Origin of the sequence: [Clostridium] ultunense DSM 10521 (assembly GCF_000511955.1) — a bacterium.
GTDB classification, from domain to species: Bacteria; Bacillota; Clostridia; order Tissierellales; family Tepidimicrobiaceae; genus Schnuerera; species Schnuerera ultunensis.
The window spans coordinates 290,349-348,019 of the sequence record NZ_AZSU01000002.1 but is presented as its reverse complement, the minus strand read 5'-3'; the positions used below and the strand labels follow the sequence as shown (position 1 = coordinate 348,019).

The 57,671-nt window shown below is 33.9% G+C and carries 61 protein-coding genes and 1 pseudogene (1 of these 62 only partly in view); 8 read left to right on the top strand and 54 right to left on the bottom strand.

The genetic code is table 11. The annotated features are described in order from the left end of the window. The 9 genes in view from CUL_RS0104520 to allB are tightly spaced (at most 27 nt apart) and all read right to left on the bottom strand, a layout consistent with a single transcriptional unit that may run on beyond the window. Nucleotides 1-604: the 5' portion of a flavoprotein gene (locus CUL_RS0104520; protein ID WP_025640634.1), read on the bottom strand. The gene continues 140 nt to the left of window position 1, outside the view; 604 of the gene's 744 nt are visible here — the first part of the coding sequence; its start codon is at nt 602-604; its stop codon lies beyond the left edge, outside the window. 19 nt (nt 605-623) lie between these two features. Next, nucleotides 624-902, bottom strand: a complete 279-nt coding sequence (locus tag CUL_RS0104515) for a BMC domain-containing protein (protein ID WP_005588371.1) — start codon at nt 900-902, stop codon at nt 624-626. A 2-nt stretch (nt 903-904) separates the two neighbouring features. Continuing rightward, nucleotides 905-1,273, bottom strand: coding sequence for a BMC domain-containing protein (locus tag CUL_RS0104510; protein ID WP_005588372.1), 369 nt, complete (start codon nt 1,271-1,273; stop codon nt 905-907). Nucleotides 1,274-1,291: 18 nt separating this feature from the next. Beyond that, nucleotides 1,292-1,513, bottom strand: coding sequence for a hypothetical protein (locus tag CUL_RS0104505; protein ID WP_005588373.1), 222 nt, complete (start codon nt 1,511-1,513; stop codon nt 1,292-1,294). 17 nt (nt 1,514-1,530) lie between these two features. Next, complete coding sequence (locus tag CUL_RS0104500; protein ID WP_005588374.1) at nt 1,531-1,794, bottom strand: BMC domain-containing protein; 264 nt, start codon at nt 1,792-1,794, stop codon at nt 1,531-1,533. Nucleotides 1,795-1,809: 15 nt separating this feature from the next. After that, on the bottom strand, nt 1,810-3,162 hold the full coding sequence (locus tag CUL_RS0104495) for a UbiD family decarboxylase (RefSeq protein WP_025640633.1): 1,353 nt from the start codon (nt 3,160-3,162) through the stop codon (nt 1,810-1,812). Nucleotides 3,163-3,177: 15 nt separating this feature from the next. Then, nucleotides 3,178-3,735: a UbiX family flavin prenyltransferase gene (locus CUL_RS0104490; RefSeq protein WP_005588376.1), complete on the bottom strand. Its 558-nt coding sequence runs from the start codon at nt 3,733-3,735 to the stop codon at nt 3,178-3,180. 27 nt (nt 3,736-3,762) lie between these two features. After that, nucleotides 3,763-4,374, bottom strand: a complete 612-nt coding sequence (locus tag CUL_RS0104485; RefSeq protein WP_025640632.1) for a cysteine hydrolase family protein — start codon at nt 4,372-4,374, stop codon at nt 3,763-3,765. Nucleotides 4,375-4,385: 11 nt separating this feature from the next. Continuing rightward, nucleotides 4,386-5,798, bottom strand: coding sequence for an allantoinase AllB (gene allB, locus CUL_RS0104480; protein WP_025640631.1), 1,413 nt, complete (start codon nt 5,796-5,798; stop codon nt 4,386-4,388). 225 nt (nt 5,799-6,023) lie between these two features. On the opposite strand from allB, the gene CUL_RS0104475 reads away from it, so the two are divergent. After that, entirely contained in the window at nt 6,024-6,719 is a 696-nt protein-coding gene (locus tag CUL_RS0104475) for a cyclase family protein (protein WP_005588379.1), read from the top strand. A 42-nt stretch (nt 6,720-6,761) separates the two neighbouring features. Here the strand turns inward: CUL_RS0104475 and CUL_RS0104470 are convergent, their stop codons facing one another. From CUL_RS0104470 to CUL_RS0104460, 3 genes are all read right to left on the bottom strand, one after another. After that, on the bottom strand, nt 6,762-8,429 hold the full coding sequence (locus tag CUL_RS0104470) for a PucR family transcriptional regulator (RefSeq protein WP_005588381.1): 1,668 nt from the start codon (nt 8,427-8,429) through the stop codon (nt 6,762-6,764). A 59-nt stretch (nt 8,430-8,488) separates the two neighbouring features. Further along, complete coding sequence (gene guaD, locus CUL_RS0104465) at nt 8,489-9,763, bottom strand: guanine deaminase (RefSeq protein ID WP_025640630.1); 1,275 nt, start codon at nt 9,761-9,763, stop codon at nt 8,489-8,491. 162 nt (nt 9,764-9,925) lie between these two features. Continuing rightward, nucleotides 9,926-10,747: a histidine racemase CntK family protein gene (locus tag CUL_RS0104460; RefSeq protein ID WP_025640629.1), complete on the bottom strand. Its 822-nt coding sequence runs from the start codon at nt 10,745-10,747 to the stop codon at nt 9,926-9,928. A 189-nt stretch (nt 10,748-10,936) separates the two neighbouring features. On the opposite strand from CUL_RS0104460, the gene hutH reads away from it, so the two are divergent. Both hutH and CUL_RS0104450 read left to right on the top strand, forming a co-directional pair. After that, the gene (hutH, locus tag CUL_RS0104455; RefSeq protein WP_025640628.1) at nt 10,937-12,463 is read left to right on the top strand and encodes a histidine ammonia-lyase; all 1,527 of its coding nucleotides are present in this window, start codon (nt 10,937-10,939) and stop codon (nt 12,461-12,463) included. A gap of 22 nt (nt 12,464-12,485) precedes the next feature. Further along, nucleotides 12,486-13,787 carry a Na+/H+ antiporter family protein gene (locus tag CUL_RS0104450; protein ID WP_025640627.1) on the top strand — a complete coding sequence of 434 codons (1,302 nt, stop codon included), beginning with the start codon at nt 12,486-12,488 and terminating at the stop codon, nt 13,785-13,787. A 58-nt stretch (nt 13,788-13,845) separates the two neighbouring features. Here CUL_RS0104450 and CUL_RS0104445 read toward each other — a convergent pair whose 3' ends face one another. From CUL_RS0104445 to CUL_RS0104400, 12 genes are all read right to left on the bottom strand, one after another. Beyond that, the gene (locus CUL_RS0104445; protein ID WP_081722755.1) at nt 13,846-14,757 is read right to left on the bottom strand and encodes a methyl-accepting chemotaxis protein; all 912 of its coding nucleotides are present in this window, start codon (nt 14,755-14,757) and stop codon (nt 13,846-13,848) included. Further along, a complete protein-coding gene (locus tag CUL_RS0104440; protein WP_025640625.1) occupies nt 14,678-15,346 on the bottom strand; it encodes a PDC sensor domain-containing protein in 669 nt (222 codons plus the stop codon). The genes CUL_RS0104445 and CUL_RS0104440 overlap by 80 nt, the downstream gene beginning before the upstream one ends. Nucleotides 15,347-15,486: 140 nt before the next feature. Then, nucleotides 15,487-16,995 carry a ribulokinase gene (locus CUL_RS0104435; protein WP_025640624.1) on the bottom strand — a complete coding sequence of 503 codons (1,509 nt, stop codon included), beginning with the start codon at nt 16,993-16,995 and terminating at the stop codon, nt 15,487-15,489. Between the two features lie 75 nt (nt 16,996-17,070). Beyond that, nucleotides 17,071-17,598, bottom strand: coding sequence for a substrate-binding domain-containing protein (locus tag CUL_RS17900; protein ID WP_051403499.1), 528 nt, complete (start codon nt 17,596-17,598; stop codon nt 17,071-17,073). A 3-nt stretch (nt 17,599-17,601) separates the two neighbouring features. After that, on the bottom strand, nt 17,602-17,973 hold the full coding sequence (locus CUL_RS19420) for a type 1 periplasmic-binding domain-containing protein (RefSeq protein WP_051403498.1): 372 nt from the start codon (nt 17,971-17,973) through the stop codon (nt 17,602-17,604). A 63-nt stretch (nt 17,974-18,036) separates the two neighbouring features. After that, nucleotides 18,037-18,165 carry a hypothetical protein gene (locus CUL_RS19865; RefSeq protein ID WP_201767843.1) on the bottom strand — a complete coding sequence of 43 codons (129 nt, stop codon included), beginning with the start codon at nt 18,163-18,165 and terminating at the stop codon, nt 18,037-18,039. Further along, the gene (locus CUL_RS16655; protein ID WP_201767842.1) at nt 18,152-19,009 is read right to left on the bottom strand and encodes an ABC transporter permease; all 858 of its coding nucleotides are present in this window, start codon (nt 19,007-19,009) and stop codon (nt 18,152-18,154) included. The genes CUL_RS19865 and CUL_RS16655 overlap by 14 nt, the downstream gene beginning before the upstream one ends. A 36-nt stretch (nt 19,010-19,045) precedes the next feature. Beyond that, on the bottom strand, nt 19,046-20,539 hold the full coding sequence (locus CUL_RS0104420; RefSeq protein ID WP_025640623.1) for a sugar ABC transporter ATP-binding protein: 1,494 nt from the start codon (nt 20,537-20,539) through the stop codon (nt 19,046-19,048). A gap of 123 nt (nt 20,540-20,662) precedes the next feature. After that, nucleotides 20,663-21,085 carry a substrate-binding domain-containing protein gene (locus tag CUL_RS0104415; protein ID WP_025640622.1) on the bottom strand — a complete coding sequence of 141 codons (423 nt, stop codon included), beginning with the start codon at nt 21,083-21,085 and terminating at the stop codon, nt 20,663-20,665. Beyond that, nucleotides 21,060-21,758, bottom strand: a complete 699-nt coding sequence (locus tag CUL_RS0104410) for an ABC transporter permease (RefSeq protein ID WP_025640621.1) — start codon at nt 21,756-21,758, stop codon at nt 21,060-21,062. The genes CUL_RS0104415 and CUL_RS0104410 overlap by 26 nt, the downstream gene beginning before the upstream one ends. Nucleotides 21,759-21,776: 18 nt before the next feature. Next, entirely contained in the window at nt 21,777-23,150 is a 1,374-nt protein-coding gene (locus CUL_RS0104405) for a sugar ABC transporter ATP-binding protein (RefSeq protein WP_025640620.1), read from the bottom strand. A 234-nt stretch (nt 23,151-23,384) separates the two neighbouring features. Further along, nucleotides 23,385-24,401, bottom strand: a complete 1,017-nt coding sequence (locus CUL_RS0104400; RefSeq protein ID WP_005588388.1) for a LacI family DNA-binding transcriptional regulator — start codon at nt 24,399-24,401, stop codon at nt 23,385-23,387. A 187-nt stretch (nt 24,402-24,588) separates the two neighbouring features. Here CUL_RS0104400 and CUL_RS0104395 point away from each other — a divergent pair, with 187 nt between their 5' ends. After that, the gene (locus tag CUL_RS0104395; RefSeq protein WP_025640619.1) at nt 24,589-25,548 is read left to right on the top strand and encodes an AraC family transcriptional regulator; all 960 of its coding nucleotides are present in this window, start codon (nt 24,589-24,591) and stop codon (nt 25,546-25,548) included. Between the two features lie 194 nt (nt 25,549-25,742). After that, entirely contained in the window at nt 25,743-26,996 is a 1,254-nt protein-coding gene (rhaA, locus tag CUL_RS0104390; protein WP_005588389.1) for an L-rhamnose isomerase, read from the top strand. A gap of 53 nt (nt 26,997-27,049) precedes the next feature. On the opposite strand, the gene CUL_RS0104385 is transcribed toward rhaA, so the two are convergent. From CUL_RS0104385 to CUL_RS0104340, 10 genes are all read right to left on the bottom strand, one after another. Beyond that, on the bottom strand, nt 27,050-28,408 hold the full coding sequence (locus tag CUL_RS0104385; protein WP_025640618.1) for a GTP pyrophosphokinase: 1,359 nt from the start codon (nt 28,406-28,408) through the stop codon (nt 27,050-27,052). A 67-nt stretch (nt 28,409-28,475) separates the two neighbouring features. After that, nucleotides 28,476-29,075, bottom strand: a complete 600-nt coding sequence (locus tag CUL_RS16650; protein ID WP_025640617.1) for a glycoside hydrolase family 73 protein — start codon at nt 29,073-29,075, stop codon at nt 28,476-28,478. Between the two features lie 57 nt (nt 29,076-29,132). Continuing rightward, a complete protein-coding gene (locus tag CUL_RS0104375; protein WP_005588392.1) occupies nt 29,133-30,050 on the bottom strand; it encodes a cell division protein FtsX in 918 nt (305 codons plus the stop codon). Continuing rightward, nucleotides 30,020-30,700 (bottom strand): cell division ATP-binding protein FtsE, encoded by a 681-nt coding sequence (locus tag CUL_RS0104370; protein ID WP_025640615.1) that lies wholly within the window; start codon nt 30,698-30,700, stop codon nt 30,020-30,022. Before CUL_RS0104370 ends, CUL_RS0104375 begins: the two co-directional genes overlap by 31 nt. 23 nt (nt 30,701-30,723) lie before the next feature. Then, the gene (locus CUL_RS0104365; protein WP_005588395.1) at nt 30,724-31,845 is read right to left on the bottom strand and encodes a coiled-coil domain-containing protein; all 1,122 of its coding nucleotides are present in this window, start codon (nt 31,843-31,845) and stop codon (nt 30,724-30,726) included. 113 nt (nt 31,846-31,958) lie between these two features. Further along, nucleotides 31,959-33,320 (bottom strand): YjiH family protein, encoded by a 1,362-nt coding sequence (locus CUL_RS0104360; RefSeq protein WP_005588396.1) that lies wholly within the window; start codon nt 33,318-33,320, stop codon nt 31,959-31,961. Between the two features lie 213 nt (nt 33,321-33,533). Next, nucleotides 33,534-35,711 carry a methyl-accepting chemotaxis protein gene (locus tag CUL_RS0104355; RefSeq protein WP_025640613.1) on the bottom strand — a complete coding sequence of 726 codons (2,178 nt, stop codon included), beginning with the start codon at nt 35,709-35,711 and terminating at the stop codon, nt 33,534-33,536. Beyond that, nucleotides 35,698-37,806 (bottom strand): efflux RND transporter permease subunit, encoded by a 2,109-nt coding sequence (locus tag CUL_RS0104350; RefSeq protein WP_005583703.1) that lies wholly within the window; start codon nt 37,804-37,806, stop codon nt 35,698-35,700. Before CUL_RS0104350 ends, CUL_RS0104355 begins: the two co-directional genes overlap by 14 nt. 11 nt (nt 37,807-37,817) lie before the next feature. After that, nucleotides 37,818-38,399 (bottom strand): TetR/AcrR family transcriptional regulator, encoded by a 582-nt coding sequence (locus CUL_RS0104345; protein ID WP_005583702.1) that lies wholly within the window; start codon nt 38,397-38,399, stop codon nt 37,818-37,820. Nucleotides 38,400-38,563: 164 nt separating this feature from the next. Beyond that, nucleotides 38,564-39,496, bottom strand: a complete 933-nt coding sequence (locus CUL_RS0104340) for a S66 peptidase family protein (protein ID WP_025640612.1) — start codon at nt 39,494-39,496, stop codon at nt 38,564-38,566. Between the two features lie 433 nt (nt 39,497-39,929). Between CUL_RS0104340 and CUL_RS0104335 the strand changes: the two genes are divergently transcribed. Then, entirely contained in the window at nt 39,930-40,859 is a 930-nt protein-coding gene (locus CUL_RS0104335; RefSeq protein WP_025640611.1) for a TDT family transporter, read from the top strand. Nucleotides 40,860-40,899: 40 nt separating this feature from the next. On the opposite strand, the gene CUL_RS0104330 is transcribed toward CUL_RS0104335, so the two are convergent. Further along, on the bottom strand, nt 40,900-41,361 hold the full coding sequence (locus CUL_RS0104330; protein WP_035142804.1) for a C-GCAxxG-C-C family protein: 462 nt from the start codon (nt 41,359-41,361) through the stop codon (nt 40,900-40,902). Between the two features lie 218 nt (nt 41,362-41,579). Here CUL_RS0104330 and CUL_RS0104325 point away from each other — a divergent pair, with 218 nt between their 5' ends. Further along, nucleotides 41,580-42,476 (top strand): polysaccharide deacetylase family protein, encoded by an 897-nt coding sequence (locus CUL_RS0104325; protein ID WP_025640609.1) that lies wholly within the window; start codon nt 41,580-41,582, stop codon nt 42,474-42,476. A 73-nt stretch (nt 42,477-42,549) separates the two neighbouring features. Here CUL_RS0104325 and hepT read toward each other — a convergent pair whose 3' ends face one another. From hepT to CUL_RS0104280, 9 genes are all read right to left on the bottom strand, one after another. Next, nucleotides 42,550-42,966: a type VII toxin-antitoxin system HepT family RNase toxin gene (gene hepT, locus CUL_RS0104320; RefSeq protein WP_005583697.1), complete on the bottom strand. Its 417-nt coding sequence runs from the start codon at nt 42,964-42,966 to the stop codon at nt 42,550-42,552. Next, the gene (gene mntA / locus CUL_RS0104315) at nt 42,956-43,360 is read right to left on the bottom strand and encodes a type VII toxin-antitoxin system MntA family adenylyltransferase antitoxin (protein WP_025640608.1); all 405 of its coding nucleotides are present in this window, start codon (nt 43,358-43,360) and stop codon (nt 42,956-42,958) included. Before mntA ends, hepT begins: the two co-directional genes overlap by 11 nt. A gap of 170 nt (nt 43,361-43,530) precedes the next feature. Beyond that, complete coding sequence (locus CUL_RS0104310; protein ID WP_005582585.1) at nt 43,531-43,794, bottom strand: HPr family phosphocarrier protein; 264 nt, start codon at nt 43,792-43,794, stop codon at nt 43,531-43,533. A 116-nt stretch (nt 43,795-43,910) separates the two neighbouring features. Next, nucleotides 43,911-44,954 carry a zinc-dependent alcohol dehydrogenase gene (locus tag CUL_RS0104305; protein ID WP_005582586.1) on the bottom strand — a complete coding sequence of 348 codons (1,044 nt, stop codon included), beginning with the start codon at nt 44,952-44,954 and terminating at the stop codon, nt 43,911-43,913. Between the two features lie 37 nt (nt 44,955-44,991). Next, nucleotides 44,992-45,780, bottom strand: a complete 789-nt coding sequence (locus CUL_RS18310; protein WP_236616431.1) for a sodium:solute symporter family transporter — start codon at nt 45,778-45,780, stop codon at nt 44,992-44,994. A 156-nt stretch (nt 45,781-45,936) separates the two neighbouring features. Continuing rightward, nucleotides 45,937-46,203 carry a transposase gene (locus tag CUL_RS0104295; protein WP_025640467.1) on the bottom strand — a complete coding sequence of 89 codons (267 nt, stop codon included), beginning with the start codon at nt 46,201-46,203 and terminating at the stop codon, nt 45,937-45,939. 47 nt (nt 46,204-46,250) lie between these two features. Beyond that, nucleotides 46,251-47,438 carry a sodium:solute symporter family protein gene (locus CUL_RS0104290; protein WP_025640606.1) on the bottom strand — a complete coding sequence of 396 codons (1,188 nt, stop codon included), beginning with the start codon at nt 47,436-47,438 and terminating at the stop codon, nt 46,251-46,253. Between the two features lie 12 nt (nt 47,439-47,450). After that, entirely contained in the window at nt 47,451-47,675 is a 225-nt protein-coding gene (locus tag CUL_RS16640) for a hypothetical protein (protein WP_005585265.1), read from the bottom strand. A 29-nt stretch (nt 47,676-47,704) separates the two neighbouring features. Further along, nucleotides 47,705-48,478: a creatininase family protein gene (locus CUL_RS0104280; RefSeq protein ID WP_025640605.1), complete on the bottom strand. Its 774-nt coding sequence runs from the start codon at nt 48,476-48,478 to the stop codon at nt 47,705-47,707. A gap of 157 nt (nt 48,479-48,635) precedes the next feature. Between CUL_RS0104280 and CUL_RS0104275 the strand changes: the two genes are divergently transcribed. Beyond that, the gene (locus CUL_RS0104275) at nt 48,636-49,286 is read left to right on the top strand and encodes a Crp/Fnr family transcriptional regulator (protein ID WP_005585267.1); all 651 of its coding nucleotides are present in this window, start codon (nt 48,636-48,638) and stop codon (nt 49,284-49,286) included. Nucleotides 49,287-49,395: 109 nt separating this feature from the next. Here CUL_RS0104275 and CUL_RS16635 read toward each other — a convergent pair whose 3' ends face one another. The 10 genes and pseudogenes from CUL_RS16635 to CUL_RS19675 form a co-directional block, all read right to left on the bottom strand. Further along, nucleotides 49,396-49,701, bottom strand: a complete 306-nt coding sequence (locus CUL_RS16635) for a fumarate hydratase C-terminal domain-containing protein (protein WP_081722751.1) — start codon at nt 49,699-49,701, stop codon at nt 49,396-49,398. 446 nt (nt 49,702-50,147) lie between these two features. After that, on the bottom strand, nt 50,148-51,149 hold the full coding sequence (locus tag CUL_RS0104260) for a Gfo/Idh/MocA family protein (RefSeq protein ID WP_005585268.1): 1,002 nt from the start codon (nt 51,147-51,149) through the stop codon (nt 50,148-50,150). Nucleotides 51,150-51,195: 46 nt separating this feature from the next. After that, nucleotides 51,196-52,302, bottom strand: a complete 1,107-nt coding sequence (locus tag CUL_RS0104255; RefSeq protein ID WP_005585269.1) for an SIS domain-containing protein — start codon at nt 52,300-52,302, stop codon at nt 51,196-51,198. A 241-nt stretch (nt 52,303-52,543) separates the two neighbouring features. Next, the gene (locus tag CUL_RS0104250; RefSeq protein WP_025640604.1) at nt 52,544-53,254 is read right to left on the bottom strand and encodes an amidohydrolase family protein; all 711 of its coding nucleotides are present in this window, start codon (nt 53,252-53,254) and stop codon (nt 52,544-52,546) included. Further along, nucleotides 53,255-53,986, bottom strand: a complete 732-nt coding sequence (locus tag CUL_RS0104245) for an amidohydrolase family protein (RefSeq protein WP_005585272.1) — start codon at nt 53,984-53,986, stop codon at nt 53,255-53,257. It lies immediately after the preceding gene. 12 nt (nt 53,987-53,998) lie between these two features. Next, nucleotides 53,999-54,319 carry a PTS sugar transporter subunit IIB gene (locus CUL_RS0104240; protein ID WP_025640603.1) on the bottom strand — a complete coding sequence of 107 codons (321 nt, stop codon included), beginning with the start codon at nt 54,317-54,319 and terminating at the stop codon, nt 53,999-54,001. Between the two features lie 36 nt (nt 54,320-54,355). Then, nucleotides 54,356-54,673, bottom strand: coding sequence for a PTS sugar transporter subunit IIA (locus CUL_RS0104235; RefSeq protein WP_025640602.1), 318 nt, complete (start codon nt 54,671-54,673; stop codon nt 54,356-54,358). Nucleotides 54,674-54,684: 11 nt separating this feature from the next. Further along, the gene (locus CUL_RS0104230) at nt 54,685-55,689 is read right to left on the bottom strand and encodes an SIS domain-containing protein (protein ID WP_025640601.1); all 1,005 of its coding nucleotides are present in this window, start codon (nt 55,687-55,689) and stop codon (nt 54,685-54,687) included. A gap of 30 nt (nt 55,690-55,719) precedes the next feature. Continuing rightward, a complete protein-coding gene (locus CUL_RS0104225) occupies nt 55,720-57,009 on the bottom strand; it encodes a PTS sugar transporter subunit IIC (protein ID WP_025640600.1) in 1,290 nt (429 codons plus the stop codon). A gap of 462 nt (nt 57,010-57,471) precedes the next feature. Further along, nucleotides 57,472-57,671: pseudogene (locus tag CUL_RS19675) on the bottom strand (ISNCY family transposase); the annotation flags it as partial.

Below are 57,671 nucleotides of genomic sequence, written 5' to 3'. Positions count from 1 at the left end.
AACCATTTTCCCCCTTTTGAATAGTAAAGTCCTGGTCCTTCAGTATTTGCACCCCATAACTTCCTGTCTTTATTTCCATTGCTCCCATCCTTTTTAATTTATCAATATAATTTTCTATAATATCTTTTATTTCCTTATTCTTCGATGGAGCTCCTAAATAGTTTCTTGTAGAAGTAAAGTCTAAATATGCTGGCTTCCCCTTATATAGGAAAGTCCAAATAATATTAGGTGCGAAACTATCTATCATACCTAAAGACACCTTAGATAGAGTATTCATGGTAATATTTGGTCCAATAATAGAGGAATGTTTTTCTACTATTTTCTCTAATTGAAATATATCTTCTTCCCTATATATTTCTATAGGATTTAAAGAATTGATTATACTTTCTACATTTAAAATCCTTTCCCCCATAAAAGAGAAAGCCAGTGAAAAATCCATACCCTTTCCCTTTAATTGCTTTAATTCTTCTATTCTTTCATCTAATTCAATATTAGAACCGGTAAAAACTACTAAAATTCTATTATCTGATGGGGTAGAATCTACTTTTCCAATTTTTTTAGTTATATCTGCCAAAATATTTAAAGTTATTTTATTTTTAACCATTTAATACACCCCAATGGGATTATTCAAATTGTTTTAAAATAACTCTCTCGACTTCTGAGTGAGGTCTTGGTATTACGTGGACAGAATGGAGTTCTCCTACAGCCCTAGCTGCCTCTGCTCCTGCATCTACAGCTGCCTTAACTGCTCCTACATCTCCCCTTACCATTACGGTAACAAGACCAAAACCTATCTTTTCATAAGCAACTAAAGTTACATTAGCAGCCTTTACCATAGCATCTGCTGCCTCTATTGAACCTACCAATCCTTTTGTTTCAACTAAACCTAAAGCTTGACTCATGCTTATTCCTCCTTATTTGATTTTTCATTTTTAGTTTTCACTTCTTCCTTTCTTTCCCCTTTAGCTTTATTCTCTTTCAAATTTTCGGTAAATCTTTCAATTAATTTATCTACCTCATCATGAGGCCTTGGTATTACATGGCTGGCAATTATAGTCCCTACCCTATTACCTGCCTCCACCCCTGCCTCTACTGCCGCCTTTACCGCTGCTACTTCCCCTGCAATTTGAATATTTACACCAACTGCCTTGCCTACTCCGATTACCTTCTCTAACCCTATTAAGGTTATATCTGCTGCTTTACTAGCTGCGTCTAATGCAGAAACGGCAGTAGTAAGGCCTAATGCTTCAATAAGTCCTACAGCTTTTTCCATTCCTTAAAACCTCCTTTATTAACGGCTCTCTTTTATTCTTTTTACTGCTTCATCTAAGGTAATCATATTTGGTTTTCCGCCATAGTTTTTAACCTGTTTATCTCTATTTACAATATCCATTAATAGCTTTTCTTCTTTACTCGTTAGATTGGCCACCTTATTTTCATCAACATAAGGCCTAAAATCATCAGTCTTTTTTATCACATTATTCATAACCACTCTCGCCAATGGATTGACCATAATATTTCACCACCATGCTAAAATATTTTATCCACTTCATCATGAGGCCTTGGTATTACATTAGTGGAGATGACTTCTGCTACCTTAGCTGCTTCTTCTTCACCAGATTCAACAGCTGCCTTCACTGCAGCCACATCTCCTGTAACGGTAACTGCCACTAGTCCAGAACCTACAAACTGAAAATCCAAAACCTTAACATTGGCAGCTTTAACCATTGCATCTGCAGCCTGGATGGCTCCTACCAAAGATCTAGTTTCTACCATCCCTATAGCTTCCTTCATATTACCTCACCTTCTCTATACAATATTTGGGAAATACCTACTAATATCTATATTTTCATGCCCTGGGATTATAGCCCTTTCAAACTCAATGGCCTTCTCTCCTAAAGGTTTAGTAGCATCAATTCCTACCTTATCCGTTATTCCTCTCAAATGGTGGGAAGGTTCTAAGGATGAACCTAAGGCTCCTGGTATAACTACAAAATCCTGACTGCCTTGAGTCCTAGTAGTAATAGCCCATTCTATATCCTGAAGATCAAATATATCCACATCTCCATCTACGATTACCACCTGTTTTAAATCCTTATTAGAACCTAAAGCTGCTATAATAGCCGATTTCCCGTCGCCCTCCTTCTGTTTATCTATGGAAGCAAAAGCATTAAACCTATAGCCTCCTCCTTCTGTAACGTTTACATCTATTACATTAACCTGATTTTTTAATTGGTTATATAATTCCACTTCCCTTATAAGGCCGTTAGAAAGATGCTCCTCTCTACAAGGAAATGCAATTTGAAATATAGGGTCATCCCTATGCATAATAGCATCTACTTCAATAATTGGATGAGGTGCTACCCCGCCATAATAGCCCATTAATTCTCCAAAGGGACCTTCCATTTCCCTCTTTCCTGGAACTATCCTACCCTCTAGTACTATTTCACAATAGGCTGGCACCAGTAAATCTACAGTTTCACAAGGTACTAATTCTAATGGTTCTCCCCTTAAGGCACTATCTATCTGGTATTTATCTACTCCATAAGTAGCAGAACTTATTTGACTAGCCATTAAAAAGAGAGCATCATAACCAAGAACTATGGCTACTTCCAAAGGCTTATTTTCCTTTTCTAGTTTTAGAAAATCCCCAGTAAGTTTTGAGGAAGCTATAAGAGCTGAAAGCTGGTTCCTTCCGTTTACTTGGAATCTCCTAATAGAGGTAAAATATTTACCCGTCTCTGGATCCTTTACCACCAACACCCCTGCAGTAATAAAACTAGAAGAATCCTTTTGTTGAAATTTAGGAATAGGGAATATTTTAGGTAAATCAATGTTTCTTCGTATTATATTCTCCTTTACTGGGCCTCCATCTACTACTTTATAGGATTTAGGGTTAGCAATAGCATCCATAAATTTAAACAATCGGTTCTCATGATTTATATGTAGCAGCTTATATAGTATTTCTCTATTTCCATAAAGACCTCCTGCACCCTTAAGGGTGCTTCCTTTAACCTTATTGAATAGAATAGGCCTTTTATTCCTAAAATATTTTAAAACTGCCCCTAATTCATATTCTGAATTTACTTCCCTATCACATACTAAAAGCTCTCCCATACTTCTCAATTCTTCTAAGGTATATCTAAGCATTTGCCTCTCCAACAAATCCCCTCCCTTCTACTGACCCTTCCACCTATTTACCAAATTATTATCTATACCCAACATATCCAATATTCTTCCTGTCATATTTAAGACTATATCCTCAATGGATTCCGGATGATTATAAAAGCCAGGACTAGGGGGAAAAATGGTAACCCCTATTTTAGACAATTTCAGCATATTTTCTAAATGTATAGGGCTTAGGGGAGTCTCCCTTGGTACCAATACCATCTTCCTTTTCTCCTTAATAGTCACATCACATGCCCTAGTAAGTAGACTATCGGAAAACCCATTAGCAACGGAGGACAATGTTTTCATGGAGCAAGGAATTACCACCATTCCATCTACCTTAAAAGACCCACTGGCTATTGGAGCAGCAAAATTTTTATTATCATGAAAATAGGTAGCCATACCTTTTAATTCCTCTAAACCTATTCCACATTCATGTTCCGTCACATATCCTCCCATAGTAGTCACCACTAGATGGGTTTCTATATCCAATTGTTGAAGGGCCTTTAAAAGGGATACTGCATAAATAGAACCACTTCCCCCAGATATTCCAACCACTATTTTCATACTAACTCCACGCCTTTCTGAAATTGTTTATTCCACCTTATTCTCTGGATCTCCGCCGCCTTCCCATGGGTCTAGGCCTTTTTGCCAGGCGTCTATATATTCATCTATGGTCATCACCTTGCTAAAGATACTTAAATCCTTCAACCCGTATTCATGCATCTCTTCCGTCTTAGAATCGCATCCATCACTTAATGTAATAACCTTATAGGCCCTAGCTAGAGCATCGGTAGCTGTACTCCTTACACATACATTAGTCCATACCCCTGTTACCACTACTGTATCTATGCCCTCCTCCCTTAAATATAGGTCTAAATCCGTATAAGCAAAGCCGCTATGTCTTCTCTTAGGTACAATATATTCTCCTCTTTCTGGATATAATTCTTCTATAAAATCTGAACCCCAGGTTCCTCTAACTGCATGACGAGGTCTAACTCTAAAATCTGCATCATCTTCCCTATGGGCTTCTTGGATATGAACTATTTGAACATCATCTTTTCCTTCAGCTTTCCTATCTCTTGCCCATTTCAATAATTCTTGAAGGTTTTTAGTTATCCTAGCAGCTCCAGGACAATATAAAGCTCCCTTTTCATTGGCAAAATCATTTAACATATCTATAACTAAAATAGCATGCCTTGTCATTATAATCCCCCTCAAAATTTAATCTTTTTATCTAATTTTTGTATACTCTGTCTTTTTACAAATTGACCATAGCCTTCTTTTACTGTAATTCCTTCCTTCTCATCAAATACTACCTTACCTCTAACTACAGTCTTGGCTACTTTTCCTTTTAATTTCAATCCATGTAAAGGATTATATTTAGCCATACTGTAGGTTTTTTCCTGATCTATTGCCCATTCCTTATCTAAATCTATAATGGTTAAATCTGCATCAGCGCCAATATTCAAGCTACCTTTCTTTGGATATAATCCATAGTGGATAGCTGCATTGGTACTAAGTATTTCTACCATTTTTGATAGGGAAATCCTTCCCTTGTTATACCCTTCACTAACTATAATAGGTACCATAGTCTCAACTCCAGGTATTCCTGGGAATGCTGTCCATATATTCATACCTTTTTTAGCCTTTTCATCTTCTATATGATATGGAGCGTGGTCTGTGGCGATAAAATCTACACTACCATCCCTTAGCCCTTCCCATAATTCTTTATTATCCCTTTTAGTCCTTAAAGGTGGTGCAATCTTAGCAAAGGCACCATATTCACTCATAGCTTCTTCGTAGTTTAAAGTTAGATAATGAGGACAGGTTTCACTAGTCACATCTAACCCTCTTAATTTGGCCTCCTTAACCAACTTAGCCCCTATTCCTGTACTCATATGGACAATATGAAGTCTTGCCCCCGTATCTTCAGCAAAACTTATTCCCAATTGGATTGCAACTTTTTCTGCTAGTTCCATTCTAGCCTCAGCCCAAGCTGGTCCATCCATTCTTCCTTCTTTTTGAAACTTTTTCACAAAATAATCACATATGGCAAAATTCTCAGCATGGATACCAATAGGAAGTCCCGTCTCTGCCACTGCTTTAAAGGCTTCATACATTTCTGGATCTGTAACTCTTGGATAGGTAGGTACTGAAGGAGTCATATATACTTTAAAACCAATTACTCCATAATCTGCTTGTTCTTTAACATTATGAAGCCAGCCTTCCCTTACATCTTCCCCCGTAACCCCACCCCAAAAACCATAATCGATTATAGCCTTATCCTTAATTTTCTCCAATTTATTTTCTAGCTCAGGAATAGATCTTACTGAAGGAACGGAGCAACAAGGCATGTCAACAATAGTAGTTAAACCACCTGCTGCTGCTGAAGAAGTTCCCGTTAGGAAATTCTCTCTATGGGTAAACCCTGGATCCATGAAATGGGTATGGGAATCTATACATCCAGGTAAAGTTAAATGACCTTCAGCATCGATTATTTCTTCAGCCTCTATACCATCAATCCCATCTACAAATCCTGCAATCCTCTCATCTTTAATCAATATATTGGTTAGTACTGTTTCATCTCCTTGTGGGATTCTAGCGTTCTTTACTATAACTTGATACATTTTAAAACCCCCTTTTATATTATGGAAATCCATTTCAAACATAATAGCATAATATTTGGAAATAGACTTTGTTAATATCCTATAAAAAAATCCCCATATTAAATTAATCCATCAAAGGGTTTTGTGAAACTCATCTAATACTTTTGTGGGTTTTATATAAAGAACTTCCCTTTAGGATAGTTATAATTAAAGTATAAGAATAGAATTAATGAAAGGGGAATAATTATGGGATTAAAATTAATCGATCTATCCCAGGAGATCTTCCAAGGCATGTCCGTTTTCCCAATGCATCAGAAAACCTTTATTATGACCAATATGAGCCATGAAGAAAATATGGAAATGACTGGGAGCCCTACTGTTGGTTTCTCTGCTAGAAATCTCCTTATATCTGAACATTGTGGCACCCATAGCGATGGAGTTTCTGAATTCAAACCAGGAGGCCCTACCATTGATAAAATGCCTTTAGAATATTTTTGGGGTAGTGCCATCTGTATTGATTTAAGCCATATTAGATATCCAGACTACATAGAGCCAAAGGATTTAGAAGAAGCTGAAAAGAAATCTGGACAAGAGATCAAAAAAGGAGATATAGTCCTATTATATACAGGCCATCATAATAGAACCTATGGAACGGATAAATTTCAAACCGACTATACAGGATTAAGCTACGAAGGGGCTAAATGGTTAGCCGAAAAAGGAGTAGTAAATATAGGAGTAGATGCTCCAGCCATAGACCAAACCCCCGACGATATCAGATTCTCTGGCCATTTGGTATGTGGAGAATACAATATTACCAATACGGAAAACCTATGTAATTTAGACCAGGTGGTAAACAAAAGATTTCTATATATTGGCCTACCATTAAAAATAAGAGACGGCTCCGGCTCTCCCATAAGAGCAGTAGGTTTGGTAGAAGAGTAGTCCTAGGACAACAGGGACAGTTCTACCTGTCCCCCTGTCCCATCATAGTAGTTCTCTAATCTTTAATGCTATTTCCAAATTCAATCTATCATTAGGATTGTCTAGTTCCATTTTAGTTATCTCTTTTATTCTGTTGATTCTGTATAAAATGGTATTATAATGGGTGTAGAGATATTCTGACATTCTAGTTAGATTCCCATTAAATTTATAATAGGCTTCTAAAGTTTTTACCAATTCAGTAGATTTTTTTTCATCGTATTCTACTAAGGGTTTTAAGGTAGTATTGTAGAAATCCTCCAATTCGTCTGTTAAAAAATCTTGGCATAATATTTTAAATATTCCTAGCTCATTAAAGGTGACTACCTCTTTATCAGTAAGTACCTTCCCCGTCCTTATAGTCTTTAATGCATCGGAGAAACTTTTGTTTACTTTCTCCAAACCCTTATAAACTCTTCCTACTCCTATTCTTATTTCCATATTTTTAAACTTTTCCTCTAATACCCTATATAACCTTTGGTTAAAATCTTCCAACCTGCTGTTAATATTAAAAGGTTCCTCAAATCCCAATAGTATTTGAATTCCATTTAATTTAGTAGAAACTATTCCACTTAAACCTAAATAGCCCATTATATCCTCTGCCACCATTACCGTAGTATTAGCATAATCCTTTAAATATTCAAAGAAGTACTCGTCATCTTCTTCCTCCTCAAATTTCAATTTAAAACTCATTACCTCTATTACATAATAATCATTGGGTTTTAAGTTGAAAAAATGGGCCCTATCTAAAGCCTTTTTCTTTCTCTTAATATCTACGGATATTAAATCCTCAAAAAACTCCGATCTATATCTAATTTCCACTTCCTTAATAGATAATTCTTGCAATACTGCTAAAGCTATTGTAGTGGAAGCCGATTCAATAATGGATAGATCAAAGCCTCCCAAAGGCGTAGTAGTAGACCAAGTAAATATATGCCCATAGACATTATCCTTTAATACTATGGGCATAACCATCCTTTTGACAAATTTTCCTTTAACAAGAACCTTATCCTCATCTAACCTTTTTAACTTACTCCTACCATCATTAGATTCATAAAACCCTTTCATATCCTGCAAAAGTTCATCCTTTGTACTATCATCTAGACCCTTTAGCTGACTAAATCTTTGATTAGAGAATTTTAGATTCAATACTACTGGATTCTTTATATTTTCATGAATGACCTGGATAACCTCTCCTATACCCTTGCCTTCCAACATTACCTCCATGAACCGTTCATGGACCTTTTCTATTCTCTCCAATAGGGAAGCCTGTTTATTAAATATCTCTTTAAAAATAGACATCATAATATCCGACAGAGGAATAGAATAATGAATATCGATTAAGGGAAAATTCAACTCCTCTGCTAAACTAAGGACTTCCCCGGAAAGGGCATCCAAATAAGGGGAAACTTTAATGCCAATACCAGCCAACTTTTTATCAGAGGCATTCTTAATCAGTTTCTTTTGAGCCTCTACATTATCCTTTTCAAAAAAATAGGCTGTAGTCAATAAAAACTCCCCTTCCTGAACCCAATCAAATATATCTGGGTCTGCCATAATATTAACCCTGGCTATGGTATTCTTAACACCTTTAAACCCAGCAATCATATTGCAATCTCCCATCACCTCTAAATTCAACATATCTTCCACGCTAATACCATTTTGTCTAGACATAATTTATCTACCCCTCATCCACCCTTTTTTGAAATTATATCACAGTCAGAATATTCTGTCTACATGGGTTCATCGACCTTTTTACCTTCAACATATATTTCTACAATATTCCTATCATCACCAATATATATGAATCTTTGGACCCTTTCTTCTAAGGATAATCCTTCTGTATCCCCTAGGGTAGAATCGTCTATTATCAATGCATCCAAAGCGTATCCTTCTTCAAAACTGCCTACCTTTCCGAAGAAACTACCTCCTCCTTTAGTTCCTAAGAAGAAGGCTTCGGAACTGGTTAAAGGTTTTAATCCCTTATTAGTATGTAGCCATTTCATCTTAGAAGCCTGTATAGCCCCCACCATTATATTTGGGATACTTAGATTATGACCACCAGATATATCGGAACCTAAACCTACTGGAATTCCCCTATCTAAAAATTTCCTTACTGGCATTATTCCACTGGAAAGATTATAATTGGAATAAGGACAATGGGCGGCAAAGACTTGATTTTTTGCCATTAAATCCATTTCCTCCTGAGTATTATATATACAATGGGCCATTATGGTCTTAGTCTGACCAAATAGATTATATTCATTATAGACAGAAGCATAATCCTTTAAATCTGGATGAAGTCTATTGACCCACTCCACCTCCTGCCTATTCTCACTTAAATGGGATTGGACTGGAATACCATATTTCATGGCTAAATTCCCTAACCCTTCCATAAGATCGCTTGTACAAGTAGGTACAAACCTTGGAGTAATTATAGGTTTTACTAAAGTTGATCTGTCCTTATACTCTAATATAATCTCCTCTGTATCCAATAGGGATTTTTCCGTATCTTCTTTAAGCTTATCTGATGTATTTCTATCCATATTTACCTTTCCTATATAGGCTCTTAAATTTGCTTCGATAAACAGTTCCATTAAAAGTTTAGTACTCTCCTTATAAATACTACTATAGACTATGGCACTAGTAGTTCCATGTCTCCATAAGTCCTTAACTACTCTTTTATAAACTTTTTTAGCATAATCTAAATCATCATACTTAGCCTCTTCAGGAAAGGTATAGGTATCCAACCAAGGTATTAATTCCTCATCATATCCTAATCCTCGATTAGGATACTGAGGGGCATGGAGATGTATATCAACAAACCCTGGGATTATTAACTTTTCTGTAAAGTCCTTAATAGGATAAGACTTAAATTCCTCCTTCAACTTCCTATATATTCCTATTACCTTCCCTTCTTCTGCCACTAAATAGGAATTTTTATAGGTCTTAAAATTGTCCTTATCTGGAGTAAAAACTATATCCCCTTTTAGTACAATTTTATTCACATTTACCACCCCTTATATATTGAAAAGCAAAATTTTCCTATTATATTATAATATCATAGGAATTATAAACATATGTAAAATCTATACAAATAAAATAAGTTTCATTTTCGGTGCCAGGCACCAAAAATGAAACTTATTTGTAATAATTCTGTAATATAAACTTTAAATATATACTGTTCCCTCGGCTACTATATCTACCAACCCTTTTAATCCAATATTGGATAGGCTATCTTTTGTCCAATCTACTAAAACCTCTAAGTTTCTTCCTGGTTGGGAAACATTCTTACTTAGTGGAGTATTCTTTTCAAAGGCTAAGGCCGCGCCCAAGGCAGAAGTTCCAGAAGCACAACTCCTCTCCCAATAAAGGCTATCCGTTGCCTTTACATATACTAAAGGGGTTAAAAAGTTCTTCTCATAATCGTAATACATGATCCCAAAGGCTTCATATTCATCCTGGTCCATTTCCCATTTCAATTTATTATAAAATTTCTCTTTATCCTCTATACCCTTTCCATCAACAATAAAATGGGTTATGCCTGGAAAATCCACCCTAATAGTTTTAACCAAACTACCTCCGTATTCAATAGAATTTTCCTCAACAGCTAAAGGCAATGGCATATGAACCGTGGACCAAAAACTATTCCTTTTATCAGTGGGTAGAACTACACATTCTATAATTCCCTCCACTCCTGATACCTTTAATTTAACCTTATAGCCTTCATCCATTCTTTCTACAGTCGGATATTCATTATAGACCATCCAGGCAGCCAAAGACCTGCTAGCATTTCCACAAAATTCTCCCCCCATCATCTGGAGCCTTATATAAGAACCTTCTCTTTCAATAAAACCTACCTGTTCCCCATGGATATTACTATATTTCATTAATTTATTTGCTACATTCATCTGTTCTTCCCTAGGTACTGGATCCAACACAAATAGAGTCATATTTTCCACTGGGTTTACCTTGACAAAACGCAATTTCATGGTAACCATCCCCTTATATCTATTAGTTACCTAATTATATCATATTTTGACAATTGACGAAAACTTAATATTCTGATAACATTATATAAACGCAAATATTTACTGTAATATCACAGTAAAGTTCTAACTAATCACTGTGAGCAATAGATTATAGTGATTAGTACCAAAATTTAAGAAGGGAGGGGTTTTTTGCATACCATCTATATTGACGGAAATAGCTTAACCCTTAAGGATTTGGTAGATGTGGCAAGACATAATGCAAAGGTCCAATTATCTGAAGAAGCCATTTCTAAGATAAAAAAATCTAGAGCCCTAGTAGACGAATTTGTTGAAAATGAGGAAGTTGTCTATGGAATAACCACAGGTTTTGGAAAATTTAGCGATGTAACCATTTCCAAAGAAGACACTGAAACCCTACAGACTAATTTGATTAGGAGTCATGCCTGTGGCGTAGGTAAGCCTTTGGCAGAAGAAGATGTCCGAGGTACAATGCTTTTAAGGATCAACACTTTAGTCAAAGGATATTCGGGCATCCGATTAGAAACCATCAATGTTCTAATGGAGATGCTCAATAAAGGAGTCCATCCAGTAATACCGGAAAAAGGATCCTTAGGTGCCAGCGGCGATTTAGCCCCATTAGCCCATATGGTATTGGTAATGTTAGGAGAAGGGGAAGCCTATTACCAAGGGATAAGAATGTCAGGAAAAGAAGCTATGGAAAAAGCTGGTATCCCAACTATTCAACTAACCTCAAAGGAAGGATTAGCATTAATAAATGGAACTCCAGTCATGACAGCCATAGGTGGATTAGCAGCTTACGATGCTCTAAATCTAACGAAGATAGCCGATATATCCGCCGCTTTAACCATAGAAGCTCTAAATGGCATAATAGACGCCTATGATGAAAGAGTTCACACTATTAGACCTCACAAAGGCCAAATAGACTGTGCTAAAAACTTATTAAATCTTACCAAATCAAGTCAACTCACATCTAAACAAGGAGAAATCAGGGTACAAGATGCCTACACTCTAAGATGTATCCCACAAATCCACGGAGCTAGCAGAGATGCTATAAACTATGTAATAGAAAAAATAAATATTGAACTCAATTCGGTAACGGATAATCCATTAATTTTTGCCGACGACAAAAAGGTAATCTCTGGAGGTAATTTTCATGGACAACCAATGGCATTAGCCTTCGACTTTTTAGGAATAGCCTTATCCGAATTAGCCAACTCTTCAGAAAGACGGATAGAAAGATTAGTAAATCCTCAACTTAGCGGTCTACCTGGATTCTTGACTGAAAAAGGAGGATTAAACTCTGGTTTTATGATTCCCCAATATACTGCGGCAGCCTTAGTTTCTGAAAATAAGGTATTAGCCCATCCTGCCAGTGTAGATTCTATACCATCTTCAGCTAACCAAGAAGACCATGTAAGCATGGGAACTATAGCTGCTAGAAAAGCCAAAGAAATACTATATAATACTACCAGAGTATTAGCCATCGAATTATATGCAGCAGCCCAAGCCATCGACTTTGATGAACCTAAAAAATTGGGGGAAGGTACTAAAATAGCCTATGAAGCAATCCGTGAAAAGGTAGATAGGCTATACGATGATAGGATTATGAATGTAGATATTAATACTTGCGCAATATTGATAGAAGACAATACTATATTAAATGCAGTAGAAAAGGGATTAGGTAAATTATTGTAAAATTTAAAAGAGAGGTGATTTAATGTTTAACCCAGTTATTGTATCGGTTTTAATATTAATTGTTTTATGTCTATTTAAATTGAATGTGCTCCTTGCCTTACTTTTAGCAGCCCTTTCAGGTGGATTAATTGCTGGTATGGGATTTACAGATACTATGACTACTCTCATTGGAGGCATGGGAGGCAATGCCCAAACGGCTTTAAGCTATATTCTATTAGGTGCATTGGCTACCGCTATTAATAAAACTGGAGCTGCTGATAGATTAGCGCGAAGCTTATCTGAATCTATGAAAGACATGAAAACCATGTTTGTATTTCTAATTGCTATTATATCTTGTTTTTCACAAAATCTAGTACCAGTTCATATTGCCTTTATTCCAATATTAATTCCACCATTAATTGGTGTAATGAATGATTTAAAAATCGACAGACGTGCCGTTGCTTGTGCCTTAACTTTTGGTTTAAAAGCACCCTATGTTATGCTTCCAGTAGGTTTTGGATGGATATTTCACGATATTATAACTAGTGCAATTGTAGATAATGGTATGGATATAGAGCTCGGTATGGTATGGAAATCCATGCTTTTACCTGGAATTGGTATGATTGTAGGATTATTTATTGCTATATTAATTACCTATAGGAAACCAAGAGAATATGAATCCATCAGTATTGGAGAGGTTGCTGCCACCAGGGAAGAAAATACACCAATGACCAAGGGAGAAATAGGAGCTTTAGTAGGAGCAGTAATAGCCTTAGTCATACAGATACTGACTGACTCTTTACCATTGGGTATACTAGCAGCCATATTTATAATGTTAGCTTTCGGTTCCTTTAAATTCAATGAAATTGATAATTTGATAGATAGTGGTATAGGAATGATGGGATTCATTGCTTTCGTAATGTTAGTAGCCTCTGGTTATGGTGCCGTTATAAGGGCTACTGGTGGAGTTGAAACCTTAGTAGAAGGTGCTGCCGGATTAATGGCTGGAAGTAAGCTAGTGGCTGCCTTCCTAATGCTATTAATTGGCCTTATAATCACCATGGGTATTGGAACTTCCTTTGGTACAGTACCAATAATTGCAGCCATATATGTTCCTCTATGTATGACCTTAGGCTTTAGCCCTGCTGCCACCATTGCATTAGTTGGTACTGCAGGCGCCCTTGGAGATGCAGGTTCCCCTGCCTCCGATAGTACTTTAGGACCAACAGCAGGATTAAATGTAGACGGACAACATGACCATATTCGTGATACAGTTATACCTACATTTATCCATTATAATATACCATTACTAATATTTGGAACAATAGCAGCATTGGTGTTATAAAAACAATAAGTTCCTTTTTTGGTGCCTGGCACCGAAAAAGGAACTTATTAATTACTGCTTATAATTTTATATTCCCAATCATCAATTGTAACTCTTCTGCCAATGTTGCAAGGCTTTCTGTAGAAGAAGTAATCTCTTCCATAGATGCCATCTGTTCTTCTGAAGCGGCAGAGGAATTTTGGATTTGGGCGGCTATATTTTTACTCATATTTTCTATGGAATTTGATGAATTCATTAAGGAATCCATATAGTTTTCCACATTTTTTATAGCTGCAACAACTTCATTTATACCTACCGTTACTTGAAGGATAGAATTTGCAATTTCATCAAAAGTTTCCTTAGTTTCATTTACCCTGCTAACTCCAAGTTCTACTTCCTGATTATTCAAATCCATTTTATTATTGGCTTCTTCTATTAATAAATTGTTATTCTTAATGAGAGAGTTTATTTCTTCAGTGGATTTTTGAGTTTCCTCTGCAATATTTTCTATAATTTCTAACATTTGATTCATTTTATTAGAACTAGCATTAATATGGTTTAATGATGATTTCACACTAGAAGTACTATTTTCAATATTATCCATCTGGGTAATTACCTCTTCTATTTTTTCTTTACCTAGTTCAGTTTTCTCAAATACATTTCTGCTATAATTTTCTGCATTATCAGTTTGCGTAGATACATAGTCTATTTGTGTTGATATTTCTCTTATTGAAGAGGCTACCTTTAGTATTTCCTCTAGCTGTAAGTTTGAACTTTCCGCGATTTCATTTGAGTTTTCTGCAATATTTGTAGCTGCTGCAGTAGATTCTTCAGAAATAGCTGCCAATTCCTCTGAGGAAGCTGCTACTTGATGGGAAGAATCCCTCATTTCTTTGGCAAAGTTCCTCATATTATCTATAACCACTTGTAATGAATAGGCCATTTTCCCCAATAACGATATTTTCTGCAATGCTATAAAAGTCCTTAGCATCTTTAAATCCTATTATAACACCTACAATATCTTCATTATATTTTAAAGGTGCAGATATGACTATTTCATTATATCCCGTAATATCATTCCTCATTGGCTCGGAAAAATAAGTATGACCAGATTTAGCTTTTTCAAAGAACTCCTTCCCTTGAATATTCCTATTAGTACCATAATCTAGCACCATATCCCCTTCCATATCGGCCAATCCAATGCCATAGAGTTTCAACCTAGATTTTTCCGATTTTAATATATCAAATTTCTCTTTCTTAGAAATATCGGGATCTGCTATAACATTTAAATTTCCTAAAGTCTCAATGGACAAAGTATAGCTTTTTATTTGTTCATCTACAATTGTGGCTGAATCTATTGCTTTATGAAGCAATAATTCATTAGTAGATTCTATTAACTCTTCTTTAGCAATAAAGTATGAAATAAGACCCACTACAAGGGTTAAGGATATAAGGATAGCAGTAATAGATATACCCATCTTTTTGCTTATACTGTTGATTTTAGTTGAATCCTTAGTATTTTTTCCTTTGGGTTTCTTTTTAAATAATGGGAATTTTATTTTTTTGAATTTTGGTACCACTAATTACCAGCTCCTTTGCAATAATATTACTTAGAATAATAGTTTAACATTATCATATTCGACAAAATATAGTAAAATCCTCTATTTTTCGAAAAAGAATATTAAACTAAAGGAAAAATCATGGCGTTTAATGGTATTATTTATAGAGTATCTACATTCTTTTTAATATTTTTCAATCTTTTCATTATATTGTTTCCCCCTTGCCCAAAATAATCATAGAGTTTCCTATATTCTTCAAATAATATATTATAGATCTCTACATTCTCCTTAATGGGCCTATAGATAGTTTCGTCCACTTTTCCCATAATTTTAGACGCTTCGGTAACGCTATCATATCCACCTTTGTCCTTTCCTGCTGCCACTGCACCAAATATTGCAGAACCTAGGGCTCCACCTTGGTCAGTTCCCGCTATACGCACAGGAATATTTAGTACATCTGCATATATTTGCATCATAAGTGGATTCTTTTTAGGTATTCCACCTGAAGCATAAAATTCTTCCACAGGTATCCCATTTTCATTAAACGCTTCCACTATAACCCTTGTACCAAAGGCTGTAGATTCTATTAAAGCCCGATATATTTCCTCTGGTTTTGTTTGAAGGTCCATGCCTATTATTAATCCAGATAAATCTACATCTACTAATACAGACCTATTTCCATTCCACCAGTCTAGAGCCAATAATCCACTTTCGCCAGCCTTTAACCTTTCCGCCTTTTCCCCTAAATATTGATGTATATCTAATCCTTCTTCCTTGGCTCTTTCAATATATTCAGCTGACACGCAATTATCTACAAACCAGGCAAAACTATCTCCTACCCCAGGTTGTCCTGCTTCATATCCAAAATAGCCAGGTATAACTCCATCTTCTACTACTCCACATATTCCTGGAACCTTTTTCTCCTCTTTACTTAAGACTATATGACAAGATGAGGTTCCAATAATAGCAAGCATTTTTCCCGGTTCATATAGTTTAACAGCTGGAGCAAAGGCATGGGCATCTATAATAGGTACCGCTACTGCCGTCCCTATATTTAATCCTGTTAACTTAGCGCCATATTCTGTAATCTCCCCTGCTTTTTCTCCAATAGAAACTATGTCTTTAGACAATTTTTCTTCTATTACATTTTCCAATCCTTCATCTAAGGCCTTGAAGAACTCCTTATTTGGATAGCCCTTTTCCTTATGCCAAATGGCCTTATATCCTGCCATACAGGAACTTCTTATTTCTTTTCCTATACTATTCAATTGGTTTGCTAAATCTTGAGCTGCATGGTGTTTCCACAGCTTTACATAGGCATGGGGCCTATCTTTATACTTGTCTATAAAACACAAAGGGGTACCATCCTTTTTAATGGGTATTACTGTACAGGCTGTAAAATCTATCCCTAACCCAATCACCTTGTCTGGACTAATATTGGTTTTCTTTAAGAGGGATGGTATTGTATTGGATAATACATCTAGATAATCTTGGGGATGTTGCAATGCCCAATCATGAGGAAGCTTTTTACCTGAAGGCAGTTGATTATCCATAACTTGATGGGGATATTCGTATACGCTATATGCCACCTCTTCACCTGTATTAACATTTACCAATACAGCCCTACCTGATAATGTGCCAAAATCCACACCTATTGAATATCTATCCAAATTAATCACCTCACATAATATACTTAAAGTTCAATATTAAAATAAGGACAGATATGTCTGCCCTTATTATTTTTACTATTTTCCTAAAGGATACAATAATTTTTGAATATCTTCATCTTCTAAATTATTTAAATCTATATAAGTAGCTCCTGTATCAATTCTGGATTCAATACTTTTTCCTTTAATGGCATCATAAGTTGCTTTAACTCCAAGATATCCCATATTATATGGATTTTGTACAACAAATCCTGTTATAACTCCATCCTTTAAGAAGTTGATTTCTGCTTCAGAGCTATCTACACCGATTAGTACTAATTCTCCAGCTTTGTTGTTTTCCTGTACTGCAGTTGCTGTTCCAACTACAGCTCCTTCATTTGTAGCATAAATTCCAGCTAAGTCTGGAGTTCTTGTAAGCATATCTGTTGTTTCATTTAAAGCTTTTTGATGATCTCCATCGCTATATCTTACCCCTACTATTTCAATATCTGGATAATCTGCCTCCATTTTCTCAATAAATCCATCTCTTCTATCTATTGCAGTAGAAGTTCCTTCATTATGGGCAATTATGCCTACTTTACCTTTTCCTCCTATTAATTCTGCCATCCTTTAAGCGGCTATTGCTCCAACTTGCTTATTATCAGTTGCCACAAAACTTAGGGGTATATCACTTTTTAAACTTGAATCAAAGGTTAGTACTGGCATTCCTTTTTCCTTAGCTTCTGGCCCTTCAAAGGTTACACGAATCCCTAATTCTTCTCCTGCTTTATCGCAACCCATCTTTACTGTTTGCCAAAACTCATGTTGAAATCCTTTACTGATTACAGCTACATAAATATCTTCATCCTTTACTCCGTCGGTTTCTTCAGTACCTTCGCTACCTTCTGATGTTGCTGCTGGTTCCCCATTATCACCACTACAACCTACCAATAGCGAAAACATAAGTACAAGAACTAAAAATAAACTTAATCTTTTTTTCATACCTTTTCCCCCATTCTTTTATTTATTACTTTAATAATAATTGATGCTAGTATTTGTTAAACTTTATTTTTTAGACTTACGTTTTTTAGAACTATCTACATATACTGCACCAATTATTACTATTCCCATTAATACTTTTTGCCAAAACTGAGAGATACTCATTAAGTTTAGTCCATTTTTAAGGATACTCATTATAAATGCACCTATAATTGTACCTGCTATTGTTCCCCTCTCCACCTACAAGGCTTGTCCCACCAATAACAGCTGCCGCTACAGCATCTAATTCATATCCTTCACCAACAGTAGGTTGAGCTGAGTTTAATCTAGCAGCTAATATAATACCAGCTATGGCAGCAAACAACCCTGAATAAATATATACAAAAGTTTTTACCTTATCTACAGGTATTCCCGATAATCTTGCAGCTTCTTCATTACTTCCTGTTGCAAATATATACCTTCCAATTACCGTCTTTTTCAAAATAAAATGGCTTACTATTGCTAATAGGATGAAATAAATTACTGGATAAGGAACCAGACCTAATTTACCTTGAGATAAATATTTGAAATTTGGTGCATTTTGAAAATATAAAGGTGTCCCTTCAGTAATCAATAATGTTACCCCTCTAGCAAACATCATCATCCCTAAAGTAGCTATAAAAGGAGGTAATTTTCCTTTAGAAATTAGTAATCCAGAAATAATTCCTAGGATCACTCCTGATATTAAGCCAATTATAGATCCCATAACTGGTGACATACCATTTGTTATTGTAACTGCAGTTATTACACCAGAAAAAGCTATTAAAGACCCTATGGATAAGTCAATACCGCCTGTAATTAGGACAAAAGTCATTCCAAGAGCCAAAATTCCCGTTACAGTTGTTTGCATCATAATATTGATCAAGTTTTGTGGTGCCAAAAAATTTGGCGCAGCAGCAATAGAGAAAAATACGATTAAAACTACTAGACTTAATAATGCTGCTATTTTTTGTATTGAATCTCTGCTAATTTTTTTCACATTTTGCTTCCCTTTTCCCATTAAAACCACTTCCTTTTCTAATATATACTTTCTGCTTTATTTTCCACCTGTTGCATAAAACATAATCGTTTCTTGATCAGCTTCCTCTATATCTAACTCAGCAGCTATTCTGCCTTCACACATTACTAAAACCCTATCACTCATACCTAGAATTTCCGGTAGCTCCGAAGAAATCATTATAATTCCTGCCCCATCATCTGCCAATTGATTCATTAAATTATAAACCTCATACTTGGCACCAACATCTATTCCACGAGTTGGTTCATCAAAAATAAATACCTCCATATTCTTACACAACCATTTTCCAATAATAACTTTTTGTTGATTACCTCCACTAAGATTACCTACCTTCTGTGCTAAACTAGGAGTCTTTACTTTCAAGTCTTTAACCTGTTTTTCGCTTTCTTTAAGGGTTTTATCCCTTTGGACTATTCCAAATTTGTTTGCAAAATCTTTCAAACTAGCAAGCACTATATTATCTTCTACATCTAACCCTAAAGCTAGGCCATCTCTTTTCCTATCTTCTGACAAATAGCCGATTCCTTCAGATATTGCATCTCCTGGGTTAGATATATTTATTTTTTTCCCATGTAGATATATTTCTCCTTTATCTATAGGGTCAGCCCCAAATATTGCCCTAGCAAGTTCTGTTCTACCTGAACCCATCAATCCTGCTATGCCTAGTATTTCTCCTTTTCTAAGATTAAAGCTTATATTATCCAAAACATTTTCTCTTGAAATGTTTTTTACTTCTAAAAAATTCTCTCCTATTTTTGCATGTTTTTCTGGATATTTGTCTTTCAGATCCCTTCCAACCATCATTTGGATAAGATGGTCTAAAGTTGTTTCTTTAAAATTTACTGTTCCAATATACTGCCCATCCCTCATAACAGTTGCTCTATCTACTATATGTTGAAACTCTTCCATCTTGTGGGAAATATACACTATCCCAATTCCCTCATTCCTAAAAGTTTTAATTATTTCAAATAGTTTTTCAACTTCTCCCTCTGTAAGGGCGGCGGTTGGTTCGTCCATAATCAATACCCTACTATCAACAGAAATGGCCTTTGCAATCTCCACCATCTGTTGCTCAGCTACACTAAGGTCTTTAACTATATCTGTTGGTTCTAGATCTAAATCTAATCTTTTTAAAATCTTCTTTGCATCTTCATTTAACTTCTTTTCATCTAAAATTCCTTTTACTTTTCTAGGTTCTCTACCTATGAATATATTTTGAGCCACTGTCAAATGGGGAAGTAGATTAAACTCTTGATGTATAATACTTATCCCTAGTTCCTGTGCTGCTTTAGGATCTGCAATATCTACTTCCTTTCCATTTATTTTTATAACTCCATTATCTTTATGGTAAACACCTGTAAGCACTTTCATCAAAGTGGATTTGCCCGCTCCATTCTCTCCTAACAAAGCATGTACTTCTCCAGCTTTTAATTGGAAAGAAACTTGATCTAATGCTTTAACTCCTGGAAAAAATTTACTTATATTTTCCATAGAAACTAGATATGGCTCCATTATCATCCCACCTTTCAATTTGCCTTTTTAAACGTTTTCCTGTTGTAGATATATAATATACTAAAAAAAATTCCCTCGAAGGGAATTTCGTCCATAAAAAGTTTAAAAAACTCTTTTTTGTATCTATTGTTTAAAACCACTATTTATTAATGGAAATAATAGTTTGTTATTTTCTGGAGTAAATAGATTGTCCTTTGTTATTAGTTTACATCCTGTATCAATATACTGAGGTTTTTGTCCATTTCTTGCTTCTTCTACCACAGTTTTAATCCCTAAGTATCCCATATTAAATGGTCTTTGCACTACTAGCGCTGATAAAATATCCTTTTCCATATAATAAACCTCTTCGTAATTTCCATCAAAACCAAACAAACTTATCTGATCCTTTAACCCCCTTTCCTCAATAGCCCTTGCTATGCCCATAACGGTTTTTTCATTGGTTCCAAATATTCCACTAATATCCTTATGTTCATTTAAAATATCTAAAGCTTCTCTATAGGCTTTGCTTTCAATTCCATCACTATACCAAGTCTTCTCCTCCAGCAATATTTGTTCCCCCTACTACCGTTGCAGTAATAAATAACATTTCCATTCCATGAGTAGAGTTTGCTTGAACGATGGATTTAGGAGTATAGAATAATACAGAAGCTATTCCAATAAGTATTCCCTCTAATATATATGTTTGCATAATCACTTTCTCTGGCTGGATACCAGATAATATAGCCGCCTCCGCATTTCCACCAACAGCATATATTTTTTTAGAAAATCTACTATATTTCATAAACCAAAGTAAAATAGCTGTAAGTATTAACGAAAGCACGAATACTAAAGGTATAGCAGTAAAAAAGGAGGTTCTACCTATCTTAGTAAAATTAGATTGTAAATTTTCAACCCAACCTCCATGGGGAAGTAAAATAAATATACCTAAATGGACATTTACCATAGCTAAGGTAGCTACCATGGCAGGAACCTTAAACTTAGTAATTAAAATTCCATTTATAGATGCAAATAGAACTCCTACTATAATAGCTGCAGGTATAAAAACTAAAAAGTTAAAACCTTTCTGGGACAAATAGGCAGCAGTATACCCACAAAGTCCCATCATTGTACCTGCAGCCGTTTTAAAATTTGTAAATATGTATAAAACCATAAAAGCTGCAAAGGTAAACAATCCTAAAATAAGTTCTCGTTTATTCCTATCATTCTTAATCCTTTCCATATATATCACCCTCACCTTTTATAATGAAACAGCCAAAACTTTTTCCTGGGTGGCTTCTTCTCTAGAAAATGTTTTTACAATAGTTCCATTCTTCATTACACAAACCCTATCTGCCATCCCTAAAATCTCTGGCAAATCACTAGAAACCATAATTATAGATAATCCTTCTTTTGCAAGTTGGCTTATTAGTCTATGGATTTCAGATTTAGCACCTACATCTACCCCTCTAGTTGGTTCATCTAAAATTAAAATCTTTGGTTTACACGCTAGGGCTTTGGCAATAGCAACTTTCTGTTGGTTACCACCAGATAGATTCCCAACTATACTATCAATGCTAGGAGCCTTTATTGAAAGCTGTTCCATATAATGATTGGAAATAGTTCTTTCCTCTTGAAAATCTATAACCTTGCTATTAGATAGTTTTTGTAAGATAGGCATCGTGATATTCTCCTTAATATCCATGGGAATTACTAATCCCTTCTCCTTCCTATCTTCCGAAACATATACCATACCATATTCTAAAGCACTAGAATAATCTTTTATTTCCACTTTTTCACCATTTAAAATGATTTCACCTGATTCTATTTGGGTTAAACCAGATATGGCTTCAGCCAATTCAGTCCTACCAGAACCAGCCAAACCGGATATACCCAAAATTTCTCCCCTTTTCAGATTTAAATTAATATTTTTTAATACTCCTTCTTGATTTACATTCCTTAACTCCAATACATTTTCTCCTATATCCACATGGAACTTAGGATATAAATTATCTACATTTCTTCCAACCATCCAAGCTATAAGTTGTTCTTCTGTAACGGATTTAGTATCACTGGTCGCCACATATTCACCATCTCGAATAACCGTAACCCTATCTGCAATTTCAAATATCTCTTCCAGTCTATGGCTTATGTAAAGCATGGATACACCCTCCGATTTCAGCCTATCGATTATCCTAAATAAAGCTTCTGTCTCCCTATTAGTCAATGCTGCAGTAGGTTCATCTAATATTAATATATCAGCATCATAGGTCATAGCCTTATAATCAATAGCCTTTATTGGCCCTATGCTCTTTGTCGGTTCATGGCCAATAAACATGTTTTCCAATACCGTTAAATCTGGAAATAGACTATTCTCCTGATAGATTATGGAAATACCCTTATCATAAGCCTCATTTGGATTTTTAAAGGTAACCTTTTCTCCATTTAAAATAATATCTCCTTTATCTGGCTGATAGACTCCCGTTATGATCTTCATAAGGGTAGACTTCCCTGCTCCGTTTTCTCCACATATAGCATGAATTTCACCCTTCTCTAAAGAGAGCTGCATATTATCTAAAGCCTTTACCCCCGGAAAAGTCTTAGTGATATTTTTAAGTTCCAAAGCATTGCTCAAAACAATCCCTCCCTAAGGTAATTTACTCGCATAAATTTAGCGCAAAATTTGAAAGATAATCCTCTCATTATTTATGCATTAGCGTTTTCAATATCTGTATCCCTTTCACGAAATTATAAAATCCTCAATTATTTATTTTTATAGGTAATCTTTTGGTTAATATTTTCATTTTACTTACTCGTGTAAATTTTTATCAATATAATATTTCTTATTTACCCCACTTATCCTGTATTTTTAAGTGGCTGCTGGTCCTGTAGAATCTCTCACGATTAATTCCAAATCGTTTACATGGTATCCTGTATCCCCATTTTTAATATTGGAATACAAGAATTGAAATGCCTTCCTCCCAGTATCTATTTTAGGTACCTGTAATGTAGTTAAGGAAGGATTCCATATTTTAGCCATACTTATATCGTCTATTCCTACAACTGAAACATCCCTTGGAATCTTTAAATTATTTTGCTTCAATGCATGAATGGCTCCAAAGGCCATTAAATCATTGGTACATACTATTGCAGTAAATTCTTGTCCTGAATTTAACAATTTCCTAGTAAGTCTAATACCCGTATCTATAGTGGTATCATATGGTTCCTTGGTATTAGTAACGATTAAACCCATATCTTCACAAAGATTGTACTTTTTTATAGCTTTTAAGTAGCCTTCCAACCTTTTATCAAATCTATGTTCTAACCCAAAACCACTTACATAGGCTATCCGTTTATGGCCTAAATCTTTTAAATGTTTGATGGCTATATCCATCCCTTGAATGTGATCGTTTTCAATAGAAGATATCCTCTTAATATCAGCCTTTGAATCCCCAAACATTACAACTTTTATCCCTACATTGGTTAACTCATACATCTTGTTTACATCAAATTTATAGGGAATAGCAGCCATAAAGACTCCATCTATTCTTCTTTCAATAAAACTATCTAAATACTTAGTTAAATTTTTATAACCAGTGCACACATTGACAAAGTAACCTTTTTCCATAGCTATGTTTTCAAATCCTAATACCATCTCGCTATAGAATGGATTTGCAATATCATTGAGTATTATACTCAATTGTTTAGTTTCTTTGGTTACCATGCTACGTGCAATCATGTCCGGCTTATAATTTAATTCCCGGACTGCTTCTAATACTTTTTTCTTTGTTTTTTCTGAAATATTATCCTTGTTATTAATAACATAGGATACGGTGGCAGTAGAAACTCCTGCCCTTTTAGCTACATCATTCCTAGTCACTCTCATATGTAATCTCCATCCTTCTAGGTTGTCCAAAGGATTTACATATATATTACATAATTAAATCTTCATTGTCAAGAAAATTACTATTTGAATATATAGGCAAAAGTAAATTTTACCTCCCATTCTACCCTTGAACTATGTCCTCAATATCTAGTAAGATATATATAATCACAATGGAAAGGGTGATTCCTTGAAAAAGCAAATGTATTATAAATTACTGGCATTAACCAAAGAGGAAATTGATATTTTAGAGGGAGCTGATGTTAACCAAAGCTTATATACAGACGATGTTGATTTTATCGTTGATAGCAATAAACTATTGACTAAGAATAAATTAATAGATATTCGTAAACATCCTAGATTCGTACATTTTCCTGAACATAAGCATAATTTTATTGAACTTATATATGTGTATAAAGGTAGTTTTAGGCAGGTAGTTAATTCTCAAAAATTAACCCTAAAAGAGGGGGAGTTGATCTTTTTAAACCAGCAAATCTCCCATGAAGTCCTTCCGTCGGAATACAGGGATATTGCAATTAATTTTATAATAAAGCCTGAATTTTTCAATTATATTTTAACCTTCTTAGATAACGATAATATTATTTGTGACTTCCTATTGACCACATTGTATACAAACGACGCGAGAGCCGAGTATCTATATTTTAAGGTATCGCAAAACAAAGAAATTCATGAGACTATAGATAAAATCATGTGGGAATTGTACAAGCCTTCTACCATGAGTGAGGCTACAATAAAATTATTAGTAGGTCTATTATTAATTGAATTGGCCAAAAACTCCGATTCTATTGAAGGCTATTCTGCCAATGATTATGAAAAGAAATTGGTTTTAGATACTTTAAACTATATTGATACAAATTATAAAACTGCAACCTTATATGAAATATCAGATAAACTAATGCAACCCCATTATAAATTAAGTCGAATCATCAAAAAATATACAGAATTAACCTTCAATGAATTACTGCAAGAAAAACGTTTAAGTAAAGCTGCAGAGCTACTTAAATCTACTAATTTACCTATATCAGAAACCGCCCAATCTATAGGCTATGAGAATTTGACCTATTTCTATAAAATTTTTAAAGAAAAGTATAATAAAACTCCGAAAAAATATAGGGATACCGTTAGTTAAAATATTCCTTTTTGCAAATAAGGTTAATAAACTTAACAAATATGGATATTAAAATGCCTCCTTTTAAAATATATAATTTAGTTAATAGCTTATCATGGAACCGATTTCATATGTAATCTCCTAAACTAAAATAGATAGTAAATTAAAATAGATAGTATAGATTTTGATAAATAACGTCAATCAGGAGGTATAAGATGAATATTAATGAAAGATTCCAATTAGCAAAAAAGGATTATGAAAAATTAGGTATAGATGTGGACCATGCTCTTGAAAAATTATCTAAAGTTAAAATATCAATCCATTGTTGGCAAGGTGATGATATTACCGGTTTTGAGGTTGAAGAACGTTCACTATCTGGTGGAATCGATGTAACGGGAAATTATCCCGGAAAAGCTAGAAATCCTGAAGAATTGAGAAAGGATTTAGAAAAAGCATTAAGTTTGATTCCAGGAAAACACAAGGTTAATCTACATGCCATCTATGCAGAAACCGATGGTGAAGCCGTTGATAGAGATGAAATTGAACCTAAACATTTTCAAAACTGGGTGGAATGGGCAAAAAAGATGGGCCTAGGATTGGATTTTAACCCTACCCTATTCTCCCATCCAAAAGCTGAAGAAGCCACCCTTTCCCATTCAGATGAAGATATAAGAACCTTCTGGATAGAACATTGTAAAAGGTCTAGAAAGATTGGAGAATATTTTGGAAAGGAATTAGGCCAACCTTGCTTAACCAATATTTGGATCCCTGATGGGTTTAAGGATATACCTAGCGATAGACTTACTCCAAGAAAAAGGCTTAAGGATTCATTAGATAAAATATTCGAAGAAGAAATAGATGAAAAATATAATATAGACTCAGTTGAATCCAAATTATTTGGAATAGGTGTAGAATCCTATACTGTTGGATCCCATGAGTTCTATATGAATTATGCAGCTAAGAACAACAAAATATATCTATTAGACGCTGGGCATTTCCATCCTACTGAAGTTATATCAGATAAAATACCATCTATGCTGTTATTTAACGATAAGGTAGCATTACATGTTAGTAGACCTGTTCGCTGGGATAGCGATCATGTTATTACTTTTGATGACGAACTGCAAGAAATTGCCAAAGAAATTGTTAGAAACGATGCATTAGATAGGGTAATTATTGGTTTAGATTTCTTTGACGCAAGTATCAATCGAGTTGCCGCCTGGGTTTTAGGCACTAGAAATATGATAAAAGCATTATTATTTGCCCTTTTAATGCCCAATGGAGAATTGAAAAAACTACAAGAAGAAGGAGATTTCACTAAAAGATTAGTATTAATGGAAGAGCTTAAATCTTATCCTTTTGGTGATATTTGGAACTACTATTGTAATATTAACAATGTTCCAATCCAAGATGAATGGTATAGTATAGTTAAAAAATATGAAGAAGAAGAATTATCTAAAAGAAAATAAGAACAATAAGTTCCTTTTTCGGTGCCAGGCACCAAAAAGGAACTTATTTATTATTATTTATAATTATTAAGTTTCATCATAAACTCGTCGGTAAAATATTTGATATTCTCCTTCCACATATCATAATTCATAACCTTGTTTAAGGTTACATTTATCTTATGATTCATGCAATCTATATTATCATCATTTATAAACTCTATTTCTCTATTATTTATAAAACTATCCGCTACTAAATTCATAATATATTCTATAATCTCTTCCCTTTCTCCTTGAGAAAATTTAGCATTTAGCCCTTGATTAAGTTTTAAATTGTCATGAAAACGATTTCTCAGGAATACTAGGAACCCTTCAAATTCTTCTGCATTATTACCCGTTTCCAATTGGAATATTATCTTAAAGAATAGGTTCCATTTGAAATCCTTGTTTATTATCTCTAAAATAGCCTCCCCAATTTTTTCACAAAAATCATCTTCGTATTCTATTTCCCTTTCAAACTCTATATGTCTATCCAAATATATCTCATTTTCCTTTATTCTATAAAGTCTTTCTAGAACTTTTAAAAACACTTCATCATAACTTTGTGGCTCCTTAGAACCATTTTTCCTTAAAACATAGGATACAATTACATCACAGGATTTCCTATAATCCACAACAAAACCAAATTCCTTTTTTGTCTTTTCTGAATATATCTCATATATTAACTTGGATAGGATGGACTCTAATTGTTCCCTTCTCTTATCTATATTGGACTCATCCATATCCTTCAAATGATTAAACAGAATCATCAGTTGTCTATCCACCATACTTAAATTTTCCCTCAAGGAATACATTACGTCCTTAAACAATTCCTCTGTAAGTAGATATTTGTAATTTTTATACAATACCTTATGTTCTACTTCCCCCCAAAATACGTTTACAAGAGATTTGATCTGTAATTCAAATTTTAATACCCTATTATCTTTAATATATTTCCCATCAATTTTATATATACCAAAACCGTTTTTTTGTAGCTGGGGCTGTTTTTCATCTAATTTAAGCAATATATTAGGCTTTCCTTCATTATAATAATAACCATTTCCTTCAGGTTTATTGAATATTTCAAATAGCTTACCATATACCTCTTCTTCATCTTCAATAAATCTACATTCAATCCTTACTCCAATTAGATCCGATAGATTCTCAATCAGCTCCCCTGGCGAATCATATTTTAAATAAAAATTGTTTCTAAATATCTTTTCCTTTAAACTCATGGAAGATTTAACTCTCGAACTAATATTTAGTATATTATCCAAGTCTAAAAATTTTTCTTTAAAGAAATATTCTAACTCCCTATTGCCTTCCTCTAATAAATCCCTCATCCCGTCTACCAAAACTATGGTATCATCAATAAAATCAAATATCTCTAAACGCATCCTCTGGCCCCCTTAAGTTTTATTCCTAATTAGCCTGCCTATATATTATACCACAAAAAATAACCAACTACTTAAAGTTGGTTATTTTCTTTACAATTCTATAAAGCATAGTCACAACCTGTTCCCTTGTAGCATAGGTTTTAGGTTTCCTTCCATCAGTTATTCCTTCAGATTTTCCCCATTCCCAAGCCTCTACTGCCCAAGAACTAATGGGTTCTGCCCTTTTATCGTATTCATATAATTTATTGCTTTCAATTATATTAATCAGCTTATGCACATATTTAGGATCTGTAGCATAACCTGCCTCATATATTAATCTAGCTGCCTCCTTATAATCCTTAGCCTTTTTGACCTTTTCATATCTTTTAGAACCTCCTATTAATTTCAAATAATCCTTTATACTATCCTCCATGCTATCATAGGCCCTAAATTTATCTACTTTAACCACATACCTAGTTCCATCCCATTCAGTAGTCCGTCTCAAAGCCACTTTCCCCGGCCATGAGGGCCCAGCCTTAATGCCAAATATATTGTTCTCTATATGTTTGACCCCCCAGCCTGATTCAAGGATAGCCTGACTTACGACTAGGCTAGGCAATATATTGTATTCAGAATAATATTCAATAGCCACCTTCCCTACCATTTCAATAAATTTATCTTTGTCCATGATAATCCACCCCCTTCCATATATTATATGGAGATTAGGGAGAAATTTTACCATGGTTCAATGATTAATATTATGTTTAGCTAAACCAAATAGACTTCCAACTATCCCTAGAATCCCACTCATAGCTAAAATCAAAAATACCATATTGATAGTCAAACTTTCACTAGGTGGCAAAGGTATAAAAGGTAGGGCTATTTCCATCTGCCCATAGCCTATTTTAAAGATCAATATCAATAGTAGTGAGGCTAAAATTCCACCTACTAAAGTCAAAAATAGCCCTTCCAATAAGAACGGAAAACCTATGAAAAATTCCGGAGCCCCTAATAATTCTAATGTATTTATCTGTTCCCTATTGTTATATATCCCCTGTCTAATAATATGGGATACTACTATTAAAGTAGAAACACCAACAGCTATTACAGCCAAAACTCCTAAAACTTTAAGTATAATTACAATATCCTGTAGCCGGTCTATAACCTTCTTATTATCCCTTATATAATCTATATCTTCCATCCTTTCCAATCTATCCAATATGGAATCCGCTTCTTCTATTTGGATCTGTACCTCTATGAAGGAAGTGAAGGGATTATCATCAAATAATTCCAAAATACTGGCTTCCTTCCCCAATATTTCTGCCATCCTATTATAAGCTTCATCTTGCCTTACTAATATAACCTTACCTACTCCATCTATCCTTTTAATATCCTCCATCAATCTGTTAATCTCTCCATCCTGTAATCCATCGTTAAAATATACATTTATCTCCGCTTCCTTCTCTACTATTCCTATAATATAATTGCTAATTCCCCATCCGGAAATAACTAAAGCCAGAATAAAAAATATTAATCCAATACTTATTATGGAAAATATATTAGGAAAAAAATCTATTTTAAATAAGGTCCTTGCCTCCCTGAAAAAATAACCTAGATTATAAGCTACCTTCTTCATATTGCCATAACCTCCCGTCTTTCCCATTGAAGGTCTCCTTCTTCAATTCGGATAAACAGTCCTTCCTCCCTATCCCTTATTAAATGGGTTGCATGGGTGGTTATTATGACAGTAGTTTCTTCATCCTTAAGGGAAGTTAAAATATCCAATATGTTCAAAGCATTATCTATATCCAAATTTCCCGTAGGTTCGTCGGCTAAAACCAAGGATGGTTTTCTAGCTATAGCCCTAGCAATGGCAATCCTTTGACTTTCACCCCAGGATAGCTTTTCTACCAAGGAATTCCTTTTATGGCTTAGCCCAACCTTCTCTAAAGCCTTATTAGCATTTGCCTCCATCTCCTTTGGATTAAAGTTTAAAAATCTCATGCCCAATACAATATTTTCCAAAGCAGTCCTGCCCTTTATGAGTTTAAATTCTTGGAAAACCGGTCCCATATTCCTTCTAAGTTTTCTAATATTTGACGCCTGTTCCTTTACCATAGACTGTCCCATTACCTTTAAAGAACCTTCCGTAGGGTATTCCATCCCCATTATTAGCTTTAGTAAACTAGTCTTTCCAGAACCACTAGGCCCTGTTATGTAAGCAATTTCTCCCCTTTTAATATGTAAATTTACTTCCTTTAAAGCCTTTGTCCCATCCCCATATACTAAGGATATATTTTTAGCTTCAATCATAATAAAAAACCTCCAACAATATATTAAAACAGCTTAATATCAACCATCAATTCCATATAACCTTCTCTGACCTCTACTTTTTTCATCACATTTTTCCCTATTAATGGTTGAATATCTAGAACAAAATCCCCTTCTTCGAAAAATTTATCAATAGTCCCTTTTTTAAGAACAAAACCATAGAAACTTCCTTCTTCCACTTGAAACTTTAAAGTTTGGCCATCTAAAATGAGGAAGGAACCCTGTAGTAAAAGGTTTTTTTCTGGGAATTCCATCCCTACCCTATCTAAATTGAAATGGAGTATGATCTTTGGTAAATTAGAATTAGTTTGGATTATTTCATTAAATACATCTTCATCGATAGTAGCCTTTACTCCCTTTTCTGCTAATTTTATTTCTACCTTATCCTCAGGTAAATCTCCTTCTTTTATTATATGAGTAAACTCCTTTGTTGCATCCTTTATCAAGAGGGTCAGTTCATCCATCATCTTAAGAATACTATCTAATCGTTCTTCATAATATTCTCTATCTCCTTCCAAAGAAGCTAAATATTCTTCCATATCCTGTACTTTTTGTTGCCCTTCTTCTATAGTTTTTGCCAACTGATTTTCCTTTTCTTCTAAAAGGTTAAGCTTTTCATCTAAATTAGCCTTTTCTAGAATTAGCCTATTCTTAATCTCATCTATAGAGTCTAATAACCCTCCCGTATTTCTGGTTAAATCCCTTAAAGTATTTATCCTTCTCAATAGATTATTTATATTATCTGCATCTAAAATTATCTCAATATAAGAACCAGGCCCCATCCTCTGATAAGATCTAAGGACCTGTTTCAGCAAATTCAGCTTTTCTTCATAGTTTTTAGTCTCCTTATGAATTTTTTTATCTATATCCTCTATTTCCTTTTCCATGTCTTCAATATCTAGAACAATTTTTCCCTTTTCCCTCTCCAATGCTTCAATTTCCTGTGCTTGGATAAACAAAGAGTCTAAAATCTTCCTTTCCTCATCAGAAATATCCTCTAATTTTCCTTCAATCTCCTCCATAGAATCTCCCTCTTCAGCTGTCATTTCAGAGGATATAAATATTGCATTAACTAATATTAACACAGCCAATATGACAAATTTACTTCTGTTCCTCATCTTACACATGGTCCCACCTCTTTTTTATTCCTCCTTACTATATTAGACATAGAATCCTTTTTTCCTTCCTTTTAAAAAAGAAAAAGCCACTCCTAAAAAGGAATGGCTTCTATTATAGACTTTTAAAATATAATATGGGCAGCTATGGCTGCAATAGGTAATGTGATTAGAGTTCTCTCTATAAATATGATAAATAACTCCTTTAAAGATACAGGTATTCTGGATCCTAAAATTACAGCTCCAACTTCCGATAGATAAACTAATTGGGTTACAGAAACAGTAGCTACAACAAAACGAGTCATCTCACTTGGGATACTAGCGCCTATAACTGAAGGAAGGAACATGTCTGCAAATCCTACTACCATGGTTTTAGAAGCCTCTACTGCATGTGGAACTTGGAATAATTTTAGTATTGGAATAAAAGGCATTCCTAACCAGTCAAATACTGGGGTAGCCTCTGCAATTATAAGGGCTATAGTACCAAAGGCCATTATTACAGGTAATACCCCTAACCACATATCTAGAACGGTTTTAATTCCATTTATGATGAAGTTCTTAACATTTCCACTTTCCTCTGCCTTCTTAATAGCAAGATAAGCTCCCCATTGAGAATTTGTAAAACCTTCAGGCACATCTTCTCCTACATCCATCTTTTTTCCTGTAAAATAGGTATCTTTCTTTCTAGATAAAGGTGGAATTCTAGGCATTATAATAGCTGCAACTACTCCAGATATGACTATAGTCAGATAGTAAGGGCCAAATAAATGGGCTAAGTCTACCTGATTTAATACTACTAAGCTAAAGGTAATAGATACAGCCGAGAAGGTAGTAGAAATAATAGATGCTTCCTTAGCAGTATAATATCCATCTTCGTACTGCTTGTTGGTTAAAGCTACACCAATAGTCCCATCTCCTACCCAAGAAGCAATACAGTCAATAGATGAACGTCCAGGTAATTGGAACACTGGCCTCATTACAGGGGTAAGCAAGGCACCGATGAACTCTAATAATCCAAAGTCTGTTAGAAAAGGTAGTAAAAATCCTGCAAATAGGAATATGGAGAACAGCCCCAATATTAAATCGTGGAGTATTAATCCTCCAGTATCTTCAGACCAGATCCATTCAGGTCCTATTTCAAAATATACTAAAATACTGAGTAGGACGCCAACTATTCTAGTTATAATCCAAAAATTAGATACATCAAATATAGATTTTAAAAATTCACTATTCTCAATAAATGCGGGTTTAGAAAACTTGTAAGCGAGAGTCATAATTCCAGTTAAAGTTATTACAATTACAATGATGATAGGTAAAATTGATTCTAATAGGCCTGTTAATCCTCCTGCCAATAAGGCAACTAGAATGGTCGTTTCACCTTCATATTTGAAAGGAAACATCAATAAAAGCACACCAATAACTGAAGGCACAATAAACTTTAAGTAATCTCCAGCTGAAAATTTTTTCTTTTCATAGGAATTTCCCATATAATACCTCCTTTTTTTAAATTATTTACTCTTTATCCATTTTCCCTCCCTTCTGAAAGATTTGTCAATATTGAGACAATTCCAATTATACAGAATGTTACTAAATATATATTATAAGGCAATACTAGATAAAAGTCAAAAGTTTTAATTTTTTCCATCTTTAAAAATAAATGTCGTCGACTATAAATAGTCAACGACACATTTTTTCTTAAATTATCTTTTAAATATCTCTTTAATCCAGGCTAAGAAACCACTTTCTTCTTCTGTTTCATTATTGACTACTAGTTTTTCTTCCTTTTCTATTCCCTTTACTCCCTCTGTCTTCATGATGAATTTTAAGCTTCCCTCCATATTATCCGATATACCAGAGAAGGAATTATTTTCCTTAGATATTCTAACCAGTTCATCCTTTATATCTATTACCTGTACAATATCCATATCTACATCTTTTACCTCTTCCCACATCTTATTTATACCATCATCATGAAATTGATTCATACCTTCATTTAATTCCCTTGAACCTTCTGTAAGCCTTTGGCTACCTTCTCTTAGCTTTCCACCGCCTTCAGTCAATTGGCTTGCTCCCTTAGATAATTCTTCTATTCCACCATGAAGCCTATCTGCACCCTTATTCAATTCCCCCAGTCCTTCGGTAAACTCCTTTGCTCCTTGGGATAAGGCCTTTGAGCCTTGCGAAAACTTTCCTGCTCCTTCTTTAGCCTTTTGAGCATTCTCATTTATAGTACCAGCCCCTTGTTGCAAACCTGAGCTACCTTCTATTAATTGGCTAGAAGCTCCCTTTAATCCCTTCGTTCCCTGTGCTAGTTCTCCTAAACCACCGGAGATTCTCTTTTGGCCTATATTTAGATTTTCAATACCTTGAGCCAATTCTATTGAAGCTCCTTCTGCCTGTATTAGCCCTTCCTCTAGCTGTTCCAAAGCTAATACTAGCTGTTGACTAGAGCTTTTAAGGCCTTCTAAAGCCAACCTTTGTTGTTCCAAGGCTTCCTTCATGCTTTGGGATAAGGCAGTGCCACCAGGAAAGTTTTCAATAGCAGCCGCTATTTTATCCAATCCCCCTACTCCCTTTAATAGTAGATCCACTACTTTCCCTTCCTTTTCCTTTCCTTCTTTAATTTTTTCTATAGCTTCAAGGCTTTTACCTAATCCTTTACTTAAGCTATCCTGCCCATTTTTAATGGTATCAGTACCTTGAATTAATTCTTCCATTCCTCCCCTTAAGGCTTCAGTACTCTCTGGAATCTTATCTACACCTTCAGCTACTTGGGCTGCCCCTTGGGAAAATTCCATTGCTTTATTGCTAAACTCAACTGTACCATTGCCTAACCCTTCAAATCCTTCCCCTAACTGATTAGCCGATTGGGATAGGCTATTAGCTCCTTCATCTATTTTTTTACTACCATCATAGGTTACATTTAGCCCTTCTTTTAACTTTAGAGAACCGTCTAACAAGGTATGGGAACCAAACTTTATCTTATCCACTCCTTGGATAAATTCATCAAGACCTTTATCTAACTCTAATTGACCTTCATATAATTTTTGGGTTGCCTCTGTCAACTTTTCACTGGCTTCTTTAATCTTCTCCACTCCATCTATCAATTGATCTAAATCCTCTGCATCATCCAATGCGTCGATTTCCGGTATCTTCGATGTAGCTGTAAATACAATTGGCCTCATCTCAAAATCTTCTACATCTGCAATTATCTCTAGATATTCCTCCAAATCCAATAGATTGTCATCTACTCCTAAACTGTCTTTAAGACCGGGTAAGGATATGAAGGTGATTATTTGATTGCTACCATCAGATACTATTTTCCCCGTATTTATCTTTACATTATTAAACTTATCCATAGGTAGATCTACTACAGTAACCACTAAATAAGGTGCATATCCAGTCTTAGTTTCACCCTTTTTCAAATGAATGGAACGATTATCCTTATTTTCAATATCTATTCTAATCCTTATTTCCCCCGATTGTCCTACTATTTCTTCTGGTTCTACTTTCTTTCCGTCTAGATAATATTTAATTTTTGGTTTTATAGGTATTTGTTTTTTTACCTTTCCTTGATAATAGATATCCTTGTTATCCGTATTCCACATTAACTTGCCATCTTCCACTTTTGGTGTTTCCTCACCTTTAACATTTACCACATCTTCCAATATGGTCTTATCCTCTAAATTCTTTAAAGGGGAATTGGAATGGATCCATATACTGGATATCTTCTCTAAATCTTCCCCATTATTGTTCAAGTTTACATAAACAGTCTCTTCCTTTTTAACTACCCCTTCCCCTAATACCATGTTTGAGGATACCAAAGTTAAAATCATTACCATAGCTAATATTCTAGATATTGTTTTATTTGCTTTCATATACAATCCTTCCTTTCTCAGCTTTCTCTGTCTTTTCTCTGTTCCAATTTTTAGTTGTATTCTTTATGAAGCTTTCCCCAGCTATTAGCACTCCCGGTAGTATAAATAGGATTACTCCTGTAGATATCAAGGCTCCTCTAGCTATCATAGCCGATAAGCTCTTTACCAACTCCATCTCGGAAATAATTGCTACACCGATGGTTGAGCCAAAGAAGGCCAATCCGCTAGTAATAATAGATTTTGCCGATTCCTTAACGGCCACCTCCATAGCAGTGAATTTATCCCGGCCATTCTTTATCTCTTCTCTAAATCTAGTAGTCAATAATATGGCATAATCTACTGTAGCTCCTAATTGGATAGAACCTATTACTATGCTTGCTATAAAGGGAATGGAATTTCCCATATAATATGGAATTCCCATATTGATAAATATGGCCAAGGTTATAGCTAATATTAAAAATATTGGTATGGATACAGAAGTAAAAACTAGAAGTATTATAGCAAAGACCGCTACATTGGATATACTAGTTACCCTTTTGAAATCCCTATCTGCAATACCTATTAAATCCTTAGTCAACACTCCTTCTCCTGTAACTATACCGGCTTTATCGTATTTCTTAACTATACTTTCAATTGCTTCTATTTGAGCATTTTCCTCACGGGTAGCCGCTTTGAACTCAGAATTGATAATTACCTGCTTATAATCTCCCTGTTCAAATCTATCCTTTAAGGCCTGTGGAATGAAATTTTCTGGTATACTTGGCCCTATTAATTTTTGATAGGATAGTACATTTTCTATACCTTCTAATTTTTCAATCTCTCCTATCATCTGTTTTATCTCATAATTAGGTATATCCTTGGATAGTATGACCATATGGGTAGTCATCATATCGTATTCGTCTTTTAATTTTCTAAAGGCTACTATAGATTCCATATCATCAGGTAAGGATTCATCTAAATTGTAATATACATCATTATTCCTCTGTCCATAGAAAGCTGGCAGAAAAATAAGTATACCTATTAATATGAATAATCTGTAATGTTTAGTAACCGCCTTTCCTAATCCATTAAACTCTGGCAATATAGTCCCGTGATTGAAACGGTTAATAAGCTTATCAAATACTAGGATTAAGGCTGGTAATACCGTTAATACGGATATAACACCAAAGACTACCCCTTTAGCCATTACCAGACCTATATCCTTACCTATAGTCAATTCCATAAATGCTATGGCTAAAAATCCTGCAATAGTGGTCAAAGAACTGCCTACTATAGAAGAAGCAGTCATAGCTATAGCATGTCCCATAGCCTCTTCTTTGTTATCTAACTTTTCACATTCTTCCTCATATCTGTGAAGTAGGAATATGGAATAGTCTAAGGTAACTCCCAGCTGCAATACAGCGGCTAAGGATTTAGTAATATAGGAAATATCCCCTAGCAGTATATTGGTTCCAAAATTATATAATATGGCATAACCTATACTTATAAGTATTATGAAGGGTATAATAGTAGATTCTAAAGTTAGCATAAGTATTATAGTCGCCAATACTACTGCCAAAGCTACATATATAGGGGTTTGTTTATCGGCTAAATCCTTTGTATCCTTAAGAACTGCAGCCATACCACTTAAGAAAGATTGTTTATCCAATACCCCTCTTATATCTACTATAGCCTGTTGGGTTATTGGAGAAGAAGATTCGTTCGTGAATTTTATCATGACCAAAGTGGAATTTTCCCTATAAAACATCTTCTTTAGCTCCCCTGGAAGCATATCCTTTGGAACACTAATATCTAAAAAATCGTCTACCCATATTACACTTTCTACTCCATGGATCTGACTGATATTTTCCTTTACTTTTACTACATCCTTTGGTTCCATATTTTCTATAACCAACATACCGGTAGAGGAGCTGTTGAATACATCATTCAATATTTCCTGTCCCTTTACCGATTCCAAGTCCTTTGGTAAATAGGTAAGTATATCATAATTTATTTTAGTTTTAACTGTCCCATATAAAGAGGGCAGTAATAATAATGTAGCAATTATCAAAACCATTTTTCTATGTTTTGCAATAAATAAGCCAAATTTATTCATAAAATCATCTCCTAAATCATCTTCTTAATAGTATCAAATAGAACAGGTTTCATCTCATCTATGTTGGTAGGTTCATTTAATATTATGCAACTATAGCATACGGAACCTGTCAGTTCTACTATCATAAACAGAATCTTTTCTACCTGATCTCTAGGTGTAGAAGAGCCTTCATAGCCTCTTTCAAACATCTGATATATTTCATGAATCTCTCCATAATCTTTATAGGCCTTTTTAAAAGTGCCCCAAGATAGATTCTTATATATTAGCTTTAAAAGCAAGTTATCCTCTTTAAAGTACTCTATTATATAGTTTACAAAACTTAAAAGTTCTTCTTCAAAAGTATGAAAACTTTTCAGTTTATTACATTTAACTGCCTCACAAAGTACATGGGCAGATTTATTTAGGACTATCTTATCCAATAGATCGTATTTATCCTTAAAATACAAATAAAAAGTGCCCTTAGCTACTCCAGCTTTTTTCACTATATCGTTTATGGCTGTATTATGGATTCCCTTAGTAGTAAATAGATCATAGGCAGCCTCATAGAAAGAGTTCTCCTTCTTCCTTTTGTTCATTTCAACCTTAGATACCATAAACACACCTCCTTTTACAAAATGAAAATGACCATTGGTCATTTCATAGTTAACATTATAATACTAAAATGACCAATGGTCAAGTTTTTTATTAAAAATTTTTTAGTTCCCCCAAAAACCTACAGAAAAACCAGTCCTTGAAGACTGGTTTTCCAATGATTAATCTATACTATAGGCTTTTCCAATAAAGTCAATACTTTATTGTCTGCATCAAGCTTTGCTTTTACCCCAAAGGGAATAGTAACCGTTGGCTCGCAATGGCCTGCTTTAAAATTAAATATGGTTGCCTTTCCCAAGGGTTTTATTATTTGATCTATTACTTCCTCTAAAGTCAAGGAATCATCATATTCGGAACTTTCAGCTACACAGTTATTGAAATCTCCTAATATAATTCCCTCTGCTTCCTCTAATTTTTTTGATAATCTCAGTTGGGTAAGCATTCTATCTATTCTATAGGGTTCTTCTCCTATTTCTTCAATAAATAGGATTTTCCCCTTTGAATCTATCTCATAAGGAGTACCAATGGTGCTAGTTATCAAAGATAGATTACCACCTATTATAGCCCCTTCTGCCTTTCCTCCATTTATGATTGTTATTTCATCTAACGGGTCCTTTATAATTGGCTGAAACTTTCCTTCTAAGATAGAGTTGTATAAACTCTTCTTAGAAAACTCACTAAATTCTCCAATTAAATCCGATGATACCATAGGACCATGGAAGGTTACTAAGGTTGACAATTTATTAAAGGCAATATGTAAAGCTGTTATATCGCTATATCCAATGAATACTTTTGGATTATTTTTAATTAAATCATAATCCAACAAATCTAATATACGCGGTGTCCCATATCCACCTCTTAAACATATGATTCCGTCTATTTCCTGATTTTTAAACATTTTATTCAAATCTTCTGCCCTTACATCATCTGTCCCTGCCAAGTATCCATAATTTGAATAACAGCTTTCCCCCATAATCACCTTAAAGCCCATTTCAATTAGCTTTTCATATGCCTTTTCAACCCTATCTATAGTAGTAGGGCTAGCAGGGGCAACCACCCCTATGGTATCTCCAATTTTTAACCCTTTTGGTTTTATCATTTCTACCCTCCAATACTATCTAAAAGAATATTCTAGAAACGTAGTTAGCAGTTAATAGACCAGCTAAATCTGCTAATAATCCTACTGGCAATGCATGTCTTGTTTTTTGAAAAACCAGCCCTAAATAGGCTGGTTATTTCCCTCCTCATAAAGCCTAAATATATTATACCATAATTTTGTATTTTTTAATATTTAATCCATTTCCTAACGATGTATTATAATTAGAAAAATATAGAGAAATCATGGAAAAACGTTTAAAAAACCATCTAGGTTTAAGAGCCTATTACTATAGGGAATATTTTAAAAATCCCTTTTTAGTATAGATAATCTTTATTGGATTTGTTGTCAATTCTATGCTAATCTATCCTGGGAAGAAGTTCTTAGCAGACATTAGCCCTATTATTTAAATTTAAGAAAAAGGAGAGATGTACTGATGAAGGAAATTGTAAAAAAATTGCCATTACCAGCTGTAGCTTTAATGTTAGCCTTAGCAGCTACTGGTAATCTGGTACTATCCTATGGCAATATCTACAGAAATGTCTTTGGCGTCCTGGCAGCGATCCTTTTAGTTTTAATATTAATTAAAATCATAAAGTACCCAAAAAAAGTAGTCCAAGACTTAAATAACCCAGTAGTTGCCAGTGTTTTTCCTGCTCTTTCTATGGGGATTATGCTTATAGCTACATATATTAAGCCTTTTATGCCCTCATTGGCCTTTAGCATATGGGTTATCGGATTAGTCTTGCACATTATTCTAATTCTTTATTTTACAGGAAAACATGTATTTAATTTCAATATTAAGAAAGTGTTTCCCAGTTGGTATATCGTATACGTTGGAATCGTAGTTGGGTCTGTAACTGCCCCTGCCTTTGAGATGGGAAATATAGGTCGAATATTGTTCTGGTTCGGTTTTATATCCTATTTAATATTACTGCCAATAGTCCTATATAGGGTTGTAAGGGTTAAAGAGATCCCAGAGCCAGCATTGCCAACAATAGTAATTTTAGCTGCACCAGCCAGCCTTTGTTTAGCCGGATACATGAATTCATTCCAAGATAAAAATATGTTTATAGTTTGGTTATTATTAGTTTTGTCTCAGTTTACTTTACTTTGCGTATTACTACAACTTCCTAAACTGCTGAAACTACCCTTTTATCCAAGTTATTCAGCCTTTACTTTTCCTTTAGTCATCAGTGGAATATCCATAAAATTAACTAATGGCTTCTTGATTAATGCTGGAAAGGAATTATTTATATTAAAATATATAGTAAAATTTGAAGAAGTTTTGGCGGTAATAATGGTACTCTATGTATTATTAAGGTATATTGGATTCCTATTTTCTAAAACTGAAACTGCCAAATAATCTATAAAATAAACACCACTAATATTTAAGTGGTGTTTATTTATAATTCAACTTGTCCATCTTCAATTAATTTTTCTGCTATCCATTCTGCAACTTTTCCTGTTATAGCTATACAATGTTTCTTCCTTTCAGGACTTTGGAAATTATCTCCTGCCCATTGTCTAGTCATAACTCTACAACATGTGGAACCATATTCTTCTTTAATATAATCGTGTAATTCTGCAGCCAGTGGGAACATCTTTTCATTCATAGGTTCACCATGAACCCTGCCATAGACCATTCCAAGGGCCATTTGCCCACCACTTACTGCACCACATAAACAGCCAGATTTTCCCATACCTATTGGGAAGCCAGAAGCCATTTTTACAATCTTATCATCATATGGTTTGCCAAGAAGATTATTTATAGTCTGAGCTACAGCTTCTGAACAGAAAAACTCACCTCGCTCAAAATACCCTTCAGCTTCTTTTTTAACCTCTTCAACTAATTGTTCTTTAGTCATTATTCAATACCTCCTAGAATTTACTCATATTAATTTTATGATAAGATTCCCTCTAAAACAAATTGATTATATTTATAGTTCAATAGGCTAGTATAGGTAAATTTAATCATAAGAATCAATCCATGTATTACCTATCCTTTTATGCTTTTTTTCATTTACAGCCTGGCATAAAAAATATATAATATATGTATTACATTAGACAAGGAAGGAGCAGATACATGAAAAGATTTGGAATAATATTATTGATAATGATTACACTAGTAGTACAGGCACCAATTGCAGCCTATGGAGAAAACAATACTGCAGAAGGAAGATACCAATTACATAAAGAACACAGTATAAGGTTAAGAAAGGAAATACTAGAGTTAAGGAATCGATTAAGCGAAAAGAAGGCCGAAAAAATTCCCGTGCTAATGTACCACCATATACTAGAACAAGAAGATATAGATAGATATAATTGGTCTAACAACGGTAGTGTTATATCGGTGGAAGCCTTTGAAGAGCAAATGGACTATTTATATGAAAATGAATATTACACTGCAACTCTAGATGAATTGCAATCCTTTTTAGAGGGAGAAATTACTCTACCGGAAAAAACTGTAGTTATTACCTTTGATGATGGTTATTTGAGCAATGCCCTATATGCTTATCCCATTATGCAAAAATATAATTTTAGAGGAACCATATTTATGTTAGGATACAGGGTAGATGGTGTTCAGGTTCCCTTTGATCCTAGTGACACCCAATCTTTAAGTATATATGAAGCATATAAATACGAAGATGTATTCGATTATGAAAGCCATACCTATGAACTGCATGATGTAAATGATAAGGGTGAGAAACTTCTAATATCCTCAGAAGAGGAAATTATCCTTCAGGATTTAATAAAAAGCAAGGAATTAGTAGATGCTAAATACTTTGCTTATCCTTATGGAAAATATAATGAAAATACTATCCAGTATTTAAAACAAACAGGATATGATATGGCCTTTACCATAGAAGCTGGATATGTTACCAGGGAATCGGATAAATATGATCTTCCAAGGTTTGCCATATCCCCTCATAGCCCTTTAAGCAAGTTTAAAAGAATTGTAAATGGAATTGAAAATATATAAAAGTTTATCTCTAAAGGGAGCCAATCAACAGTGATTAGTTCCCTTTAGCCCTTAAGTAAACACTAGAAACTCGTTACAGCAATTTACCAAATTCTCTTAGGATATCCTCCAAATCTCCTAAACCATTTTCAAGTATTTCATATACTATATCTTTGTCTATACTAAGATAATCATGTACTAATATATTTCTAAAGCCTATAATTTTCACAAAAATTTCTTCTTGTTCTTTATTTATATACTTATTTAAAGATAATATTTTAGCTATATCACTATAGACTTCTACTTTCCCTAATCCTTCATCAGCAATTATATGGTTCCCTATATCCAAAAGCGCCTCAATAGTAAGATGAAGATACCTTTCTACACTTCCTTGAATAATTAAATCCTTCTTGAAATCTTCTAAAGATAAATTCTCCCTTATATCTTTTAATATTAGAATATATTCCTGTGCTCTCTCAATTCTCTTATAAAGTATATCTTTATTTACCATTTAATAGTCTCTCCTTATAAAATTTCCTTTGAACCTTTACCAATGGTTTAAAATCCAGACCTTTTCTTATTATATTAGAAAAGTAAACTGGATGATTAAAATCCTCTCTCCTGTATATAAGTTTATTATGCTTAACAATTTCAAACTCAATCATTGTTGGTGCTTCGTTGAGTAGAACTAAATCTACATTACAAAACCCATTATAAGATAGTTCCTTTAACAATTGTATCTTTATGTTTTTTTCATAGACTTCATCTAAAATTATCCCTATATCTAGATCGCTAAATTTATTTTCTTTCCCCTCTGCATAAGAGCCAAATAGATAGGCCCCTTTTACAACCTTATGTTTAGAAAATATTTTATTAAGGGTTTCCAATTGGCTTTCACTTAACATCTAATCACTTCCCTATATACTTTCGATTCCATAAATATCCTAATATTATAATACCATAAAAGAAGGAATGGATAAAATTTTTTTGGCTTTAAAAAAGTTAAACCTAGCCAATCCGGCACCATTGGCTAGGTTTAACTTTTATCTTTCTATATATGGACAGACTTTCCATCTTATTCATTGAAATTATCATCAACTAATTTTACCAATGCCTTTACAGCTTCCTCAGCATCACTTCCTTCAGCTTGAATTAAAATTGTATCTCCCTTACCTGCCCCCATGCTTAATATTCCCATAATACTCTTTGCATTGTATTCTTTATCATCTTTTATTACAGTTATCCCAGATGTAAACCTAGCAGCCTCTTTTACAAACAAGCTTGCTGGTCTAGCGTGAAGACCTGTCTCGTTTTTTAGTGTTACTTTTTCTTTATACATTATTTGTTCCTCCTTAACCTTGTTTTAATTATTGTATGCCTCCTCATCAACAATAACTATGACATCGGGATGTAATAAAAGCATACTTGCTGGTAATTTTGTTGTTATTTTACTACTTATAATAATACACTTACCCTATAGCTTGCAGGATCACTTGCTACTTCATAAGCCTCCTGAATCTTGTCCAAGGGGAAAGTAGCTTCAACTAACTTGGACATATCTACTAGTTTTTCATTGAGCAATTTTGCAGAAATAATAAAATCCTGCATATCGGCTCCATAGGTACCGATTAATTCCATCTTCCTATAATGTATATAGTTTGAGTCAACTTCAAGCTTTGGTACCGGATATCCTGCTGCAAATAATAATATTCTTCCTTCTACTCTTTTCAACATTTCTAAAGCTTGTTGATTTGCCTGGCTTACCCCAACTGCAACAATTACAGCATCTGCACCAATACCATTTGTAAGCTCTCTTACCTTCTTAACCGGATCATTTTCCTTTGCATTTACTACTTCAAATCCCATATCTCTAGCTGCTTTTACTTTATCTTCCATTACCTCTGTTATTATTACACGACATCCATAGGCTCGTGCAGCTTGGGCATTGACAACTCCCATGGTTCCAGCCCCTATTATTACAACTGTTTCCAATGGTTTTAACCTCAATTTTCTAAAGCCTTTTATTACCGTTGCTAAAGGTTCTAGGAAAGCAGCTTCACTAGAAGATAGATCTTTGCCCATCTTTATCAATACTCTAGAATCTCTTACACAATAGTCAGCAAAACCAAAATTTCCATAGTATCCATCTTCTGAAGGTTCATGTTTTACCTGAGTACATTCGCTTGTAGCCCCTGATTTACAAGGGTCACATTCCCCACAATAATTATAAGCTATTGCCACCTTGTCCCCTATTTCTAGGTCATCTCTAACCTTAGCTCCCTTTTTTACAATAACGCCTGCACCTTCGTGGCCACCAGCCATAGGATATGGTTGATGTTCCCTTAAGCCTAGCCATTGTCCATAATCGGTAGTACATATATTACAAGCTTCCTGCTTTACCAGTACCTGGTAGTCACCAATTTCAGGTAAAGGCCTTTCATGCACTTCTGCCACCTTAGCTTTTGTCAAAACGGCGAACCTCATCTTATCAACTGTCATTTAAATCCCTCCTGAATACTAATTCTAATTATTATATCTAGAGTGCCATTTCTAGAATTTTCACCACATCATCCTTATATAACTTTTTAAAACTACCAATTGGTCCTGCTTCCGTACATTTTTCAGCCATTTCTTCGATTCTACCCCTTGAAATATTTGCTTGAGCCAGACTAGTAGGCATGCCGACTTTATTGAAAAATTCCTTTGTTCTTTTAATGCCTTCAAGGGCTGTTTTTCTAGGATCTTGTAAATCTAGTTCAACCCCCCAGACCCTCATAGCAAACTGGGCAAATCTATTAATATTGTCCAAATATACATACTCCATCCAATATTGTTTATATTCATCTGCTTCTCGATTAATATGTTTTTTATAAATATCGGTAGAAACCATACTACTAACAGCATGTAGCTGGGAGTCTCCTGTTGACATAGATGCTGCTAATGCTCCAGATATTACAAGAGCTGCAAATACAATAGGAGTATAAGCCATTAGCATTTCCGGAAATATAGTATCAGGAGCAGCTATATTTGGAAACAATATATTTCCTATAAATCCAATTGCAGGTGTAAATACATATATAGAAGTTAGATATATAGAGGAAAATACCGACGACCATTTCAAAACCTTTAAAGAGCGGCCAGAAAAAAACCTTAGAGTTATATGAGGAAACATCATCATTCCAATGGTAATAACAACCCACCTAGAAATCCAATCTGCTGATGTAACTACACCATTTGGCCCAGGTAGTGTAAAATGTTCGGGAATAACCTTAAATGCCTCTGTATAAGCATTTGTAATAGAGGGGAAATTATTCTTTATTACCATATAGGAACCTATTACCANGAGTTTTCCACTTGTTTCCAGGCTTTTCCTTATGCTTATCATAATAGGTGCTTCTAGGATATTTTAGCACCTTGCACATAGTATCTATGCTGTGTTCCTTAGAATTAGCTTTTATTATTTCAAATATAATATCAGGATTTATTTGGTTGCGAATATGGCCATAGCTTTTTTTAATATATCATTTTCTTCCTTAAGTCTTGCATTTTCCTTCTTGATTTTTAGAATTTCTTCAAGATTTGTGGTATCTCCCTTTACATCTATCGGTGTTTTCTTCTTTACCCAATTACGTATTGCTGTTTGGCTTAGGCCATATTCGTCTGCTACTTCCCTAACTGTTTTTCCTGATAATACTAACTCTGCAATCATTATTTTGAATTCATCTGTATAAGTTTTTCTTTTAGACATTTTATGGACACTTCCTTCCTCATTTAGTAGTATATAAAAAACCTTATTTAGTGTCCATACTTATATACTAACATCAGCTTTTGTAAAGCTATTATTATAGAAATTATACCTAATATAACAGTAAATAGTTTTGCAACTCTATATTGTTTATATTCATCTGCTTCTCGATTAATATGTTTTTTATAAATATCGGTAGAAACCATACTACTAACAGCATGTAGCTGGGAGTCTCCTGTTGACATAGATGCTGCTAATGCTCCAGATATTACAAGAGCTGCAAATACAATAGGAGTATAAGCCATTAGCATTTCCGGAAATATAGTATCAGGAGCAGCTATATTTGGAAACAATATATTTCCTATAAATCCAATTGCAGGTGTAAATACATATATAGAAGTTAGATATATAGAGGAAAATACCGACGACCATTTCAAAACCTTTAAAGAGCGGCCAGAAAAAAACCTTAGAGTTATATGAGGAAACATCATCATTCCAATGGTAATAACAACCCACCTAGAAATCCAATCTGCTGATGTAACTACACCATTTGGCCCAGGTAGTGTAAAATGTTCGGGAATAACCTTAAATGCCTCTGTATAAGCATTTGTAATAGAGGGGAAATTATTCTTTATTACCATATAGGAACCTATTACCATTCCTATCCACATGAAAACACCTTGTGCCGCATCGGTTATAGCTATACCTTTCATTCCACCCATCCAGACTAGAACTATCATTATCACAAAGAATAATATTGTACCAAATTCATAGCTTAGTTTTCCATCGCTTATAACTTCAAATATATATCCAGATCCAATTGCTTGCATAGCAACATAAGGTAATGTGAATATTAATGTAATTATAGTTACAAGAAAACCTATTCTATCATCCTGATATACATCACTTATATATTGGGCCATAGATATATATCCATATTTCCTACCTAAAAACCAAAACCTTCTACCTAAAATCCAAAATAACACACCGGGAAATACTGTCCATATCCCATTTACCCACCATCCAATTCCATGTTGATATACAAAACCTGCAGCTCCCATGAAAGCATATGCACTATGATAAGTAGCGCTAAAAGTTAATGTTAAAACAAAAACACCTAAAGAACTATCTGCCGTTGCAAAATGGGATATACTTTTTTTATCTTGGAGTGAAGCATAATAGGCTATACCCAATAAACCGATGGTATATAATAGTAAAATTACAATACCAACATTCATAGAAAAACCTCCTTAATATTCTTTTTTCCAGCTTTCAAGCTTAATGACTCCAATTAAAAATGCAATTATTGCAGTTATATACCATAGTTGAAGCCATAACCAAAGGGTAGGGTATCCCCAAGTTAAAGGCTTCATTTTAACATAATTGTTTACTAAATTTAAAACTGGTGGATTAACCATTATTAATGATAAAATCAATATGACGTATATAATAACTTCACCCTTGCTCCTTTTCAACCTTATTCCCTCCTTTCCCCATCATTCTATTAATTTTCTTGTTGAAGATCTTTAATTATTTTAACTAAATTTTTAACTAAATGTTCATGATATATTTTCCCCTTCTCCTTAGAAGCCTTGGTAGGCTCACCTGTAGTACCTCCTGCTTTCTCTGCATGTTCTTTTGCTACCTCTATAGTACTTGGCACGTAACATAAAGTATCATTAGGATAAGATGGATCAACAGAATATAAATCTACTGGCTTAATGGGGTTGTCTTCTGCCTTTTCCATATTTACAAGTTCACTATAACAATAAAGCATATGAGATGTTTCGATCTCTTCAGCATGCCCTACCGGTCCAAATCCCAGTTCTTTTACGATATCCTTTGACATATAAGCTGGATCAAATATCTTAACCTTAATACCCAATTTCCTTTGAGCCCTTTCCGCAGCCAACTGCATCCAAATAATATTTACTATTCTATGACCATTTATTAATATATATTTATTAATTCCATGTTGAGTTAAGGACTCAATAACATCATATAGATATTCAATTAAAACTTCAGGCCTAATAGTTATTGTTCCAGGCAACACCATATGATGAGGGCTCCACCCAAACCAAATAGGAGGCGCTAAAACTACTTTAGTTTCTTTAGCAGCTGCCTCAGCAAGTGTTATTGCCACATAAGTATCCGTACCCAGTGGCAAATGATAACCATGTTGTTCCGTACTTCCTACAGGTATAATTGCAACCCCTTTACTTTCTTCTATTAGTTTTTCCGCATTTTGCCAATTGTTTTCTTGAATCCATTTGCTCATATAGATCCCTCCTTATATCTATTATAGCAACAGATAAATAATAAAACTGTGTTACAAAACACATTATTCTGAATTTTCGCTTTTTATAAAATTTGGATTCTTCTATAATATGATATAGTATAATATAATTAGAAACTTCTTCAAAGGTGGGAGCCTCATGAATGTTTTTTTAGATCATTACGATGCTAACTATAGCTATAGGGAAAGTTTATTATACAATTTCAAAGACAAAGGTGAAATAATAAGGTATAATGCCTATGCCTTTATAGAATTTGAACACAAAAAATTAGATTATGTATACTTAATCATAGACGGCAAGGTTAAGCAATACTTTATAGATTATTCTGGTGCAGAAAAGACAATCTTACTACTTTCTTCTGGTGATATGTTTGGAGAGATAACTATGATCCAAGAAGATTACGACTTAGTAATAACAGAGACTCTAATCCCTACCACCGTTTGTAAGATAGGAAAAAACACTTTCTATGACTTTTTACAAAAAAACCCTTCAATTTATAATGATATTCTACTCATGATCACCACTAAATTTAGGATACTTATGGCACAAGTTTACGATTTCTCATTCTACAGTGCAAAAAACAGACTATACTTCCTATTGAGAAGATTAGCTATACAGCAGGGAATTAAGGTGAATAAAGGCACAAAAATTAATTTGAAATTAACCCACCAAGACTTAGCTACTATGATTGGTTCTACTAGAAGCACCGTCACTAAAATGTTAAATGAATTAGAAGATGAAGGGAATATAATGAAAGCTGGTAAATACATAATAATTTTGGATAAATAGGTTGTTTTTTAGACATAAGTTCGTCTAAACTTAGCCTTGTTTGTCAGTAAATAAAAAAATTCTCCTTTCTAACTTTTTCTTATTTTGATTCTTGCTAGAAAAGAGAATTTTATTTTCCAATCATTCCTTTCAATCCAGCATCTAGAAGCTGAGGGGTATAGGGATCCATTCTATAGCTTGTAGTAGGTCCAGCTGCTCCTATTACTTCTCCTGGTTTTGCTGGGCTAGGTCCTACATAATAAATTATTTGATCTTTCATTTCTATAGGTAATTCTTTTCCTTCTTCTAGTAATTTAACCAGTCTTTCATGGGCTGCATCTCTAGCTGTATAAATTGTTCCAGTTATTGACACTTCATCTCCCATTTTTAAATCTTTTAATTTCTCTTGTGTCAATGGAGTCCTTAATCTTATCATCTAAAGTTCAACCTCCTTAAACCTTGCTACATGACAGTTGATATTAACAGCTACTGGCAATCCAGCTACCAAAATTTTTTTCAAGCTGGGAAGCCAAACTAACAGACGTTGTTCTTCCACGGCTAATTAATATAAGTTTTGTCATTTACTTGCCACCTTTCTAAACTATTAGCTTTTATGCAAAATGCTTAATTAATAATGCTACCAAAAATTGAATATGGCATAACTCTAGACCCTATGATAATTATTAATTGACAAAATCATTTGCCAAAAGGGGTCAGAATTATGCCAACATTATTGTAGACTATAACGAAGAAATAATCAATTGCTTTTAGTTAAACCATACCATAATAGCAGCAGGAAAGCGTACGCATATTCGCTTTCCTGCTGCTATTATTTCATACCTATGTATTTTAAGATTCTGTTTTTCCCATACTTTCATTAAATTATATTATGTTTTCCGTATTATTGTCAGCACTAAATATGATACCTGCATCTTTTCTAGCCTTAACTAGAACTTTCATTACAGATTCAGTATGGTCTAATAATTTATAACATGTTTCTAAATCCTTATCCTTATAAATTCTATGGAATTTTAACATTTCGTAATACAATATATTTGGGCTACTTTGAATATCTATATACTCTGATTTCTCATTATTAATATTTATTGTAAAGCTTTTACACCCATTTGCTCCTTCATTCACCTGTATATAGCCTTTCTCACCCTGTATTTGAACCAAATTATTTCCCTGTACATCCTTACTTCCTGTACATATACATATAAAATCTGGATATCTAAGAAACACAACTCCTGATGTATCAATTCCATTTACATGCTTATTTGCCATATAATAAATTTCATTAGGCTCACCGAATATACCCATTACAAAATGAATATTATATACATTGATATCAGCAAGCGCACCACCGGACATCTTAGGATTAAATACATTGGGAATCTCTCCAGCTAATAATTGATCATATCTACTAGAATATTGGCAATAAGACGCTTGTACTATTTTGATCCTCCCAAGTCTTTTAATATTATCTTTAATTATTTTATAGTTTGGAAGATGAATAGTTGTAATTGCCTCAAATAGATATAATCCATTATTCCTAGCCATCTTGGATAGAGTTTTAGTTTCCTCCAACGTTGAAGTAAAAGGTTTCTCACAAATAACATGTTTCCCCTTCTTCAAAGCTTTTAATGATTGACTATAATGCAAACTATTTGGAGATGCTACATAGATAAAATTAATTCTTTCATCATCTAACATTGTATCTAAATCTGTATATATAGTTTGGATATTGAACTCATTAGCTAATCTTAAACCTTTTTCCTTGCTTCTTGAGTATATTCCTAAACATTTAATACCATCAATCATTGAAACTGCCTCTAAAAAACTATTAACTATTGCCCCAGTTCCAATTATTCCAACTTTCATTTATAATCCCCCGACTTAAACATTTTAACTCAAATAGTTACATCATTTATTCAACTCTTGTCTTAATAAACTTTGTATATTCATCATTAGAATCAGCATTGGGGTCAAGCCCATTTTTTTCAGGTATTGCTACCGATAAGATATGAAAAATTAACATTATACATAATGCAGATTGTGTATATTTTTTCTCAGAAATATTTATTACTTGCTTATCATCGATAATTGGTTCAGCCCCATTTATTAACAGACAATTATTGATTTTAGTTTTAAAATAATCGTAAGTTCTTATAGCTTCATTACCGCCTATACCTCCCGTATTAACTATTACCAAATGAGAGTCTTTAGATATATATCTGTGTAATCCGTGGGAAAACTCTTCTATATCGGTACTTGTTGCCGGTATACACATAGTTTCTATCAGTTTAAGCATTCCTTCCAATATAGTTCCATCATTCTTACCATATCCCAAAAAACAAATATCTTTTACATTAGTTCCAAATTCACAATTTTTAATCCAATCTACCGTCTTATCAATAACTCCATCTATTTCTTTTATGCTTAAATCAATCTCTTTATTTATTGCTTTATATTTCTCTTGGCTTAAAGCACCTTTTAGTAATCCTAATTCAATAGCAAATATTTCTAAAAGTACAAGAGTGCAGCAAACACCTTTTGTTTTTGCATTACTATTTTCTTCCCCACATCCTATATTCAAATAATAATCTCCCAGATTTGCTACTGGAGTATCTATTACATCCGTTATTGTAAGTACCTTATATCCTAATTTTTTTGCATGTTCAATGGCTTCAATAGTGCCTCTGCTTGTCCCCGTCTGTGAAATAGCAACAATTAAAGTTTCTTCCCTATCATAAATAGTATCAGATGTATTAATATGATAATTAAAACTCATAGGCATAAAGCATCGACTTTTAACTCCTGCAAATTCACCTAGCCAATGGGAAGCTATAACTGAAACATTATAAGAACTACCGTGGGCAACAAAGATAATTTCATTTAACTTATCTATATCAATCTGCTTTAATAGCTCCTTTGCCGCTAAAGCGTAATTGTTATTACTAAGTAAACCCTTTATCTCTCCTATATATTCCCACATGATACTTTTCTTTAATTGTCCATCATCTATTTTGGGCATTTTGTTTTGCTCCTTTCTTTATAAATCTACAGATGAATTACTTGCAACAGCTATTAAACCCAATTCTTGTTTCTTTTATTTTAAGTTTTATAAATAATGTAATATGCCAAAATTACTATATAAACCTATATTCTTATTGACATCAAGGATTAGGTAATCCTAAAACCATATCCTCAATGCCAATAAAAATATTATAATTAATGGATCTCTCTTTTACTAAACTAATTATAAATTAATATTCTTAAATATTCATTAGCCTCTTTGCATTTCCTGATAACATCATTTCTAAATCATCTTTGTTTGATGTAACTAACTTAATTTTCAACAGCTCTTGTTCCATGCTTCCAAAGGGTGCATCTGAAGAAAATAGAATTTTTCTGGCTCCTGCTATTTCATAAGCTTTTTTTATTACTGGAACATATGCAGCACAGGTGCTTAAATAGAAGTTATCAATTTCTTTAGCTAATGATATTGCACTATCATATGCCAAAGGTATCCCCATATGATATAGCACAATTGGAACCTCTGGAAACTTCTTTGCCATTTCAGCCCATTTTTCTGGTAAAGAAAATTGGTCCGACATGCCATGAACTACGACCATCTTATTATATTTCTTACACAGTTGAAAATATGGGTCTAATAAACTATGTCTATCAGCTGAATACCCGAACCTTATTGCATTCAGTTTAACCCCATAGAAATTGTACTCTTTAAAACATTTTTCCAATTGTTCTTCCCCATCTATATCCCAAGGATTTATTACAGCAAATCCTAAAGTTCTATCAGGATACTTTTCTGTACTTTGATAAATATAATGATTGTCAATTGTTTCTAACTGGGAACATATCATACATTTATCAACATTAGCATTATCCATAATTTCTATTAAGGATTCTACCTTGTAATTTTCACCTTTTTTAATTCCTATATGTGATAGCATATCTATAATCATTTATTTTCCCTCCCCAAGTCCAAATATCCTCAAGGCATTTCCTCCAAGAACTTGCTTTAATCCTTTAGGATTATCTTTTAATACGTTCTCTACTTTTTTAATTTCCAATTCAAAATATCCTGCATCAGGTGTTCCGGTACCTAATAGGACCTTGTCTACTCCAGCAGATCTAACAGCCCTTGCAGTATTAAAATCCATAGATGATGAAGTCTCGAGATAAATATTTGGATGTCTTTTAGCAATTAAAACAGCGCTTGCATTATCATATTGTAATCCCATTCTTCCTAAAATGAAATTTACTTCTGGATAATCAGTTGCTATCTTATCAAACATTATAGGGGAACAAAAAACTTCGGCAGCTGAATAACACCAGACTGGAACTGAATATTTTTTACATATATCTAAAATTGGATAAATCAATTCATACTCATTTAACATATATCCATGCCTGATAGGATTCATATATAAGCCTTTAAATCCCTTTTCACTTAATGCCAATTCTAGTTCATTAGTTGCATTGTCGTCCCATGGGTTTACTGTATATAATCCGATAAATCTATCTGGATACATATTAATTGCATTAAATATAGAGTCATTATCAAGGCTTTCAGGATAACAATTAATTACAGCCTTATCTACTCCTGCCTTATCCATTTGTTTTAGTAGTCCTTCAGCTTTAATTTCTTCCTTATATTTATGTTTTCCTATTGTATTAGAAACATCAACTATCATACTAATTCTCCTTTATTTTAATTCATCTAATATTTGATTTAATATATTTTCTCCTCTTACCAAGCCATAGTCGCTCATAGATATAGTCATTACCGGTATATCAAATCCCTTTTCATTAATAAAATTTGTTATATCTTTTAATTGGCTCTTTACTTGTGGTGCTAACAATACTATATCTACTTTTGAAAAATCATAATATCTATATCTCAAACTAGCAGAACATTCAACAAAAATGTCTATATTTTTTGAAGCAGCCACCTCTTTTAATTTATCTACAATCAACCCTGATGACATAGCTGATGCACACAATATTACCGCACGAATTTTTTCCATGTCTTTCTACCCTCCTTAATGAAAATTGTCATTTCCCTAAACATCGGTACTTTTAGCTCTTATAATAGTATCAACTAGATCTTTTTCCGATATTGAAATCATTAGTAAATCCATAGCATGAAGCAAAAGTAAGTTAAATGGAATTTCTTCGCCTCTTGCCTGGGGTGACATTAATTCTTCAAATTGAATTCTATGTGCTTCTGAAAGGTATTTTTCAGCTTCTAAAATTTTTGATTTTGCCCCAGCATAATCTTCGCGTAAAGCAAGTTCAAGAGCTTCAAATACATAGTTTCTACCTTCTCCAGCATTTGAAATTAAATTCATACAAATTTTTGATAGTTCTTCAATACTCATATTTATCTCTCCTATCTTGACCATCCTTCACCAAGCAGCATTCCCATCAATGTATCACATGGTATTATTTCCATAATAGGTACAAGAGATGGTCTTACTTTTGGAAGAATTACTGGTAATAAATTAGTATCCTCATCTACTTTATCAGTTGTAAATAGTATTATCTTACCATCATCTCCTAAGATATGGTTTATCATTCTATCTTCTGTATTTGTTCCTTTTAATACAGGGAAAAACATTAATCCTAAATAATTTTTCTGTGCACTTAAGAACAATCCGTGTGCATAATCTGCAAATTCTGATGAACATGTATATGCCTTTAAGCCTTCTCTAAAGATTAATCCAGCCTGTCTTGCCGTAGATAAAGATTCGCTATAAGCCATAAAATCGTACATTTCCACATCTTCACTAAATTTAAGCAAAGGCATAGTTTTGTCACGATAATTTGATAACCAGTCTGAACACCAATCAATAACTATTTCTACCTCTGATTTAAATTTTTCATCATTATCGTTACATATTTCATGAACTAACATGTTCAGTACAAGTAATGTACATTGATAGGTCTTGTTGGTTATCGATGTTTCAACGCCAGCAAATAAAGGTAACTTAAAATCACATAATTGGCTTAATTCACCATCTTCATTATTATAAATTCCTACTACAGTTGTCTTTCCTTTTATTTCTCTAGCTAATTCTAAAACTTCCCATGAATTACCAGACTGTGAAATACAGACAACTAATGATTTTGAATTAATTTGTGCCATATTATATTCCTTTAGGTCATATGCACTAAGAACCAAAGAAGGAATCCCTTTGGAAGATAGATAGCTAGTAACACTATGTGCAGCATATAGCGAGCTACCCATACCTACCAAAATTATTTTGTCAAATGACTTTTCATTAAAATGGTCTGCAATTTCCTTTATTCTATGCTTTTCTGAAGTTTTATATAGGTTAAAAACCTCTGGTAATATAGTTGACTGAGTGCGTACTTCTTTAATAAAATCATTCATATTATAATTCTCCTTTCTTTAGTACAATATTTAGTGAGCAGATTTTGCTTCTTCCTCAATACATCTTTTTTCCCATATTTTAGCAAATGGATACCATATAAACCCTACAACTATAATTAATATCAGCTGTGCAATTACCGCCCTCCAATCTCCGCCTGTTGAAAGATATGGTTGTAATAAAGGTGGCGTAGTCCATGGCACATGAATAATAGCCGGGCTTACCCATCCGATTTTAGTTAGTACATATCCATAAATTGTTCCTAACAATGTAGTACCAAAGACAAATGGTAAGAACATAATAGGATTTAATACTATTGGAACTCCAAACATAACAGGCTCATTTATACAAAATATGGCTGGAATAAGTGATACCCGGGAAACCTCTCTAAGCAAAGATGATTTCGATTTCCACCACATTAAAACTAGTGGTAACGTTATACCAACTCCACCAATGATTGCATAGGTATAGAAAAATGGTTCAGTAATTATATTTGGGATTGGTTGACCTGCAACTGCAGCAGCAGAATTTTCCGCTATATTGGTTAATAAAAACGGATACAATACACCCCATATAGTAAATGATCCTCCATGAATTCCAACAAACCATAACATTTGTAATAATAATGCAGTTATAAGAGCTGCATACCAAGTATCTGATATAACCATTAAAGGTGATACTATTTTTTCAATAAATAGATAGATATCAAAACCAATTATAATACGAAGGAACCAGAAGAAAACTAATAATAAAAACATAGGAACTAGCACAGCAAAGCTATCAGAAATATTCTTCGGTACCGCTTTGGGCATTCTAATTACAATATTGTGCTTGTATGCAAAATTCATAAATTCGACGACAAAAATTGTAATCAAAAATGCTGCAAACATACCCTTGGCAGAGAACCCCGTGACCTCTATTGTATTTGTTTCCAAATCAATGGGAGTTACAGCAATAAGAAATGATGCTAGAGATACGATACTTACTGTTGTCGGGTCTAAATTATCATATAGTGCAGACAATTCTCTTGCTAAAGAAATGACTAAATATAATGTTGTGAAACCAAATGACATAGCAAAAAGAACGTTTAATGCATTTGCATATGGCGCTATTAACTCTTGCACTTTTTTTACTGGAAAATTTGTTACAATCAACGGTATTGATCCAACTATTATTAAAGGGATTGTTCTTATCAATGCTGCACGTATTGCAGCAAAATGACGTTGATTGCCAAATTTAATTAAAGGTGGAGCTATGTGTTTTTCAATAACTTCAGCAAACCTATCCATTCTTGCTTCAAATTTACCTGTTTTTTGAGACATTTTTCTCCCTCCAAATATTAATATTAGACATCAATTTCTTTAGGCATCATTTTATATTCACCTGAATTCAACTCCCCTCCCTTCTATCCTTTATTAAGTAATTCCATAATTTTACCTGTCAATAGTCAATGAAAATGTCACATAAGAACATAGAAATTTATTCAGTGAAAATGTCACTTTTAATGATAAAAAAAATATATAACCGCATTTATTCCACGGTCCTATTGACATGGGGCCCCTGACCCCTCTGGACACCAAATTTTGCCGGAAATAGTCCTTAAAATGCAGGTATTTCCGCCGCAAAATTATACCAGAGGGGTCCTCCCCATATCAATAGGCTTTCGCGGCATAAACGCTTATAAATTTGGCTTTAATAAACCATATTTATATAAAAAGGTATGACAAATAAGCCCTTGAAAAAGGACTAAAAAAAGATATAATATTTTTAAGAGATTTTATCTCTTAAACCCATGCTCTTGTTGAGTTAAATAAGCCGTTTAATATTTCTTGGATTTCGGCATCTGTCTCTTTACGCAAGAGAACTTCCTCATACAAGGGTGTGGGTTTTTTATCAACTGATTGCCTCCAAGGATGATTTTTTGATGGTCTAGGTTTGTTCTTTTGTCGTCTTTCTGATAATGTTGAAACTGTCTTTTTAGGTC

What these genes read in the sequence shown, in the direction of transcription:
- allB (WP_025640631.1), bottom strand. Translation starts at nt 5,798, where the DNA reads ATGTATCAAGTTATAGTAAAGAACGCTAGAATCCCACAAGGAGATGAA.
- hepT (WP_005583697.1), bottom strand. Translation starts at nt 42,966, where the DNA reads ATGGTAAATAAAGATATACTTTATAAGAGAATTGAGAGAGCACAGGAA.
- CUL_RS0104460 (WP_025640629.1), bottom strand. Translation starts at nt 10,747, where the DNA reads ATGAAATTGCGTTTTGTCAAGGTAAACCCAGTGGAAAATATGACTCTA.
- CUL_RS0104500 (WP_005588374.1), bottom strand. Translation starts at nt 1,794, where the DNA reads ATGAAGGAAGCTATAGGGATGGTAGAAACTAGATCTTTGGTAGGAGCC.
- CUL_RS0104310 (WP_005582585.1), bottom strand. Translation starts at nt 43,794, where the DNA reads ATGTATAAAGAAAAAGTAACACTAAAAAACGAGACAGGTCTTCACGCT.
- CUL_RS0104490 (WP_005588376.1), bottom strand. Translation starts at nt 3,735, where the DNA reads ATGAAAATAGTGGTTGGAATATCTGGGGGAAGTGGTTCTATTTATGCA.
- CUL_RS0104250 (WP_025640604.1), bottom strand. Translation starts at nt 53,254, where the DNA reads ATGATTATAGATATGCTATCACATATAGGAATTAAAAAAGGTGAAAAT.
- CUL_RS16655 (WP_201767842.1), bottom strand. Translation starts at nt 19,009, where the DNA reads ATGGGAAAAGGGAAGCAAAATGTGAAAAAAATTAGCAGAGATTCAATA.
- CUL_RS0104505 (WP_005588373.1), bottom strand. Translation starts at nt 1,513, where the DNA reads ATGGTCAATCCATTGGCGAGAGTGGTTATGAATAATGTGATAAAAAAG.
- CUL_RS0104275 (WP_005585267.1), top strand. Translation starts at nt 48,636, where the DNA reads ATGAATGTTTTTTTAGATCATTACGATGCTAACTATAGCTATAGGGAA.
- CUL_RS0104350 (WP_005583703.1), bottom strand. Translation starts at nt 37,806, where the DNA reads ATGAATAAATTTGGCTTATTTATTGCAAAACATAGAAAAATGGTTTTG.
- CUL_RS0104225 (WP_025640600.1), bottom strand. Translation starts at nt 57,009, where the DNA reads ATGTCTCAAAAAACAGGTAAATTTGAAGCAAGAATGGATAGGTTTGCT.
- CUL_RS0104365 (WP_005588395.1), bottom strand. Translation starts at nt 31,845, where the DNA reads ATGTGTAAGATGAGGAACAGAAGTAAATTTGTCATATTGGCTGTGTTA.
- CUL_RS0104385 (WP_025640618.1), bottom strand. Translation starts at nt 28,408, where the DNA reads ATGCGTTTAGAGATATTTGATTTTATTGATGATACCATAGTTTTGGTA.
- CUL_RS0104400 (WP_005588388.1), bottom strand. Translation starts at nt 24,401, where the DNA reads ATGAGAGTGACTAGGAATGATGTAGCTAAAAGGGCAGGAGTTTCTACT.
- CUL_RS0104410 (WP_025640621.1), bottom strand. Translation starts at nt 21,758, where the DNA reads ATGGAAAGGATTAAGAATGATAGGAATAAACGAGAACTTATTTTAGGA.
- CUL_RS0104450 (WP_025640627.1), top strand. Translation starts at nt 12,486, where the DNA reads ATGTTTAACCCAGTTATTGTATCGGTTTTAATATTAATTGTTTTATGT.
- CUL_RS0104355 (WP_025640613.1), bottom strand. Translation starts at nt 35,711, where the DNA reads ATGAAAGCAAATAAAACAATATCTAGAATATTAGCTATGGTAATGATT.
- CUL_RS0104245 (WP_005585272.1), bottom strand. Translation starts at nt 53,986, where the DNA reads ATGATAGTTGATGTTTCTAATACAATAGGAAAACATAAATATAAGGAA.
- CUL_RS0104305 (WP_005582586.1), bottom strand. Translation starts at nt 44,954, where the DNA reads ATGACAGTTGATAAGATGAGGTTCGCCGTTTTGACAAAAGCTAAGGTG.
- CUL_RS0104445 (WP_081722755.1), bottom strand. Translation starts at nt 14,757, where the DNA reads ATGCTAAGGACTTTTATAGCATTGCAGAAAATATCGTTATTGGGGAAA.
- CUL_RS16635 (WP_081722751.1), bottom strand. Translation starts at nt 49,701, where the DNA reads ATGATAAGATTAAGGACTCCATTGACACAAGAGAAATTAAAAGATTTA.
- CUL_RS0104325 (WP_025640609.1), top strand. Translation starts at nt 41,580, where the DNA reads ATGAAAAGATTTGGAATAATATTATTGATAATGATTACACTAGTAGTA.
- CUL_RS0104510 (WP_005588372.1), bottom strand. Translation starts at nt 1,273, where the DNA reads ATGGAAAAAGCTGTAGGACTTATTGAAGCATTAGGCCTTACTACTGCC.
- CUL_RS0104335 (WP_025640611.1), top strand. Translation starts at nt 39,930, where the DNA reads ATGAAGGAAATTGTAAAAAAATTGCCATTACCAGCTGTAGCTTTAATG.
- CUL_RS17900 (WP_051403499.1), bottom strand. Translation starts at nt 17,598, where the DNA reads ATGGCAGAATTAATAGGAGGAAAAGGTAAAGTAGGCATAATTGCCCAT.
- CUL_RS0104360 (WP_005588396.1), bottom strand. Translation starts at nt 33,320, where the DNA reads ATGGGAAATTCCTATGAAAAGAAAAAATTTTCAGCTGGAGATTACTTA.
- CUL_RS0104340 (WP_025640612.1), bottom strand. Translation starts at nt 39,496, where the DNA reads ATGATAAAACCAAAAGGGTTAAAAATTGGAGATACCATAGGGGTGGTT.
- CUL_RS16650 (WP_025640617.1), bottom strand. Translation starts at nt 29,075, where the DNA reads ATGGACAAAGATAAATTTATTGAAATGGTAGGGAAGGTGGCTATTGAA.
- CUL_RS19865 (WP_201767843.1), bottom strand. Translation starts at nt 18,165, where the DNA reads ATGAGTATCCTTAAAAATGGACTAAACTTAATGAGTATCTCTCAGTTT.
- CUL_RS18310 (WP_236616431.1), bottom strand. Translation starts at nt 45,780, where the DNA reads ATGGTAATAAAGAATAATTTCCCCTCTATTACAAATGCTTATACAGAG.
- CUL_RS0104230 (WP_025640601.1), bottom strand. Translation starts at nt 55,689, where the DNA reads ATGAATGATTTTATTAAAGAAGTACGCACTCAGTCAACTATATTACCA.
- CUL_RS0104280 (WP_025640605.1), bottom strand. Translation starts at nt 48,478, where the DNA reads ATGAGCAAATGGATTCAAGAAAACAATTGGCAAAATGCGGAAAAACTA.
- CUL_RS0104255 (WP_005585269.1), bottom strand. Translation starts at nt 52,302, where the DNA reads ATGCCCAAAATAGATGATGGACAATTAAAGAAAAGTATCATGTGGGAA.
- CUL_RS0104420 (WP_025640623.1), bottom strand. Translation starts at nt 20,539, where the DNA reads ATGGAGCCATATCTAGTTTCTATGGAAAATATAAGTAAATTTTTTCCA.
- CUL_RS0104345 (WP_005583702.1), bottom strand. Translation starts at nt 38,399, where the DNA reads ATGGTATCTAAGGTTGAAATGAACAAAAGGAAGAAGGAGAACTCTTTC.
- CUL_RS0104240 (WP_025640603.1), bottom strand. Translation starts at nt 54,319, where the DNA reads ATGGAAAAAATTCGTGCGGTAATATTGTGTGCATCAGCTATGTCATCA.
- CUL_RS0104470 (WP_005588381.1), bottom strand. Translation starts at nt 8,429, where the DNA reads ATGTCTAGACAAAATGGTATTAGCGTGGAAGATATGTTGAATTTAGAG.
- CUL_RS0104235 (WP_025640602.1), bottom strand. Translation starts at nt 54,673, where the DNA reads ATGAGTATTGAAGAACTATCAAAAATTTGTATGAATTTAATTTCAAAT.
- CUL_RS0104330 (WP_035142804.1), bottom strand. Translation starts at nt 41,361, where the DNA reads ATGACTAAAGAACAATTAGTTGAAGAGGTTAAAAAAGAAGCTGAAGGG.
- CUL_RS0104290 (WP_025640606.1), bottom strand. Translation starts at nt 47,438, where the DNA reads ATGAATGTTGGTATTGTAATTTTACTATTATATACCATCGGTTTATTG.
- mntA (WP_025640608.1), bottom strand. Translation starts at nt 43,360, where the DNA reads ATGTTAAGTGAAAGCCAATTGGAAACCCTTAATAAAATATTTTCTAAA.
- CUL_RS0104295 (WP_025640467.1), bottom strand. Translation starts at nt 46,203, where the DNA reads ATGTCTAAAAGAAAAACTTATACAGATGAATTCAAAATAATGATTGCA.
- CUL_RS0104515 (WP_005588371.1), bottom strand. Translation starts at nt 902, where the DNA reads ATGAGTCAAGCTTTAGGTTTAGTTGAAACAAAAGGATTGGTAGGTTCA.
- CUL_RS0104260 (WP_005585268.1), bottom strand. Translation starts at nt 51,149, where the DNA reads ATGAAAGTTGGAATAATTGGAACTGGGGCAATAGTTAATAGTTTTTTA.
- CUL_RS0104370 (WP_025640615.1), bottom strand. Translation starts at nt 30,700, where the DNA reads ATGATTGAAGCTAAAAATATATCCTTAGTATATGGGGATGGGACAAAG.
- CUL_RS0104485 (WP_025640632.1), bottom strand. Translation starts at nt 4,374, where the DNA reads ATGACAAGGCATGCTATTTTAGTTATAGATATGTTAAATGATTTTGCC.
- CUL_RS19420 (WP_051403498.1), bottom strand. Translation starts at nt 17,973, where the DNA reads ATGAAAAAAAGATTAAGTTTATTTTTAGTTCTTGTACTTATGTTTTCG.
- CUL_RS0104475 (WP_005588379.1), top strand. Translation starts at nt 6,024, where the DNA reads ATGGGATTAAAATTAATCGATCTATCCCAGGAGATCTTCCAAGGCATG.
- CUL_RS0104375 (WP_005588392.1), bottom strand. Translation starts at nt 30,050, where the DNA reads ATGGGAAAGACGGGAGGTTATGGCAATATGAAGAAGGTAGCTTATAAT.
- rhaA (WP_005588389.1), top strand. Translation starts at nt 25,743, where the DNA reads ATGAATATTAATGAAAGATTCCAATTAGCAAAAAAGGATTATGAAAAA.